At 65.5% G+C, this 56,005-nt stretch carries 56 protein-coding genes; 22 read left to right on the top strand and 34 right to left on the bottom strand.

What is annotated here, in order from left to right:
- Positions 1-412 precede the first annotated feature (412 nt).
- Positions 413-1,465: a cytochrome-c peroxidase gene (locus SMD10_RS16075; RefSeq protein WP_331686744.1), complete on the top strand. Its 1,053-nt coding sequence runs from the start codon at positions 413-415 to the stop codon at positions 1,463-1,465.
- 291 nt (positions 1,466-1,756) lie between these two features.
- Here SMD10_RS16075 and SMD10_RS16070 read toward each other — a convergent pair whose 3' ends face one another.
- The 6 genes from SMD10_RS16070 to SMD10_RS16045 all read right to left on the bottom strand — a co-directional run bounded on the left by SMD10_RS16070 (position 1,757) and on the right by SMD10_RS16045 (position 8,836).
- Positions 1,757-2,695, bottom strand: a complete 939-nt coding sequence (locus SMD10_RS16070; protein ID WP_331686743.1) for a cyclase family protein — start codon at positions 2,693-2,695, stop codon at positions 1,757-1,759.
- Positions 2,696-2,898: 203 nt separating this feature from the next.
- Entirely contained in the window at positions 2,899-3,879 is a 981-nt protein-coding gene (locus tag SMD10_RS16065; RefSeq protein ID WP_331686742.1) for an ABC transporter ATP-binding protein, read from the bottom strand.
- Complete coding sequence (locus SMD10_RS16060; protein ID WP_331686741.1) at positions 3,880-5,817, bottom strand: dipeptide/oligopeptide/nickel ABC transporter permease/ATP-binding protein; 1,938 nt, start codon at positions 5,815-5,817, stop codon at positions 3,880-3,882. It abuts the gene before it with no gap.
- On the bottom strand, positions 5,814-6,758 hold the full coding sequence (locus SMD10_RS16055; RefSeq protein WP_331686764.1) for an ABC transporter permease: 945 nt from the start codon (positions 6,756-6,758) through the stop codon (positions 5,814-5,816). Before SMD10_RS16055 ends, SMD10_RS16060 begins: the two co-directional genes overlap by 4 nt.
- 61 nt (positions 6,759-6,819) lie before the next feature.
- Positions 6,820-8,340: an ABC transporter substrate-binding protein gene (locus SMD10_RS16050; RefSeq protein ID WP_432757257.1), complete on the bottom strand. Its 1,521-nt coding sequence runs from the start codon at positions 8,338-8,340 to the stop codon at positions 6,820-6,822.
- Between the two features lie 187 nt (positions 8,341-8,527).
- The gene (locus SMD10_RS16045) at positions 8,528-8,836 is read right to left on the bottom strand and encodes a hypothetical protein (protein ID WP_331686739.1); all 309 of its coding nucleotides are present in this window, start codon (positions 8,834-8,836) and stop codon (positions 8,528-8,530) included.
- Between the two features lie 254 nt (positions 8,837-9,090).
- Here SMD10_RS16045 and SMD10_RS16040 point away from each other — a divergent pair, with 254 nt between their 5' ends.
- From SMD10_RS16040 to SMD10_RS16020, 5 genes are all read left to right on the top strand, one after another.
- Positions 9,091-10,005 carry a class I fructose-bisphosphate aldolase gene (locus SMD10_RS16040; RefSeq protein ID WP_331686738.1) on the top strand — a complete coding sequence of 305 codons (915 nt, stop codon included), beginning with the start codon at positions 9,091-9,093 and terminating at the stop codon, positions 10,003-10,005.
- 176 nt (positions 10,006-10,181) lie between these two features.
- Positions 10,182-10,409, top strand: a complete 228-nt coding sequence (gene rpsU / locus SMD10_RS16035) for a 30S ribosomal protein S21 (RefSeq protein ID WP_331686737.1) — start codon at positions 10,182-10,184, stop codon at positions 10,407-10,409.
- A gap of 231 nt (positions 10,410-10,640) precedes the next feature.
- Positions 10,641-11,516, top strand: coding sequence for a tetratricopeptide repeat protein (locus SMD10_RS16030; RefSeq protein WP_331686736.1), 876 nt, complete (start codon positions 10,641-10,643; stop codon positions 11,514-11,516).
- 122 nt (positions 11,517-11,638) lie between these two features.
- A complete protein-coding gene (locus SMD10_RS16025; protein WP_331686735.1) occupies positions 11,639-12,052 on the top strand; it encodes a VOC family protein in 414 nt (137 codons plus the stop codon).
- A gap of 198 nt (positions 12,053-12,250) precedes the next feature.
- Entirely contained in the window at positions 12,251-12,736 is a 486-nt protein-coding gene (locus tag SMD10_RS16020) for a DUF992 domain-containing protein (RefSeq protein WP_331686734.1), read from the top strand.
- A gap of 95 nt (positions 12,737-12,831) precedes the next feature.
- Here the strand turns inward: SMD10_RS16020 and SMD10_RS16015 are convergent, their stop codons facing one another.
- From SMD10_RS16015 to SMD10_RS15985, 7 genes are all read right to left on the bottom strand, one after another.
- Positions 12,832-14,232 carry an NAD(P)(+) transhydrogenase (Re/Si-specific) subunit beta gene (locus SMD10_RS16015; protein ID WP_331686733.1) on the bottom strand — a complete coding sequence of 467 codons (1,401 nt, stop codon included), beginning with the start codon at positions 14,230-14,232 and terminating at the stop codon, positions 12,832-12,834.
- 14 nt (positions 14,233-14,246) lie between these two features.
- Complete coding sequence (locus SMD10_RS16010; RefSeq protein ID WP_331686732.1) at positions 14,247-14,675, bottom strand: proton-translocating transhydrogenase family protein; 429 nt, start codon at positions 14,673-14,675, stop codon at positions 14,247-14,249.
- Positions 14,675-15,892: a Re/Si-specific NAD(P)(+) transhydrogenase subunit alpha gene (locus tag SMD10_RS16005; protein WP_331686731.1), complete on the bottom strand. Its 1,218-nt coding sequence runs from the start codon at positions 15,890-15,892 to the stop codon at positions 14,675-14,677. The genes SMD10_RS16010 and SMD10_RS16005 overlap by 1 nt, the downstream gene beginning before the upstream one ends.
- Before the next feature lie 104 nt (positions 15,893-15,996).
- A complete protein-coding gene (locus tag SMD10_RS16000; RefSeq protein ID WP_331686730.1) occupies positions 15,997-16,221 on the bottom strand; it encodes an aa3-type cytochrome c oxidase subunit IV in 225 nt (74 codons plus the stop codon).
- A gap of 128 nt (positions 16,222-16,349) precedes the next feature.
- Positions 16,350-16,913 carry a type 1 glutamine amidotransferase domain-containing protein gene (locus tag SMD10_RS15995; RefSeq protein WP_331686729.1) on the bottom strand — a complete coding sequence of 188 codons (564 nt, stop codon included), beginning with the start codon at positions 16,911-16,913 and terminating at the stop codon, positions 16,350-16,352.
- 174 nt (positions 16,914-17,087) lie between these two features.
- Positions 17,088-17,642, bottom strand: a complete 555-nt coding sequence (locus SMD10_RS15990; protein WP_331686727.1) for a regulatory protein RecX — start codon at positions 17,640-17,642, stop codon at positions 17,088-17,090.
- A 57-nt stretch (positions 17,643-17,699) separates the two neighbouring features.
- The gene (locus SMD10_RS15985; RefSeq protein ID WP_331686726.1) at positions 17,700-18,392 is read right to left on the bottom strand and encodes a chromosome partitioning protein ParA; all 693 of its coding nucleotides are present in this window, start codon (positions 18,390-18,392) and stop codon (positions 17,700-17,702) included.
- A 353-nt stretch (positions 18,393-18,745) separates the two neighbouring features.
- On the opposite strand from SMD10_RS15985, the gene SMD10_RS15980 reads away from it, so the two are divergent.
- Positions 18,746-19,558 carry a gamma-glutamyl-gamma-aminobutyrate hydrolase family protein gene (locus tag SMD10_RS15980; RefSeq protein WP_331686725.1) on the top strand — a complete coding sequence of 271 codons (813 nt, stop codon included), beginning with the start codon at positions 18,746-18,748 and terminating at the stop codon, positions 19,556-19,558.
- Positions 19,559-19,576: 18 nt separating this feature from the next.
- Here SMD10_RS15980 and SMD10_RS15975 read toward each other — a convergent pair whose 3' ends face one another.
- Positions 19,577-20,884, bottom strand: coding sequence for an Nramp family divalent metal transporter (locus SMD10_RS15975; RefSeq protein WP_331686723.1), 1,308 nt, complete (start codon positions 20,882-20,884; stop codon positions 19,577-19,579).
- A gap of 178 nt (positions 20,885-21,062) precedes the next feature.
- Between SMD10_RS15975 and mntR the strand changes: the two genes are divergently transcribed.
- Positions 21,063-21,518: a manganese-binding transcriptional regulator MntR gene (mntR, locus tag SMD10_RS15970; RefSeq protein WP_331686721.1), complete on the top strand. Its 456-nt coding sequence runs from the start codon at positions 21,063-21,065 to the stop codon at positions 21,516-21,518.
- A 34-nt stretch (positions 21,519-21,552) separates the two neighbouring features.
- Here mntR and SMD10_RS15965 read toward each other — a convergent pair whose 3' ends face one another.
- The 3 genes from SMD10_RS15965 to SMD10_RS15955 all read right to left on the bottom strand — a co-directional run bounded on the left by SMD10_RS15965 (position 21,553) and on the right by SMD10_RS15955 (position 24,269).
- Positions 21,553-22,596 carry a nickel/cobalt transporter gene (locus SMD10_RS15965; RefSeq protein WP_331686720.1) on the bottom strand — a complete coding sequence of 348 codons (1,044 nt, stop codon included), beginning with the start codon at positions 22,594-22,596 and terminating at the stop codon, positions 21,553-21,555.
- Positions 22,587-23,249 (bottom strand): DUF1007 family protein, encoded by a 663-nt coding sequence (locus SMD10_RS15960; RefSeq protein WP_331686718.1) that lies wholly within the window; start codon positions 23,247-23,249, stop codon positions 22,587-22,589. The genes SMD10_RS15965 and SMD10_RS15960 overlap by 10 nt, the downstream gene beginning before the upstream one ends.
- A gap of 90 nt (positions 23,250-23,339) precedes the next feature.
- Positions 23,340-24,269: a LysR family transcriptional regulator gene (locus SMD10_RS15955; RefSeq protein WP_331686717.1), complete on the bottom strand. Its 930-nt coding sequence runs from the start codon at positions 24,267-24,269 to the stop codon at positions 23,340-23,342.
- A gap of 533 nt (positions 24,270-24,802) precedes the next feature.
- Between SMD10_RS15955 and SMD10_RS15950 the strand changes: the two genes are divergently transcribed.
- Entirely contained in the window at positions 24,803-25,936 is a 1,134-nt protein-coding gene (locus SMD10_RS15950; RefSeq protein WP_331686716.1) for a type III PLP-dependent enzyme, read from the top strand.
- Between the two features lie 97 nt (positions 25,937-26,033).
- Positions 26,034-26,615, top strand: coding sequence for a GNAT family N-acetyltransferase (locus tag SMD10_RS15945; protein ID WP_331686715.1), 582 nt, complete (start codon positions 26,034-26,036; stop codon positions 26,613-26,615).
- 177 nt (positions 26,616-26,792) lie between these two features.
- Here the strand turns inward: SMD10_RS15945 and SMD10_RS15940 are convergent, their stop codons facing one another.
- Positions 26,793-27,284 carry a MarR family winged helix-turn-helix transcriptional regulator gene (locus tag SMD10_RS15940; RefSeq protein ID WP_331686714.1) on the bottom strand — a complete coding sequence of 164 codons (492 nt, stop codon included), beginning with the start codon at positions 27,282-27,284 and terminating at the stop codon, positions 26,793-26,795.
- A 196-nt stretch (positions 27,285-27,480) separates the two neighbouring features.
- Between SMD10_RS15940 and SMD10_RS15935 the strand changes: the two genes are divergently transcribed.
- Together SMD10_RS15935 and SMD10_RS15930 are read left to right on the top strand one after the other, a co-directional pair.
- Entirely contained in the window at positions 27,481-28,230 is a 750-nt protein-coding gene (locus SMD10_RS15935) for a 3-oxoacyl-ACP reductase family protein (protein ID WP_331686713.1), read from the top strand.
- A 265-nt stretch (positions 28,231-28,495) separates the two neighbouring features.
- Positions 28,496-28,930 (top strand): HIT family protein, encoded by a 435-nt coding sequence (locus tag SMD10_RS15930; RefSeq protein WP_331686712.1) that lies wholly within the window; start codon positions 28,496-28,498, stop codon positions 28,928-28,930.
- Between the two features lie 190 nt (positions 28,931-29,120).
- Here SMD10_RS15930 and SMD10_RS15925 read toward each other — a convergent pair whose 3' ends face one another.
- Positions 29,121-30,023, bottom strand: a complete 903-nt coding sequence (locus SMD10_RS15925; protein WP_331686711.1) for an NADP-dependent oxidoreductase — start codon at positions 30,021-30,023, stop codon at positions 29,121-29,123.
- A gap of 355 nt (positions 30,024-30,378) precedes the next feature.
- Here SMD10_RS15925 and SMD10_RS15920 point away from each other — a divergent pair, with 355 nt between their 5' ends.
- Together SMD10_RS15920 and SMD10_RS15915 are read left to right on the top strand one after the other, a co-directional pair.
- Positions 30,379-30,648, top strand: coding sequence for a hypothetical protein (locus SMD10_RS15920; protein WP_331686710.1), 270 nt, complete (start codon positions 30,379-30,381; stop codon positions 30,646-30,648).
- On the top strand, positions 30,629-31,099 hold the full coding sequence (locus SMD10_RS15915) for a hypothetical protein (protein ID WP_331686709.1): 471 nt from the start codon (positions 30,629-30,631) through the stop codon (positions 31,097-31,099). The genes SMD10_RS15920 and SMD10_RS15915 overlap by 20 nt, the downstream gene beginning before the upstream one ends.
- Positions 31,100-31,130: 31 nt before the next feature.
- Here SMD10_RS15915 and SMD10_RS15910 read toward each other — a convergent pair whose 3' ends face one another.
- From SMD10_RS15910 to SMD10_RS15900, 3 genes are all read right to left on the bottom strand, one after another.
- Positions 31,131-32,108, bottom strand: a complete 978-nt coding sequence (locus SMD10_RS15910; protein ID WP_331686708.1) for a WD40 repeat domain-containing protein — start codon at positions 32,106-32,108, stop codon at positions 31,131-31,133.
- Entirely contained in the window at positions 32,108-33,220 is a 1,113-nt protein-coding gene (locus SMD10_RS15905; protein ID WP_331686707.1) for a CobW family GTP-binding protein, read from the bottom strand. Before SMD10_RS15905 ends, SMD10_RS15910 begins: the two co-directional genes overlap by 1 nt.
- Positions 33,221-33,290: 70 nt before the next feature.
- Positions 33,291-34,079 (bottom strand): creatininase family protein, encoded by a 789-nt coding sequence (locus SMD10_RS15900; RefSeq protein WP_331686706.1) that lies wholly within the window; start codon positions 34,077-34,079, stop codon positions 33,291-33,293.
- A 118-nt stretch (positions 34,080-34,197) separates the two neighbouring features.
- On the opposite strand from SMD10_RS15900, the gene SMD10_RS15895 reads away from it, so the two are divergent.
- The 4 genes from SMD10_RS15895 to SMD10_RS15880 all read left to right on the top strand — a co-directional run bounded on the left by SMD10_RS15895 (position 34,198) and on the right by SMD10_RS15880 (position 37,359).
- The gene (locus tag SMD10_RS15895; RefSeq protein WP_331686705.1) at positions 34,198-34,665 is read left to right on the top strand and encodes a MarR family winged helix-turn-helix transcriptional regulator; all 468 of its coding nucleotides are present in this window, start codon (positions 34,198-34,200) and stop codon (positions 34,663-34,665) included.
- A 111-nt stretch (positions 34,666-34,776) separates the two neighbouring features.
- Entirely contained in the window at positions 34,777-35,835 is a 1,059-nt protein-coding gene (locus SMD10_RS15890) for a LacI family DNA-binding transcriptional regulator (protein WP_331686704.1), read from the top strand.
- Positions 35,823-36,800 carry a 2-hydroxyacid dehydrogenase gene (locus tag SMD10_RS15885; RefSeq protein ID WP_331686703.1) on the top strand — a complete coding sequence of 326 codons (978 nt, stop codon included), beginning with the start codon at positions 35,823-35,825 and terminating at the stop codon, positions 36,798-36,800. Before SMD10_RS15890 ends, SMD10_RS15885 begins: the two co-directional genes overlap by 13 nt.
- 154 nt (positions 36,801-36,954) lie before the next feature.
- Entirely contained in the window at positions 36,955-37,359 is a 405-nt protein-coding gene (locus SMD10_RS15880; RefSeq protein ID WP_331686702.1) for a hypothetical protein, read from the top strand.
- A 97-nt stretch (positions 37,360-37,456) separates the two neighbouring features.
- Here the strand turns inward: SMD10_RS15880 and SMD10_RS15875 are convergent, their stop codons facing one another.
- From SMD10_RS15875 to SMD10_RS15840, 8 genes are all read right to left on the bottom strand, one after another.
- Complete coding sequence (locus tag SMD10_RS15875) at positions 37,457-38,125, bottom strand: GNAT family N-acetyltransferase (RefSeq protein ID WP_331686701.1); 669 nt, start codon at positions 38,123-38,125, stop codon at positions 37,457-37,459.
- Positions 38,122-38,967 (bottom strand): alpha/beta hydrolase, encoded by an 846-nt coding sequence (locus SMD10_RS15870; RefSeq protein ID WP_331686700.1) that lies wholly within the window; start codon positions 38,965-38,967, stop codon positions 38,122-38,124. The genes SMD10_RS15875 and SMD10_RS15870 overlap by 4 nt, the downstream gene beginning before the upstream one ends.
- Positions 38,968-39,026: 59 nt before the next feature.
- Positions 39,027-39,671: a 2-dehydro-3-deoxy-phosphogluconate aldolase gene (locus SMD10_RS15865; RefSeq protein WP_331686699.1), complete on the bottom strand. Its 645-nt coding sequence runs from the start codon at positions 39,669-39,671 to the stop codon at positions 39,027-39,029.
- Between the two features lie 246 nt (positions 39,672-39,917).
- Positions 39,918-41,315 (bottom strand): alpha,alpha-trehalose-phosphate synthase (UDP-forming), encoded by a 1,398-nt coding sequence (locus SMD10_RS15860; RefSeq protein ID WP_331686698.1) that lies wholly within the window; start codon positions 41,313-41,315, stop codon positions 39,918-39,920.
- A gap of 109 nt (positions 41,316-41,424) precedes the next feature.
- On the bottom strand, positions 41,425-42,147 hold the full coding sequence (otsB, locus tag SMD10_RS15855) for a trehalose-phosphatase (protein WP_331686697.1): 723 nt from the start codon (positions 42,145-42,147) through the stop codon (positions 41,425-41,427).
- A gap of 64 nt (positions 42,148-42,211) precedes the next feature.
- A complete protein-coding gene (locus SMD10_RS15850) occupies positions 42,212-43,033 on the bottom strand; it encodes an N-acetylmuramidase domain-containing protein (RefSeq protein ID WP_331686696.1) in 822 nt (273 codons plus the stop codon).
- Between the two features lie 86 nt (positions 43,034-43,119).
- Positions 43,120-44,934, bottom strand: a complete 1,815-nt coding sequence (locus tag SMD10_RS15845; RefSeq protein ID WP_331686695.1) for an IlvD/Edd family dehydratase — start codon at positions 44,932-44,934, stop codon at positions 43,120-43,122.
- Between the two features lie 25 nt (positions 44,935-44,959).
- The gene (locus SMD10_RS15840) at positions 44,960-46,039 is read right to left on the bottom strand and encodes an aldose epimerase family protein (RefSeq protein WP_331686694.1); all 1,080 of its coding nucleotides are present in this window, start codon (positions 46,037-46,039) and stop codon (positions 44,960-44,962) included.
- Between the two features lie 384 nt (positions 46,040-46,423).
- Here SMD10_RS15840 and SMD10_RS15835 point away from each other — a divergent pair, with 384 nt between their 5' ends.
- The 4 genes from SMD10_RS15835 to SMD10_RS15820 all read left to right on the top strand — a co-directional run bounded on the left by SMD10_RS15835 (position 46,424) and on the right by SMD10_RS15820 (position 50,859).
- The gene (locus tag SMD10_RS15835) at positions 46,424-47,167 is read left to right on the top strand and encodes a FadR/GntR family transcriptional regulator (RefSeq protein ID WP_331686693.1); all 744 of its coding nucleotides are present in this window, start codon (positions 46,424-46,426) and stop codon (positions 47,165-47,167) included.
- 149 nt (positions 47,168-47,316) lie between these two features.
- Positions 47,317-48,660 carry a DUF1800 domain-containing protein gene (locus tag SMD10_RS15830; RefSeq protein ID WP_331686692.1) on the top strand — a complete coding sequence of 448 codons (1,344 nt, stop codon included), beginning with the start codon at positions 47,317-47,319 and terminating at the stop codon, positions 48,658-48,660.
- 4 nt (positions 48,661-48,664) lie between these two features.
- Complete coding sequence (locus SMD10_RS15825) at positions 48,665-49,891, top strand: DUF1501 domain-containing protein (protein WP_331686691.1); 1,227 nt, start codon at positions 48,665-48,667, stop codon at positions 49,889-49,891.
- A 143-nt stretch (positions 49,892-50,034) separates the two neighbouring features.
- Positions 50,035-50,859: an inositol monophosphatase family protein gene (locus SMD10_RS15820; protein ID WP_331686690.1), complete on the top strand. Its 825-nt coding sequence runs from the start codon at positions 50,035-50,037 to the stop codon at positions 50,857-50,859.
- Here SMD10_RS15820 and SMD10_RS15815 read toward each other — a convergent pair.
- The 4 genes from SMD10_RS15815 to SMD10_RS15800 all read right to left on the bottom strand — a co-directional run bounded on the left by SMD10_RS15815 (position 50,856) and on the right by SMD10_RS15800 (position 55,892).
- Entirely contained in the window at positions 50,856-51,704 is an 849-nt protein-coding gene (locus SMD10_RS15815) for a glycerophosphodiester phosphodiesterase (protein WP_331686689.1), read from the bottom strand. The two genes, SMD10_RS15820 and SMD10_RS15815, sit on opposite strands and share 4 nt — an antisense overlap.
- A 216-nt stretch (positions 51,705-51,920) precedes the next feature.
- Complete coding sequence (locus SMD10_RS15810; RefSeq protein WP_331686688.1) at positions 51,921-53,603, bottom strand: acyltransferase; 1,683 nt, start codon at positions 53,601-53,603, stop codon at positions 51,921-51,923.
- A 153-nt stretch (positions 53,604-53,756) separates the two neighbouring features.
- Entirely contained in the window at positions 53,757-55,001 is a 1,245-nt protein-coding gene (locus SMD10_RS15805) for a YyaL domain-containing protein (RefSeq protein WP_331686687.1), read from the bottom strand.
- A 222-nt stretch (positions 55,002-55,223) separates the two neighbouring features.
- Positions 55,224-55,892 (bottom strand): ABC transporter substrate-binding protein, encoded by a 669-nt coding sequence (locus tag SMD10_RS15800; RefSeq protein ID WP_331686686.1) that lies wholly within the window; start codon positions 55,890-55,892, stop codon positions 55,224-55,226.
- Between the last annotated feature and the right edge of the window lie 113 nt (positions 55,893-56,005).

Genomic DNA, 56,005 nt, shown 5'->3' with positions numbered 1-56,005 from the left:
CGATCGCGGCGCCGTGGGTGCGCGGCGGTCTGCGAAATCGCTGCGGCGGCCCGAGCCCGGCATTTGAATTGTGTCAAGCGCCCGGCCCTGGCTTGTCAGCGAACGGTCTCATCTCGGACCAAGGATGCGAAATCCGCTTCGAATGAAAGGCTGCTTCGGCGCCCTTTTTCTTGCCGGTAGCACTGTCCGATTTCTGCCCACGGCACCGCCCAAGGGCGCCCTCCCCCAAAAACTCCAGTCAGTCGGCCGACCTCGGGACCTGACAAGACATGCGACCATTTGGCCCAGGCCGGGAACGGCGAAACCCCGCAATTTCTGAACGACTCGCCAACCCCGCTTTGATCCAGATCAAAGTTGGGCGAAGTGACCGATGATCGTATCCGGACGGGAGAACTTAGAAGGAGTCTAAACTATGATCCGCTCAGGGGCGCTGGCGTTGGGAGTGGGGCTGGCGACGATGGCAACAGCGGCGAATGCCGACGATCTGCGGGATATGGCCAAGGACCTGTTCGGTCCGATTCCGGCCCAGGTGTCGGACGTCCGCGGCCAACCGGTGACCGACGCACAGGTCGAGCTTGGCCGCATGCTGTTCTTCGATCCCCGGCTCTCGTCGAGCCATATCATCAGCTGCAACACCTGCCACAACGTTGGAACCGGAGGTGCCGACAACGTGCCGACCTCGATCGGCCACGCCTGGCAGAAAGGGCCGAGAAATTCGCCGACTGTGTTCAACTCGGTCTTCAATGTCGCGCAGTTCTGGGACGGCCGCGCCGCCGATCTGCGCGAACAGGCCAAGGGACCGGTCCAGGCCGGTGTCGAAATGGCCAGCACGCCGGAACTCGTCGTAACGACCCTGAAAAGCATGCCGGGCTATGTCGAAGCCTTCGGCAAAGCGTTCCCGGACGCCGACGACGCGGTCACTTTCGACAACATGGCACTGGCCATCGAGGCCTACGAGACGACGCTGGTCACGCCGAATTCGCGGTTCGACCAGTATATCGATGGCCAGGACGATGTCTTGAACGACGAGGAGCGTCACGGCCTGGAGGTCTTCATCAACACCGGCTGCGCCGGCTGCCATTACAGCTCCAATTTCGGCGGACAGGACTATTTCCCGTTCGGCGTCATCGAAAAACCGGGAGCCGATATCCTGCCCGAGGGCGACAAGGGCCGTTTCACCGTCACGCAGACGGCCTCGGACGAATATGTGTTCCGCGCGGCGCCGTTGCGCAACGTCGAGCTCACTGCGCCATATTTCCACAGCGGACAGGCTTGGGATTTGGAACAAGCTGTGGGTATTATGGCGTCGGCACAATTGGGCACGGAGATGTCGCAAGAGGATATCGAGGCGGTCTCGGCTTTCCTGAAGACGCTGACCGGCGAACGGCCTGAGATCGTCTATCCGGTCTTGCCGGTGAGCACGGAAGAGACCCCGAAGCCTGAATTCATGGTCCCGCCGCAGTAGGGACCGGACGTTTTCGAAGACCGCTCAGCGACCCGAGCACGTCTTCGCTTTGGCCCCTCGACCGCCTTGTCGAGGGGTTTTTTTATTCGGACGAGGGGCGCCGCCGCCCTCCCTAAAGGGCGGCGCTCCAGGAACTCGGCCCAAAAGTGTTCGAAACGTCCGCCCGCCGGAGAGCTGCGCCGGGCCGCAACGCGGGCTCCCCTTCGGCACACGCCGTCGCGTCGCAATTCGCAGGCCCACAGCGAAGGCGGCTAACCGTGTTCGGATCCCCGCCTTCGGACTGCCAACTCCTCAGCGCACACGCATGCCCTGGGCCTCGTCGTAATGCAGCGGCGTGTCGGATTTCGGCAGCGGTGCATCCTCGGGGCCGACGGCGACGCCGTAGTCCCAGTCCGGCGGACAGATGGCGACATAGCGGGCATAGCCGCCGAGGCCGCCCTGGAACTTCGGATAGCCGATCGCCACCAGCGCGCCGGTCTCCGGCACCTGGTCGAGATTGGCCACGCCCTCGGCCTGCGCATAGCCGTTGTGCATCAGCCAGTATTCGCCCTCGAGATCGGGGGTGGAATCGGTGTCGAGCGGCTCATGGCCATGGAACAGGATGTGTCGCTGCTCGTGCAGGAATTTCAGCGCATCCAGGCCGACGCCGGGAAACTCCTTGAGCGTGGCGAGTTTCGGGTCCGGCCAGGCTTTGGACCAATCGGAGCGCACGAACACCACAGAACCTTCCGGGATTTCTCCGTGCTCCTTTTCCCAGGCCTCGATGTCGGAGACCTGAAGCGCATAATTCGGATCGGACTCGAGCTGCTCGACGATGGAGATCACCACCAGCGGCCTCAGCGTATAGGTTGCCGGCAATTCGTCGATCGAAGGATATTCCGGCGCCCAGTGGGCCGGCGGATCGAGCTGGGTGCCGAGCTGATCGGTCGCCAGTTCGTAGGCCGTCGCCTCGAAGCCGTGCTTGTCGTAGCTGTAGGTGTCGCCCTTGGCCGCATAGCCTTCGAGATCGGCTCCGGCCTTCGCGGGCTTGAACGTCGAATTGCCGAAGCCGGCCCAAACCGGGATCGCCGGCGTGATCGTATGGGTCAGGTCCACATATTTCGCGCCCTTCAAGGCCGAATTGTAGACCGACCACAGGCCCGGAGCCTCGTCGGCGCGCGCGGCGAGGGGCGCCAGACTCAGCGCAAGCAACAGGGCAAACCGGGAAGCACGGGCAAAGACTGGCGTCATGGGCAGGACCTTTCGTTGGGAAGCCGAAACCGTCAGCCTAGAGCATGATCCCGAAAAGTGGGAACCGGTTTTCGGAAAAGATCATGCAAAAACCGGAGAATAGAGCGGGATGATGAGCGCAGCTCATCTCATCACGCTAGCAAAGCACCGCGCTTGCACAAGATGGCCGGCACCGATGGTGCAGCGACGCCGGCGCGCCGTGGTCAGCCCCGGCTTTGCGCGGCCGGCAGCGGGTGAAAGCAGGCCGCGTGGTGGTCCGCACCGCGCTCGGCCATGTCGAGGGCCGGCGACCTGTCCGTGCAGTCAGCCTGGGCGCGCGGACAGCGCGGCGCGAAGGCACAGCCGGGCGGCGGAGCGTAAGGGTTCGGCAGCTCGCCGGAGTCTTGGCCTGCCGCAATATGCCGGCGTCCCGGCACCGGCGCGGAATCGAGCAGAAGCCGCGTGTAGGGATGCAAGGGCTCGCGAAACAATGGCCGTGTCGGGCCTTCCTCCACGAGCGCGCCGAAATACATGACGGCGACGCGCGTCGCGACGCTCTCCACCACGGCCAGGTCATGGCTGATGAAGACATAGGTGAGGTCCCGCTCGGCTTTCAGGCGGTCGAGCAGATTGAGCACCTGCGCCTGCACCGAGACGTCGAGCGCCGAGACGGGCTCGTCGAGAACCAGGATTTCCGGCTCGGCGGCGAGGGCACGCGCCACCGCGATCCGCTGGGCCTGGCCGCCGGAGAATTCGTGCGGATAGCGCTCCAGGAATTCCGGGCGCAGGTTCACCGCCTCCAGCAACTCGTCGAGCTTGGCTGTGCGCGTCGCCGCATCATAACCGAGCAGATGGCGCATCGGCGCTTCGAGGATCGCCTTGATGCGCATTCGCGGATTGAGCGACGAGACCGGATCCTGAAAGACATATTGCAGCCGTCGCGCCAGCGCGCGGGCGCCGCCTTGCGTCAGGTCTTCGCCGTCGAGGCGGATCGAGCCCGCCGTCGGTCGGTCGAGCCCCACCAGCATGCGCGCGAGCGTCGACTTGCCGCAGCCGGACTCGCCGACGATGCCGAGCGTCTCGCCTCGCTTGAGGTCGAGCGAGAGCGTGCGCACGGCGGTGAGCTTCGGCTTCTCCCGGCCGAGCCAGGTACGTCCGCCGCCGAAGGTGCGTTCGAGTGCGCGGACTTCCATCAGCGCGGCCATCTAGAGCGCCTCCCCTTCAGCCAGCGGATGGAGACAGCGGGCCCTCTGCGCTTCGCGCTGCCGCGCCATCGCAATGTCCCCACCCTGGCAATCGGGCTCGGCGCGCGGACATCGATCGGCGAAGGCACAACCCTCCGGCCAACGGGCGGCGGCCGGCGGCCGGCCGGGGATCGCCTCCATGCGCCGCTCCGGCTGGCCGATCACCGGCACGCAGTCGATCAGCATCCGCGTATAGGGGTGCGCCGGGGCGCTGAGCACTTGGTCCGTCGGCCCCTCCTCCACGATGCGGCCCGCATACATCACCGCCACCCGGTCGCAGATCTCCGAGACCACGCCGAAATCGTGAGTGATGAAGAGGACCGCCGTTTCTTTCTCCCGCCGCAGATCGTCGATCAGCCGCAGCACCTGGGCCTGCACCGTGACGTCCAGCGCCGTCGTCGGTTCGTCGGCGATGATGAGGCGCGGATCGTTGGCAAGCGCCATGGCGATCGAAACGCGCTGGCGCATGCCGCCCGACAGTTCGTGCGGAAAGGCATGGCGGCGCTCGGCGGCATTGGGGATCCGCACGAGGTCCAGCAATTCCAGGCAGCGCTCCTCCGCCTGCCGTTTGGACAGCCGCTGATGCGCCTGGATCGCCTCGATGATCTGATCGCCGACCGTGAACAGCGGATGCAAGGTCGCCAGCGGATCCTGGAACACATGAGAGATCTCGCCGCCGCGCAAGGCCCACAGCTTGGACAGCGGCGCATCGAGCAGATCGTCTCCGGCAAAGCGGACCGCTCCGCCGGATATGACGCCGGGCGGCGAAGGCACGAGTCCGGTCAGCGACATGGCCGTCACCGATTTGCCCGAGCCCGACTCGCCGATCAGCCCCAGGCATTCGCCGGGCATGATCGTCAGATCGACCCCGCCGACCGCGACATGGACGTTCGATCCGATACGAAAGTCCACCCGCAGCCCGCGCGCGTCGAGCACCGCCTGTCGGCTGTCCGATTCCCGCTCCGGCGGCTTGCGGTCGCGCGCGACCGCTGTCCGGGCCGACGGCCGGGCGAGCGCGCCGGACCGCAGGCGCGGGTCGAGCACGTCGCGGATGCCGTCGCCGAGCAGATTGGTGCTCATGACGATCACGAAGATCATCAGGCCCGGGACGAGAGAGATCATCGGCGCGGTGAAGAGCAGCTTGCGACCTTCTCCCAGCATCGAGCCGAGATCGGCCTGCGGCGGCTGGGCGCCGAGCCCCAGGAAGGAGAGACCGGCCGTCTCCAGGATCATCCAACCGACCGTCGTCGACATGGTGATGACGATTGCCGGCAGCACGTTGGGCAGGATCTCTGTGGCGACGATGCGGCCATGCCCCTTGCCGGAGAGGCGCGCCGCATCCACGAACTCCCGATGCGCGAGGCCGATGGCGAGGCCGCGTACGTTGCGCGCGAAGAACGGGATGTTGACCACGGCGATGGCGTAGAGCGCGTTGAGCAGACCCGGGCCGAGGGCGGCGACGATGGCGAGCGCCAGCAGAATATACGGAAACGCCATCAGCATATCGATGCCGCGCATCAGGATATTATCGGTGCGCCCGCCCGCATAGCCCGCAATAAGGCCGATCGCCGATCCCAGGACGGCCGCGATCAGCGAGGCGGAGACGCCGACGGCCAGCGACACCCGCGTGCCCCAGATGAGCCTCGAGAGCACGTCTCGCCCGAGATGATCGGTTCCCAGCGGATGGCCGGCCGCACCCAGAGGCTGCAGCCGGTCGGCCGGCGCGGTGACGTTCGGATCGGCGAGCGGCAGCAGCGGCGCCAGCAGCGCCAGGAGACAGACGACGACCAGCACGAGCAGCCCGACGGCCGCCAGCCGGTTGTTGAGAAGCAGCGAGAACGACGACGGTCGCGCTGATGGCCTGGATTCGTCGTTCGCCGGAATGGTCGCGACGCTCATTTCAGCCTCGGATCGAGCGTCGCCTGCGCCACGTCGGCGGCGAGGTTGAAGAGAACGTAGGACGCCGCGACCACCAGAACGCCGCCCTGGACAAGCAGGATGTCACGCTGGGAGATGGCGTTGACCAGCATCGCGCCGATTCCCGGCCACTGGAACACGGTCTCCACATAGACCGCACCGCCGAGCACGAAGCCGGCCTGGATGCCGATCACCGGGATGACGGAGACGAGCGCCGCCATGAAGGCATGGCGATAGATCACCCGGCGCTCGCTCAGTCCCTTGGCCCGCGCGGTGCGGATATAATCCTGGCGCAGCACCTCCAGCATTGCCGTGCGCGTCAGCCGCGCGATGACGCCCGCGGCCACGATCGCCAGCGTGAAAGCCGGCAGCGCCAGATGGTGCAGGATGTCGGAGACCCCTCCCCCGCCATAGATCGCCGTCATGCCGCTGGCCGGAAACAGCTTGATCTTGACCGCGAAGAACAGGATCAGCAGCAGACCGAGCCAGAATGACGGCACCGAAATCCCGATCAGAACCAGCGTGGTGATCGTCCGGTCGGCCCAGCCGAACTGGCGCACGGCCGAGACGATGCCGGCGGCGAGGCCGAGGATCGAGGCGAGCACCAACGACGCTCCCGCGAGGATCAGCGTCGCCTGGAAGCGCTCCAGCACCTCGTCGATGACCGGGCGGTTGAGCGCGTAGGAGCGTCCGAAATCGCCTTGCAGCACCCCGGATATCCAGGCGAGATACTGCTCCGGCAGCGATCGGTCGAGGCCGAGATCGGCGTTGAGCTTGGCGACATTCTCCGGCGTCGCATAGGCGCCGAGAATGGCGGTCGCCGGATCGCCGGGAATGATCGCGATGATCAGGAAGACGATGATCGACAGTCCGAACAGGACGGGGATCGCAGCGATCAACCGTTTGAGAATGTAGCTGAGCAGGATCTTTCCTTCGCGGTGTCGCGGCCTGCCGCTCCGTTATTCGTGCGGCAGGCCGTCTCGGTCAGCCTTTGGTGACGCCGTCGAGCAGGAGCAGGAAGGACGGCTCCAGTTCGAAGCCCTGGACAGCCGAGGTCGCCACGGCATTCTGCTTCCAGTTCGCGATGAAGGCCCAGGGCGCGTCGTCGTGAACGATCTTCTGCACCTGGTTGTAGAGCTTGGCGCGTTCGCCCTGATCGGTCGAGCGGCGCGCCTTGTCGAGCAGGTCGTCCACGTCGGGGTTTGAATAATAGCCTGAATTGAAGCCGCCCTGATCGGGCGTCGCCTCGCTGCGCAGCGTCAGGAAAGGCAGCGTGTCGGGATCGTTGGTCATCCACGCCATTTCGGCCATGTCGGCCTTGCCTTCGAGACCCGGATTGACGTTGGAGAGAAAGGTGTTCCACTCGTAGGTTTGGATGTTGGCGTTGAGGCCGACGGCCTTGAGGTCGGCCTGGATGGCGGTGGCCATCGCCACCGGATCGAGCATCCCCGAGCCGCCCTCGGCCACGTAGAACGTCAGGTTGGCGCCCTCGGCCCCGGCCTCGCGGATCAACTCCTTGGCCTTATCCGGATCATAAGGATAGGGCTCGACGCTGCCGTCATTGGCCCACGAGAAGGCAGGCGGAATCGGCCCGGCGGCGACGTCGGCCGTGCCCTGCAGCACATCGTCGACCAGCGCCTGCTTGTTGATCGCGTAATTGACCGCCTGGCGCACCCGCTTATCGGAGAACGGGCCTTCCTTGGTGTTGAGGATCAGGAACCAGAGATGCGGGCCTGCGGCTTCGTAGACCTGGAAGCTCGGATCGTCGCGGAACGTCTTCACCATGTCCGGCGGCACCTCGACCATGAGGTCGATCCCGCCCGACAACATTTCGGCCACCCGCGTATTGGCATCCGCGATCGGGCGGAAAACCACCGCTTCCAGCGACGGCGCGGCATCCCAATAATCGTCGTTGCGCGTGACCACGACGCGCGAATTGGACTGCCATTCCTCGAACTTGAACGGGCCTGTGCCGACCGGCGCGCGGCCGAAGTCCTTGCCGGCTTCCTTCACCGCATCGGGCGAGACGATCAGGCCGGTGGGATAGGCCAAATTCGACAGGAAGGGCGCGAACGGCTCGTTGAGCTTGAACTCGACGGTGTGCTCGTCCACCGCCGTCACGCTATCCACGGCGGAGAAGAAGAACGCCAGCGGAAACGGTCCGGTGTCGTGGAAGGGGTGATCCTCCTTCAGCATCCGATCGAAGGTGAATTTGACCGCGTCCGCATTGAACGGCGTGCCGTCGTGAAACTTGACGCCCTCACGCAGGTGGAAGGTGTAGGTGAGCCCGTCGTCGGAGATCGTCCAGTCCTTCGCAAGCGCTGGCTCGACTTCCAGCGTCCCCGGTTTGAACCGCACCAGGCCATCGTACATGTTGACCAGAATGCGGAAATCGTTGCTCGCGGTCGCAGCTTGCGGATCCAGCGATTTCGGCTCCGCGATCTGGCCGACAACGAGGACGTTGGGCGGCGTCTGAGCCTGGGCGGCGGGAGGCAATGCGGCCATGAGCGCAATCGCCAAGCCAGCCAATGTCGAGCGCAAAATTTTGAGCAAGACGGTCTCCTTGGTGCGGGAACTGAGGTCGAGCGTCTGGTAGCCCAGTTAGGGCATGAGGAACTCTTGTTGAGTCCCAAGCGCGATTTCCGCCCAGCCCCGCCGATGCGATCACCATCCGGCAGGCTGCGAGAGGCGCCTAGAAGATCTGTCCGAAGACGCCCATCGTCATCATCAGAAAACCCGCGGCGACCGCCAGCGGCAGAAGGACACTCGGCATTTCGGGCTCGCTCGCCGCATCCGCACCCGTCGCCCTGTCCGGGTCGAGATGAAATCCGCGCCTGCCGAGATGCACCTGCGCCGAGGGAAGCTCGGCCATGCTCGACGGCGAAACACTGAACTCGGCAAGGCGTGTCATCGAGTGGCTTTGGCCCGCTGCGTCACGCATCACGCCGACGCTCGTCGGATCGCAGCCGAAGCCATCCGGAAACCGATAGATGTCGTCCATCTCGACCTCCCTCGAGTGGGTATCCTGGTTAACGCTTGGGAAAGGTTTTGGTTCGCCGCGAAGGGTCCGACGACCTGCCCGTTTCGCCCCTCGGATGGCGATCGGCGGTCGCGGAACGGGACCGTGGCGGATTGAACCGATTTTAATATCCTTCGCGGCGGTGCAGCATCTGGACGAGAGGGATAGCGACCCCATTAAGTGGAACGTACGACCGAACAGCCGTTCGAAAAGCGAAGCACCAAACGCGAGGGACCATGTACAGAACCGAAACCGTTCGCGAGATCCTGTCCTGGTACGAGGGCGAAACGCCGGGCCTGAAGAGCAACCTTTCCCGTCTTCTGATGCACGGCCGCCTGGGCGGCAGCGGGCGCCTGGTCATTTTGCCGGTCGACCAGGGTTTCGAGCATGGCCCGGTCCGCAGTTTTGCCCCCAACCCGCCGGCCTACGATCCGCATTATCATTACCAGCTGGCGATCGATGCCGGCGTTTCGGGATACGCCGCTCCACTCGGCCTGCTGGAACAAGGCGCCGATACTTTCGCCGGCGAGGTGCCGCTGATCCTCAAGGTCAACAGCGGCAATCTTCTGGCCTCGGGCGCCAACGATCAGGCCGTCACCGCCAGCGTGGCCGATGCCATGCGGCTCGGCTGCGTCGGCGTCGGCTTCACGATCTATCCCGGATCGGATCACTCCTACGACATGATCGAGGAGTTGCGGCAGATCAGCCTGGAAGCCAAGTCGCGCGGCCTGATGACGGTCGTCTGGTCCTATCCGCGCGGCGGCAAGGTGACCAAGGAAGGCGAGACCGCCGTCGACGTCGTGGCCTACGCGGCTCACATGGCGGCCTTGATGGGTGCGACCATCATCAAGGTGAAGCTGCCGACGGAGCACGTCGATCACGAGGACACCAAGTCGTCCTACAACAAGCACGAGGTGCTGATTTCAGAGGCCGCCGATCGCGTCCGCCACATCATGCAGGCCGCCTTCAACGGAAAGCGCATCGTCGTCTTCTCCGGCGGCGCGGCAAAGAATCGCGACGAACTGCTCGACGAGGCGCGCGGTATCCGCGAGGGCGGTGGAAACGGCTCGATCATCGGCCGGAACTCGTTCCAACGCCCGAAGGAAGACGCGCTCAAGCTGCTCCAGGAGATCATCGACGTCTATAGCTAACGGGCCATCGGGCTCCGTGGGGGACGTGCCGGACACGCCGGCACGTCCCCCACAGCACCGGCTCGACAAAGCAGGTTCGATCTGTTAATGGGGCGCCACTTGCGAGCGGCGTTGCCTTCGCGAGTGCTATTGTATTGATCCCCTCATCCGATCCAACACGAGAAACGGACTTTTCGGTGCAGGTACTCGTTCGCGATAACAACGTCGATCAGGCGCTTCGCGCGCTCAAGAAGAAGATGCAGCGCGAAGGCATCTTCCGTGAAATGAAGATGCGCAACTTCTATGAAAAGCCGTCGGAGAAGCGTGCGCGTGAGAAGGCGGAGGCGGTGCGCCGGGCGCGCAAGCTGGCCCGCAAGCGCGCCCAGCGCGAAGGCCTGACGTCCGGCGGACGCACCGCGCGCTGACGATCGACTCGATTCTCTCGACAAAGCGACGAGCAGGACGGCAGCCGTAGGGATGCCGTCTTTTTGCATGGGAGCCTAGCGGCTGGACGATGCAGCTGCGCTGATGTCGAGGGACGCGCGAGCGAGCCCGTCAGGCCCGTGCCGCCGGCCCGGAAAGGCCGCACGCCCTGGCAGCACGGTATGTCTGCGCCAGATAATTGGCGAGGGACATCCGAGGGGAATTGAGGAGCGATGGCTTTGACCATGACAGTGCAGCGCGGCCCGCGCGAGCGTTTTGCGGGACTGGAGCGGAAGGCGGCCCTGCGTCGTGGTGTCGCCATCGTCGGATTGGGCCTGCTGGCGACCGCCTGTCAGTCCACTGGCCCGGCCATCCAGGCGATTCGGCTGGATCAGTCCCAGGGTTCGGCAGAGAACATTTCGTCGCTGACGGCGACCGTCGCCGCCAATCCTCGCGATCCGGAAGCCTATAATGTCCGTGGCACGGCCTATGGACAGGCCGGCGAGTACAACAAGGCGATCGAAGATTTCACCACTGCGATCTCGCTCGATCCGAATTTCTATCAGGCCTACGCCAACCGCGCGCTCGTCTACCGTCAGACCAACGAGCCTCTGAACGCGGTGAAGGATTACGATGCCGCGCTACGCATCAATCCGAATTACGACGCCGCCTATATCGGCCGCGGCAACGTCTACCGGGTCGCGGGACGCACGCGGGAGGCTCTGACCGACTACAATCGCGCGATCGCCCTCAACACCACCGATCCGCGCGCCTATCACAACCGCGGTCTGCTCTACCAACGGGACGGACAGCACAAGCAGGCGATCGAGGACTTCTCGACCGCCATCTCGCTGCAGGCGACGGCGCCGGAGCCCTATTCCGGCCGCGGCGTCTCCTATCTCGCGCTGGGCGACGAAGAGAACGCCTTCTCCGACTTCAACATGGCGCTGAAGCTCGACGACGACAACGCCGAATACTGGACCAACCAGGCGCTGGTCTACGAGCGGCGGGGCGACAAGACCCGCGCCTTCCGATCCTACGCTCGCGCCGCGCAGATCGACCCGAACTATCAGCCGGCCAAGGAAGGCATGGCGCGCACCCGGGGCTAAGGCCCTAAGGCCCCACGGCCATCGGCATGCTTGCTCTTCATCGGACGATGGCGCATGACGCGGCTTGCGTGCACGACGCGCCGGGCGCTTGCCGGCGCGCGAGATGAGGGGAGGACATCGCCATGCTGCGCGGTTTCGAACATGTCGGAATGACGATCTCGAATGTCGATGCGACCATCGCGTTCTACGTCGATCTGCTGGGGTTTGAACTGGTCTCTCGGCGCACCGGCCGGCAGGGGCACGAGTTGCTCTTTCTCCAGATCGGCGACGTCATGCTGGAGATGGTCTGCCCGGCCACGGAGACCGCCCCGGCGGACGATGTTCCCGATGGCCGCGCCGGCCTGCGCCACCTCACCTTCTGGGTCGACGACGTCGAGGCGATGGCCGCCAGGCTGGAGGCCGCGGGCGTCGAGATGGTGGTCCAGCCACGCCTGGCGGAAAACACCGACATCGTTCGCAAGGTCGCCTTCTGTCGTGACCCCGACAGCATCATGATCGAGCTGGTCGAGCGGTCCGCCGGGCGTCTCGGACGCTGAGGATCCAACCCGATAGGACCGACCGCTGCCCCTTGGCAAAGGCCCTTTGCACCGACGGCGCCGACGCCCTGTTGATCCGTATCGATGTGGCCGCCCGGGCCGCCACTTCACAAAATGAAACATTCATCCCCAAGTTTGAGTGAAACCTATCGCGGCCGCAGCCATTTTCTGGGCATGTCCAACGAAAGGAAATGTCTGATGCGTACCGCTCTTGCGTCCGCTACCGTGCTCGCCGGCCTGCTTGCCGCACCGCTCGCGGCCCATGCCGATGCCGAACTCGGCTCGCTCACCTGCCATAGCGAGGGCCACACGGGCTTTATCGTGGGTTCGTCGGAAAACCTTCTCTGCGAATTCGATCCCGCCAACAGCCAGGAGCCGCCGGAGACCTATACCGCCACGCTCGACACGTTTGGGCTCGACGTCGGCGTGACCGGCGATACGGTGATGGAATGGACGGTTCTGGCCGCCAGCCCCGACGCCTATAAGCCGTGGTCGCTGGAAGGCACCTATTCCGGTGCGAAGGCCGATGCTTCGTTTGCCGCGGGTGCCGGCGTGAAGGTCCTCGTCGGCGGCCCGGATAGCGGCTTCACCCTGCAGCCCCTCAGCGTGCAGGCCCAGGAAGGCGTGAACGCCGCCATCGGCGTTACCAAATTCACCCTGACGCGCATCGGCACGGCCGGCTGATCGATCCGAGCTCCTTCAAAGAGTTCGCACCAAACAAGAAGGCCCGCGTCGCACGACGCGGGCCTTTGCATATGAATAGAGAAATCAGAAGCGGCTTATTCCGCCATCGCCTTGACGATGTCTTCGACCATCTTCTTGGCATCGGCGAATAGCATCATGGTGTTGTCCTTGTAGAACAAGGTGTTGTCGATGCCCGCATAACCCGACGACAGCGACCGCTTGACGAACAGGCAGGTGCCGGCCTGGTCGACGTTGAGGATCGGCATGCCGTAGATCGGCGACGTCGGATCGTCGCGCGCCGCCGGGTTGGTCACGTCGTTGGCGCCGATGACGAAGGCGACGTCCGTCTGAGCGAACTCGGAGTTGATGTCTTCCAGTTCGAACACCTCGTCATAGGGCACGTTGGCCTCGGCCAAGAGTACGTTCATGTGCCCCGGCATGCGGCCCGCCACCGGATGGATGGCGTATTTGACATCGACCCCTTCGCGCTTCAGCGCATCGGCCATCTCGCGCAGCGCATGCTGAGCCTGGGCCACCGCCATGCCGTAGCCCGGCACGATGATCACCTTGGACGCGTTCTTCATCAGATAGGCCGCGTCGTCGGCCGAGCCCTGCTTGACCGTCCGATCGCCGAGATCACCGCCACCGGCCGGGCCGCTCTCGCCACCGAAGCCGCCCATGATCACCGAGAAGAACGAGCGGTTCATGCCCTTGCACATGATGTAGGACAGGATCGCGCCCGACGAGCCGACCAGCGCGCCGGTGATGATCAGCGCCAGGTTCTGCAACGTGAAGCCGATACCAGCCGCCGCCCAACCCGAATAGGAGTTGAGCATCGAGACGACCACCGGCATGTCGGCGCCGCCGATCGGGATGATCAGGAGCACGCCCAGGGCAAGCGCCACGAGGACGATCAGCCAGAAGGCCACATGGCTCTCGCTGGCCGCCAGCCAGATCACCATCAGGATCAGCAGCACGCCGAGGCCGCCGTTGATCAGGTGTCGCGACGGCAGGATGATCGGCTTGCCGCTCATCCGTCCATCGAGCTTCAGGAAGGCGATCACCGAGCCGGTGAAGGTGATGGCGCCGATGGCGACGCCGATCGACATTTCGATCAGCGCTTGGGTGTGAATGTCGCCGATCGTGCCGATACCGATCGATTCCGGCGCATAGAGCGCGGCCGCCGCCACCATGACGGCGGCAAGGCCGACGAGGCTGTGAAAGGCGGCAACCAGCTGCGGCATCGCGGTCATGGCGATGCGTCGGGCGATCACCGCACCGGCGCCACCGCCGATGGCGATGCCGATGACGATCAGCACCAGTCCGCCGAAGGACGGCTCTGCCAGAAACAGCGTGGTCAGGATGGCGATGCCCATGCCGACCATGCCATAGACATTGCCCTGACGGCTGGTGGTGGGATGGGACAGTCCCCGCAGTGCCAGGATAAACAGGACGCCTGACACGAGGTAGAGGAAGGCTGCGAAACTCTCGGACATGGTCGCTCAGCCCCTCACTTTTCTTTTTTCTTGTACATCGCCAGCATGCGCTGGGTGACAAGAAAACCGCCGAAGATGTTGACGCTCGCCAGGATCAGGGCGACGAAGCCGAAGCCGGTCGCCAGACCGGAGGCGCTGATGCCCACGGCCAGCAGCGCACCGACGATGATCACCGAGGAAATGGCGTTGGTGACCGACATCAGCGGCGTGTGCAGCGCCGGCGTCACCGACCACACGACGTAGTAGCCGACGAAGATCGCCAGAACGAAGATGGCGAAATGGAAGACGAACGGGTCGATGCCGGTCGCCGCGTGGGCGACCCCGGCAACGCCTTGAGCCGCGACGTCGTCCAGCAGGCCCTGCACGCTGTTGCGCGCGCTATCGATGGCAGCGCCCGCGTCATCCAGCTTGCGCAAGGCGTCCAAGGCTGTTTCTGTCTCCATCAATTATCCCCCTGTGCGTCGGCTTCGCTCGCCGGGCCGGCCTCGACGGCGACCTCCGGTTCGGACGTGGGAGCCGCCGGCTCCTCGGCCTTGGCGAACCTCGGATGAACGACCTTCCCCTCGTGGGTCAGCGCCGTGGCGCTGATCAGTTCGTCCCCGAAATCGAGCTTGAGCGCCTTCGTCTCCTTGTCGACCATGGTTTCGACGAAGGCGGCGACGTTCTTGGCGTAAAGCAGCGAGGCGGTCGCCGCGATACGGCCCGCCACGTTGAGATGACCCACCACCTTGGCGGGACCGACCTGGACCACCTGGCCCGGAACCGCGCCCTCGACATTGCCGCCGCGCTCGACAGCCAGATCGATCAGCACCGAGCCGGGCTTCATCGAATCGATCATCTCGCGGGTCACCAGGCGGGGCGCCGGGCGACCGGGGATGAGCGCCGTGGTGATCACCACGTCCTGCTTGGCGATATGGGAGGCGACGAGTTCGGCCTGCTTGGCCTGATACTCCTTCGACATCTCCTTGGCGTAGCCGCCCGCCGTTTCGGCCTGCTTGAACTCCTCGTCCTCGACGGCGATGAACTTGCCGCCGAGGGATTCGACCTGCTCCTTGGCCGCCGGCCGCACATCGGTCGCGGTGATTACCGCGCCGAGACGCTTGGCGGTGGCGATCGCCTGCAGACCGGCGACGCCCGCGCCCATCACGAAGACGCGGGCCGCCGGAACGGTGCCGGCCGCCGTCATCATCATCGGAAAAGCCCGGTCGAATTCGGAAGCGGCGTCGAGGACGGCCTGGTAGCCGGCCAAGTTGGCCTGGCTCGACAGCACGTCCATGACCTGGGCCCGGGTGATGCGCGGCATGAACTCCATGGCGAAAGCGGAAACTCCGGCCTCCGCCATCTTGCCGATCGCCTCGTCCTGGCCATAGGGATCCATGATCGCGATGACCACGGCGCCGCGCTTATAGCCGGCCAGTTCGTCAGCCTCGGGGCGACGCACCTTCAGGATGACGTCAGCGTCCTTGGCATCATCGGCCGAACCGATGTTCGCACCGACCGCGGAAAAGGCCTCGTCGGTCATCCGCGACTCGGCCCCGGCCCCGGCCTCGACGGTTATGTCGAACCCCAGGCCCTTCAGACGCTTGACGGTGTCGGGCGAAGCCGCGACGCGTGGTTCGCCCGCGTCACGCTCCTTCGGAACAAAAAGCTTCAAAGCCATCTCCCCTCTTCAAGGCCTTGCCGCGCGCCGTTCCCCGCTTCGCCAACGCAGCAATCGAGCCAAGACGGCACCTGCCCCCATTCGGGCAGGCCCGAGGACCACACTCAGCGCGCGACGAAATAGATGATCGCGGCAACCACAATGAAGGCCAACGCGCCGCCGATAAAGCCGCCACCCCCAAAAAATCCGAAAAGCATGCCGATCAGAAGCGATGCCACAAGGACACCGCCCCATTTGAACATTCCCAGGAACAGCGCGTAAGTGCGCTCGTGCTCGGGATAGTCCATCTCGGCTGCGGTTCCGACTTCGAAGCTGGCGCGTTCGGCCATCTCGTCCTCCATGGAAGTTGTTCAAGGCACATACACGATCGTGCGGCAAAATGGCAACGCGACATTAAGCGACAATAAAAAGGCCGGCAGCGCTCGGCTACCGGCCTCCTTGGTCGATGTGAGGTCGATCAGGCTGCTTCGCGATCGGTGTGCGGGCCTTCCTCGACCTCTTCGATGATCTTGGCGATGAAGGCCGGCAGATCCCCCGGATTGCGCGAGGTGATCAGGCCTTCGTCGACCACCACCTCCTTGTCGACCCAATTGCCGCCGGCGTTCTTCACGTCGGTCTTGATGGACGCGTACGACGTCACCTCGCGATCGTGGAGCACGTCGGCCTCGACCAACAGCCAGGGCGCATGGCAGATCGCGGCCAGCGGCTTCTTGGAATTGTAGAACTCGCGCACGAAGCTGACCACCTTCGGGTCGGCGCGGAGCTTGTCGGGGTTGATCTGACCACCCGGCAGGACGAGGGCGTCGTAATCCGTTGTGCGGACCTCCGAGAGCCGCTTGTCGACCTCGACCGTCTCGCCCCAGTGATCCGTGTCCCACCCGGTGATGGTGCCGTCCTTCGGCGACAGGACATGAACCTCGGCGCCGGCCTTCCTGAGCTGGGTCAGCGGTTCCAGCAGTTCGGACTGCTCGAAGCCATCGGTGGCGAGAATGGCGATCTTGGCGGTTTTGATGCTCGGCATGGCGACCTCCTTCATGGGAATAGGCGTCCGTCGTCCGACCGAGGTCGGCTCGGGGAGACGCATCTTTTTCAGGGTTGCCGGGACAACGAAGGCTTTGCGCGTGGGTTCCGAAAACCCTGAGCCACGCCTTAAATTTTAAATGAACTCATCCACTTATGGCGGAGCGGACGGTTTCTAGAATTCGCCCTCGGTGCCGTCGATCGCCGCGATCGCATGGCGCAGCGAAAAGCCCGCCCGGGTCATAGCGGCAATATCCTTGTCGCGCCTCTCGGCGCGCTCGGAGCCGCCATGGCATCCGAGCCGGCGGCGTCTGGCATAGGCGATGGCGGCCTTGCGCTCGGTCGGATCGCTGTCGTCGACCGACGCCCCGACGATGTCAGGATCGACCCCCTTCTCCCGCAGCTTGGCAGCGATCTGGCGGGCCGGAGCACCGCGCCGGCGCAAGGCGGTCACGCGCGCCTCGGCATAGGCGGCGTCGTCGAGCAGCTTCAGTTCGGCAAATTGCGCGATGACTTCGTCGACCAGCGTGTCGTGGGACCCGGCCTCCTCCCCTGCATCTGCATCGCGCGTACGCCGCGCGACTTTACGCCGCAGCACCCGTCGCAGGTTCTCCTGCGAACTGGCATAGCGGCCAAGATAGAGTCCTGCGGCCCGCACCAGCCACTCGCGCGTCACCGGCCTGGGCTTGGCATCCTTCGCGGCACTCTTGGAATCGTCGTCGAACGGCATATCGCCGTCATAAGACGGACGGCCGCAAAAGAGAACGGTTCGGCGGAAATCGCCGATTCAGGCCGCTTGCAGATCCTGCGTCCAACGCGCCGTCGAATGCTCTTCGACGAGACCCATGTCGAGGGCGAACGTCCACGCCTCATCGCGGGCGCGCTCCAGTCCGGGCGCGGTATCGTCGCTCAGCGTATAGATCGTGCCGCCGTTGAGGAACGGCGCCTCGTAGGCCGCCCGCTGGGTCAGTCCGATCGGAAACCGCGGCGTGTCGCTTTGACCGATGATCGCCTCGAGCGCGCGGGCGATGCGGCTGGGGATCGTCGTGACCGCGCTCGCCACGAAGCACCAGTGACGGCTGCGACGGTTGACCTCGGCATCGGTGCGCAACAGCCGATCGGTGGCGACGCCGGCATGGGCCGAAAACGGGGAGAACCGGACGGGGATCAGAACCCGGTCGGCCTGGCAGGCTCCGGCCCGGATCATCGACGGCCGGTCGCTGGCGTCGATGATCACCACATCGCCGCGCCGACGCCCGTCCCGCACCAGGCGTTCCAGGTCGCTCTCGTCCTGCGCCGGCTCCACCAGAATGCGCGACGGCCGCCCGGGCAGCCGGGCCCAGGCGACGAGATCGGCGTCGCGCGCCGCATCGATCAGCAGCACCGGCGCATCGACGGCAGCGATGACGCTCGCCAGGGTGAGAGCCAGGGACGAGGATCCGGACGTCTTGAGCGAGCCGATGGAAATGACGGGGTTCATGCACGGGCCTTTCGACACGACGAATGGGATGAACGCGGCGACACACCTGCCTGAAAGCTGATTTCAGACAGGGCGATCGAAACACCATCGCGGACCCAAAACGCGCGACCCCCAGGCCCGTACGACACATCAGGGGCGAACGGCATCGGCTAACCCGATCGTTTGCAAGATCGGTTTCTGCCATACCAACCCTGCGCGAGAATGGACGAAGTGCGGGCATCACGACCCCCGCTCCATCCGCCACCCCCGGCCTTCCGATTGTGGGCCGACAATCCGTCTTCGAGGCGCCGGCCCCTCGTCGTCGCGCTTCCTGTCGGGTATGTGTGGGCGGTGCCCTCCGTCTGGACTTTGCCATGCCCGCAGACCCGATCCTCGTCGCTGTTCCCGCCGATGTGCGCGAATTCGAGAACTACCGCTGGCATTCCGCTCCGGAGACCTATCTCGCCGCGCTTCTGCGCGTTGCGAAGGCCGTGCCGGTGATCGTGCCCGCCCTGACCCCGGAGATCGATCTGGACGGGCTGTTGCAGCGCGTCGACGGCGTTCTGATCACCGGGTCGGCGACCAACGTTCACCCGACACGCTACGGCCTGTCCCCTTCGCCGGCCCACGAGCCCTTTGATGAGGATCGCGACCGTCTAACGGACGCGCTCATTCGCCGGACCATCGACCATGGCATGCCTCTGCTCGCCATCTGCCGTGGGCTGCAGGAGCTCAACGTCACCTGCGGCGGCACGTTGGCGACCGAGATCCAGTCGCTGCCCGGCCGCATGGACCACCGCGCGCCGACGCATCCGGACCAGGACGAGCGCTTCGCTCCTCGCCACGCGGTGACGCTCGACGGTGCCGGACAACTCGCAAACCTCGTCGGTGCGACGGAGATCCAGGTCAACTCGCTGCATCGGCAGGCGATCGATCGGCTTGCCGGCGGCTTGACGGTCGAGGCACGCGCGCCGGACGGAACGGTGGAGGCGGTGTCGGTCGACCGCGCCCGGGCCTTCGCCTTCGGCGTCCAGTGGCACCCCGAATATTGGGCGGAAGACGACGACGCCTCGCGCCGCATCTTCGAAGCCTTCGGCGAGGCCTGCCGCGCCCATCGGGCCTCGATCGGCGGGGCGGCCGGCGACCATCGCCCGAACCAGGAATGCCCCGCCGGTGACCGTACCTGAGAGCGTCCTACTTCGTCATCAGCGAGCCAGACCCGGAATCGGCAGACTGAAGGTCTGCAGCAGCAGAACGGCGTTCAGGGCGAGCACCACCGTCGCGCCGACGAGCGCCACCAGGCTGGTCATCCGGCCGTTGGCGAATTCGCCCATGATATCGCGGCGCCGGGTGAAGATGAGCAGCGCCACCATGGGCACCGGCAGCGCGATGGACAGCACGACCTGGCTGAGCACCAGCGCATAGGTCGTATCGACGCCCATCGCGACCACGACGAAGGCCGGCGCCATGGTCACCAGCCGGCGCACCCACAGCGGGATGCGGAAGCCGACGAAGCCCTGCATGATCATCTGTCCGGCCATCGTCCCGACCACCGAGCTGGAAACGCCCGAGGCGATCAGCGAGACCAGAAAGACGCTGGCCGAGGCGGCGCCGAGGAGCGGCGTCAGGGTATGGTAGGCGCTCTCGATTTCGGCCACCTCGCTATGGCCGAGATGGAAGGCGCTCGACGCCATCATCACCATCGCCATGTTGACGAGCCCGGCCACCGACAGCGCCAGCACCACCTCGCGGTTGGAGAAGCGCACCAGGATCCGCTTTTCGGCCGAACTGCGCGGCAGCGTGCGCTTCTGCGTCAGGCCGGAATGCAGATAGACGGCATGCGGCATCACGGTGGCGCCGATGATGCCCACCGAGATCATCAGGGCCTCGGCGTCCGGCATCTGCGGCGTCACCGCATGGGCTGCGGCGGCACCCCAGTCGACAGGCGCGACGAACATCTCGACCAGATAGCAGAGGCCGATCACCCCGACCAAGGCGCCGATGATCAGCTCCATGGGCCGAAAACCGCGTCTCTCGAACAGGAGGATGCCGTAGGTGACGATCGCGGTGACGATCATGCCGTCGATCAGCGGCATGCCGAAGATCAACGCGAGGCCGATCGCACCGCCGAGAAACTCGGCCAGGTCCGTCGCCATGGCCGCGATCTCGCTCACCACCCACATCACCCAAACGATCGGCTTGGGAAACTCGTCGCGACACATCTCGGCCAGATTGCGGCCGGTGACGATGCCGAGCTTGGCCGACAGGGCCTGAAACAGCATGGCGATCAGATTGGCCGTCAGAACCACCCACAACAGCGTGTAGCCGTACTTGGCGCCCGCCTGGATATTCGTGGCGAAATTGCCGGGGTCCATATAGGCGATCGAGGCGATCACCGCCGGGCCGGCAAAGAGCAACATGGAGAACGGCCCACGACGGCGGCCGGCCAGGACATCCTGGATACCGGCAGTGGTCCGATCGGAGATCGAAGGCTTGGCGGATGCGGTGGTCATAAGGCAGGAACTTGATGACAATGCATGGAAGTGTAGCCTCGGCTACAACTTTGTCAATGGGCAGGATGCAGTCGCCAGCATGGACGATGTGCCGACCTGTTGGTTGCAATTTGTAGCCGTGGCTTGATATTAGGACGGCTCTTTCAAGGCGTCGGCCGCCGCAACAGGGAGGATCGGGTTGGCACGCAAGCGCGAGGAGGCTGCGGCGAGCGGCAACGGAGGCTCGGGGGCCGGCGATGCCCGACGGTTCGATCAGACGCGCTCCGCCCGCTCGGCAGAAATCCTCGAAGACTATACCGAATTGATCGCCGATCTTTTCCAGGAGCACGGCGAAGCGCGGATCACCGACATCGCGCGCTGCATGGGCGTCACCCATCCGACGGCGACCAAGGCCGTCGCCCGGCTCAAGCGCGAAGGACTGGTGACGTCGCGACCCTATCGCGGCGTCTTTCTGACCGAGGCCGGTGCCGAGATGGCGGAGCGGATGCGCGGCCGTCATCGCCTGGTCGTGGAGTTTCTGGCGGCGATCGGCGTGCCGGGCGATGTCGCCGAGACAGATGCCGAAGGTATCGAGCACTATGTCTCGGAGGCCACGCTCGCCGCTTTCGAGGCCTTTCTGGCGCGCCAACGCTGACCGAAAGCCTCATGCCTGGCCCGCCGTGTCCGCCCTATGGCAATGACAGCATGCCGATGACGAGCGTGGTGCCCAGCAGCATCAGCACCAGGGCCGCGCCCAATTCCATGACATCGCGCACCACACCGCCAAAGCCGCCACGGCCGCTGAGGCGCAGAGCCGTATCCTTGGCGAACACCGCCAAGACGGCGAGCGCCGATACGGTGATCGCGGTCCCGACGGCCATCGCCAGCACCGACAGCAGGCCTGCCAGGTAGAGCCCGTTCATCAATGCGAAGGTGAGGACCACGATCGCACCCGAACACGGCCGCAGCCCCACCGACAAAACGGCGGATGCCGCCGTGCCGAAGCGCAGACGGCGCCCGGATAAAGCCTTGGGGTCGGCCATGTGCGGACGGCCGCAGGCGCAATCCACCTCGTCGGCGGTGCAGACGTCGGAGGCTAGTCCGTTCGACGCACGCGGCATGATCGACCCACGTCCCATCGCGCCGTTCACCGCCACCAGGCGAGGCTCGAACGCCAGAGCCACGGCCGGCCGATGCCGGCGCCAGATCGCGATCGCCTTGCGCACGAACAGGACGAGGCCGAACAGCGCAATCAGCCCGAAGGATGCGACCTCGAGCGCGTCGCTCGCCGCTGTCATCGAGATCGACGTTCCACGCAAGAGATACCAACCGGCGCCCACCACGAGGAGCGCCGACAGAGCCTGAACCAGCGCCGATGCGAAGGAGAGGATGACCCCGCGCCGGAGCTGCACTTCGTTGGCCAGCATATAGGAGGAGATGACCGCCTTGCCGTGGCCAGGCCCCGCCGCGTGAAAGATGCCGTAGGCGAACGAGATGCCGACGAGCAGCGGCAAGCCCGCTGGCCCCTGCTTGAGCGCGACCAGCGCGTGGCGCAACGCGGAGAAGAATTCGCGCTGATAGGCGGTGATCCAGAGAAAATAGCCGGAAACGCCCTGGCTGGCGTCGAGCGAGGCATCCGCGCTGCCGATGCCGAGCGACGACTTGGCGAGCGCCGGCCCGGCGAGAAGCACCAGAAGAAGACCGCTCCAGGCCATAGAACGGATCAGCCGCATCGAACCTCCAGTCGCGTCGCGAGAATCTGCGAATAGTCGATTCCGTCCTCCGGCACCTCTTCGTCCGGCCCGAGCGAAGCGATGGAGTTCATCCATTCCTGAGCCGCCTCGTCCTCGTCGGGAATGACCACCGCCTTGGAGCAGGAGGCCGGCATGTCGACGAGTTGGAAGCTGTCGGCATCGGGATAGTCGAAGGCGACGAAGAAGGTCTCGTCGAAATTCGCCACGGTCAGCAGCCCGTCGGACAGCTTGACCGGCTGGCCAGCCTTCATCTCGAAAAACATCAGGAGCTGGCCGTCCTGATAGAGCGCCCGGATCTCGTCGGGTGGCTGCATGGTGACCGGTTGGCCGCCCGAACGAACGAAGGTGTAGAACGACCACTCGGCGATCGATTCCTTCACGGTGTCGCCGATGGCCTGAAGCTCCTCGGGATCCAGCTGTCCATTGGCGTTCTCGTCGAAGTCGAGAAGCACCGAGGAGGAAAACAGTTCGTCCATGCGCCATATGTTGCGCACCGACCGAAGCTCCCCGTCAGGCGAGCCGACGATCTCCATTCGCGCCTCGGCAAAGACATGCGGATGCGCCAAGGCCGGCCCTGCGGCGAGCGAGCCGCATCCGAGCCAGCCAGCGGCGATGACGGCGCGTGTCTTCATGCCCTCTCCAATGATGCCCGCCGGTAGCCGGCAAGCATGGCGGAAGTATGGATCGGCCTCGGCGGGGCACCTCCCGACGATCGTGCGGAATCACGATCCGGCAGGCTCGGGCTCGCTGCCATGACGGTCGCAGCGCCGAAACCACTCGGCGAGAAAGTCGACGAAGAGCCGCACGCGCGTCGGCATGTGCCGGCGATGCGGAAACACCGCGTAGATGCCGGCGTCGCGCGGCATATAGTCGTCGAGCACTGTCACCAGCCGGCCCGCCGCCACGTCGGCGCGAATCACGAACTCCGGGCTGAGCGCGAAGCCGAGGCCGGCGATCACCGCGGAGCGCACCGCGACCGGGCTGTTGGCGGTGAACTGGCCGGAAACGGCGACAGGGATCGCCTGTCCCGATGACGGATCGCGAAAGGCCCAGCTCGACATCAGCCGGGAATTGGAATCGACCACCGCCGGCAGATCGGCAAGATCGGAAGGATGCTCGGGTCGTCCCAGCCGAGCCACCAGGTCGGGGCTGGCGCAGATGACGAAGTCGAGCGCCGTCAGCCGACGGGCGATGAAGGCCGAATCGGCCAGCCGTGTCATGCGAATCGCGACGTCGAAGCCCTCTTCCACCAGGTCGACGAACTTGTCGTCGAGATGGATGTCGAGCGAGATCGTCGGATGCGCCACGGCAAAGTCGACGAGCGACTGGCCGAACACGCCGTCGCCGAAGGTGCGCGCCGCGGTGATGCGGATCTTGCCCCTGGCCTCGCCGACGGTCTCCCGCGCCTCGTCGTGCAAGGCCTCCAGGTCGGCGAGGATGCTCGAGGCACGTGCGAAATAGGTCTCGCCGGCCGCGGTCAGCGCCACTTGCCGCGTCGTGCGGTTGATCAGCAGCACGCCCAGCTCGTCTTCCAGCTCGCGGACATATTTGGACAGCAGCGCCTTGGAGCGGCCGGTCTTGCGGGCCGCCGCCGAAAACCCGCCATTCTCGACGACGGAAATGAAGGCGCGCATGCGCGTCAGCGTGTCCACCGGCCCACCCTTGTCTTTCTCCGGCACCTTGCCGCGAGCTTGCGTGTGTTGCTGTTTCTCGACACCAAGGGCTTCGTCGACCAGGCAACGGCAAAAATCAACCGGTCTCGAGATTTTCCGGTTGTCTGTGACAGGCGCTTTGCATATATGGGCGCTTGCCCAAAGTCGCACGTGCCTGTGGGCGTCCCCCGGTCCTCATATGCGAGGGTCACCGGGACGGTACCTGGGAGTAAACGCCCCAGTCGGTTCTACAGCCAGTGGAATCGAGGACGCCTTGAAGCAACGACGGTGCGGGCCTTTCTGGTCTCCCCTGGTCTCCAAAGCCGGGAATACTGAAGAGGCACACCTTCATTGCCTTAAGTGCGGCGGGTCCAAGCCCTCCAATCCAAGGCAGACATACCGGCAAAGGACGATTTGTGTCCGGTTGCCGGGCCAGTCGCGTTTCGGTCGAACGCGGGATCGACGCTTGTCGTCGTTTCCGTGTGCGAGTCCGGCAACGCTCCATGTCCACCTTGCGGTCCGGGAGGACTCCCATGGCAACGCAGCGCATCCTCGATTTCCTCGCCGACCGACGACCCGACGGTCCGTGCCTCATCGTCGACCTCGATGTCGTCGAGCAGAACTTCAACGCCTTTCGCAAGGCGCTGCCGGATTCGGCCATCTACTATGCCGTGAAGGCCAACCCCGCGCCGGAGATCCTGTCTCTGCTGGCGTCGCTGGGCTCCAACTTCGATTGCGCCTCGGTGGCCGAAATCGAAATGGCGCTCGCCGCCGGCGCGAACGCCAAGCGGATCTCCTACGGCAACACCATCAAGAAGGAGCGGGATGTCGCCCGGGCGCACGAGCTTGGCGTCTCGCTGTTCGCCGTCGACTGTGTCGAAGAGGTAGAGAAGGTCGCCCGCGCAGCGCCGGGCGCTCGCGTCTTCTGCCGCGTGCTCACCGATGGCGCGGGGGCCGAGTGGCCGTTGTCGCGCAAGTTCGGCTGCGTTCCCGAGATGGCGATCGACGTACTGGAAGCCGCGCATCGCCTCGGCCTGACCGCCACCGGCATCTCTTTCCATGTCGGCTCGCAGCAGACCAACACCGAAGCCTGGGACGGCGCGCTGGCCGATGCCGGCCACGTCTTCCGGACCTTGTCGGAGCGCGGCATCAACCTGACGCTGGTCAATCTCGGCGGCGGGTTCCCGACCCGCTACCTGAAGGACATCCCGACGGCCGAGGCCTATGGCCGCGCCATCTTCGAGGCACTGCGCAAGCATTTCGGCAACCGCATTCCGGAGACGATCATCGAGCCGGGCCGCGGCATGGTGGGCGATGCCGGCGTGATCAAGGCCGAGGTCGTGCTGGTGTCCAGGAAGTCGGCGGCCGACGAGAACCGCTGGGTCTATCTCGACATCGGCAAGTTCGGCGGTCTCGCCGAGACGATGGACGAGGCGATTCGCTATCCGATCGTCACCGGCCGCGATCACGACGACAAGGAGCCCTGCGTACTCGCCGGGCCGACCTGCGATTCGGCGGACGTGATGTACGAGAAGACGCCCTACCCGCTGCCGATCTCGCTCACCGTCGGTGACGAGATCCTGATCGAGGGCACCGGCGCCTATACGACGACCTACGCTTCGGTCGCCTTCAACGGCTTCGAACCGCTTCGATCGTACGTGATCTAGCTCGGCGCTCCGGCGCCGGGCCTATCGCCCGCGCGCCGCATTGCCAGCAACTCGGCGCGCACGTCATCCGCCTTCTTTATTCTGGGGAGTGGTGCAAATGTCCGCACTCGCTCTTGTCCGCGAAGACGCCGCTTTCCGGCCGGTCTTCGCCATAACCGCAGAAACGCCTTCCGACGTCGCGGCGCGCGAGATGCTGCTCGATCGCGCGATGGGCGCGAAGCGCAAGCGCAAGTCGTCGGAGGCGATCCGCCGGGGACGCCTGCCGGCCGAAGGCCTCGCCTTTGCCGCGCATGATGACGCCGGAGCCCTCGTCGGGACCGTGCGCCTGTGGTCGATCGCCGCCGGCACGCGGGGCGGCGTCGCGGTCCCGGCCCTGCTCCTCGGTCCGCTGGCCGTCGATCCAGCTCTCAAGGGCGCCGGCATCGGCTCGGCGCTGATGCGTCATGCCATCGCGGAGGCCGCGCGGCTGGGCCACGGTTCGATCCTTCTCGTCGGCGATCCGAACTACTACGTGCGCTTCGGGTTTTCGGCGGCCAAGACCGGCGATCTCGCCATGCCCGGCCCGTTCGAGCGGCACCGGCTGCTCGCCCTGGAGCTGATCCCCGGCACCCTCGACCATGCCGCCGGCCGCATTCTGCCGGCCGGACGCAAGCTGGAGCGGCGCCGGACCGCCGCGTAAGCCTCGAACCACGCCGGACGGGACCTCCTCCGTCGCGAATCGTTCGCCCATGGGTGCCGCGCCGGAGCCATAAGCCGAAGCGCGGCTTCCGCCCGTCGCGCTCAGCGGCGCGCGCCGTCAGGCCCATTTTGCAGGGCGACGATGGCGGCGGTGCGCGGCCCGTCATCCGGAGCCTAGTCAATCCTCATCGCTGCGGTCCCCGTCGACTTGCAGCCGGGACCGCAGCGTTCCGACAATGCGCCGGGTCGTTTCGATCGCGTCCGGATCCAGGCCCTCGGCAAGGTCTTCCACCCAGCCGACCTGCAGTTCCCGGGCCGCCTCGGCGGCCGATCTCCCCGCATCCGTCAGCACCACCAGTTGCGCCCGGCGGTGGTGCGGGTTGGTCTCGAAACGCACGAGCCCCTTCTTCATCAAATCGTTGACGATGCGCTGCACGTTCTGGCGGTGCCCTCCCATGTCGCGCGCGAGATGGGAGACCGGCTGCGGCCGTTCTGCAGCGGCGAGGGCGCCGAGAACCTGCCATCGAGCGCTGGTCAGGCCGAGTTCGGCGACCAGCCCGTCGCCTGCCGAAAGCAGCCGGGCGTTCAAACGAAAGATGTCGAGGACGAGGGCGGTGACCGCCTCCCCCCGTTCGGAGTGCTTTGCCACAGGGACCTTCGGCTCGGACATTTTGACACATTGATGCGTAATTGACATTATGATGTCAATTCTAGCGGACATACGATCTGAGATGTCATCTACCCCAAGTCACGCCGCTGACGAACCCGGAAAGGCCTTCGTCGGACCCGCCGCCTGATCTCATCGTACCGGCCCCCACGGCATCGAATCGCTGGCGTCCGGATGCCCGGCCCGAGGAAGAAAAGACATGCCCCTGAAGGATCGCGTCGCGCTCGTGACCGGAGCAAGCCGAGGCATCGGCGCGGCCATCGCCAGCAAGCTCGCCGGGCAAGGCGCGGCGGTCGGCGTCAACTATTTCACGAGCCGGGAGAAAGCCGAAAGGCTCGTTCAGACGATCGAAGAAGGCGGCGGCAAGGCCATCGCGGTTCAGGGAGACACGCGGGTTCGGGATCAGGCCGAAGCAATGGTTCGCGATGTCGAGCGGACCCTTGGGCCCGTCGATATCCTCGTCGTCAACGCGGCCATGAGCTTCCCGACGACGCCCTTTACCGAGATGGGTTGGACGGACTTCGAGGCCAAGCTGGTAGGAGAACTCGCGTCGGCCTTCCATGTCTGCCAGACGGTCGTTCCGGGCATGATGCAACGCCGGCGCGGCGCCATCGTCGCCGTCGGCAGTACGCTGTCGCGCACGCCGGCCCCCGGCTATTTCGCCCATTCCGCCGCCAAGTCCGGGCTCGATGGCTTCGTCAAGTCTTTGGCGCTCGAACTGGGACCGCATGGCATCCGGGTCAACACCGTCGCGCCCGGTCTCACGGAAACGGAGGCGACGGCCCACATTCCGGCAGAGGTCAAGGCAGCCATGACGCGTCATCTTCCTCTCGGCCGGACCGGCAAATCGGAGGATGTCGCCAACGTCGTTGCGTTCATGGTTTCCGACGAGGCGGCCCATCTGACGGGCTGCTACACGCCGGTCGGCGGAGGCAATCTGTTTCTCTGAAACCAGCGGGACCGATGCAAAGGGAGATGCGCGGACGCGCGGTTCGACCGCGACGTCCGGCGCCGGCGTTCCGCGCTTGCGCGGGTGGTGACTTGGGCTAAGATCGCGATATGGCGCCGACGACCCCTATCATGAGCATGATTGCAACCGATTGCGTTCGGGGGCGGCGCATGACCGTGCGCTAGCGGCGCCCGACGCTTGAGCCCACCGGCTGTGTGGGCGTTATCCAAGAAAGCTCCCCGCAGCCCTTTCTAAGGGAGCATCCATGTCCAGCTGTGTTTTCTGCGGGATTCTCGAAGGTACGACGCGCGGCCACTTCGTCTGCCGCGAGCCCCTCGTGTCCGCGATCCTGACGACCGGCCCGGTCACGCCGGGGCACCTGATGGTGATCCCCAACCGTCATGCGGAAGGGCTTGCCGACCTGACCGACGAGGAAAATGCGGCGGTCTTTTCACTCGCCCGCCGTCTGGCGGGCGTTCTCCGGCAAAGCGGTCTGCGCTGCGAAGGCGTCAACTATTTCGTCGCCGATGGTGAAGCCGCATTTCAGGAGGTATTTCACTTTCACCTCCATGTCTTTCCCCGCTTCAAGGGCGATACCTTCAAGCTTGTCGCCGACTGGGATCAAAAGCCGTCTCGCGACGAGTTGGACAGCATTGCCGAACAGTTGCGCGGCGCCATGACGAGTGCCGAACACGTCTGAGCACAGCCGCTCGTCCAGGCCGCGGCTATTCACCAAGGACAATTGCGGCCCGCCTCACCCATGCTTCCGGGTCGGCCGATTTCGCGCTTCCGCCTCCTGCGCAGACCAGGAGGCGGGCCTCCCGGTTAGGCAATCATTCGACCTTCGAACCATCGAAGGCCGCGAAGCCGCACAACACGACGCCGGCAACCTATTCGATCACGATCACGAGCCGGCCTCGAACGTGTCCTTCCGCGCTCTCTTTCTGAGCCGCGGCTGCCTGATAGAGCGAAAATGTTCGTTCGACGGGCAGGCGGAAGGCGCCCTCCTCGTAGAGCCGGGCCGCCAGGGCGAAGGCTGCCGGGGCATCCTTGGCGGTGCTGGAAACCTGGGCGCCATATTTCGGCGCGCTGAAATCGGCGATCGACAGCACCTTGGATGGTTCGCCCGTCAACGAGATCAGCGCTTCGATGACGCCCGCTCCGGCGATATCGAGAGCCGCGTCCACTCCTTCGGGCGCGATTTCTCGCACGCGCTCCACCCAGCCCTCGCCATAAGTCGTCGCGATGGCGCCGATCGAACGCAGATAATCCTGGTTCCGTTCGCTGGCCGTCCCGATGATCGTCAGCCCACGGTCGCGGGCAAACTGCACAGCAGCCGAACCGACGCCGCCCGCGGCGCCGCTGATCAGCAGCGTTTCGCCCGAGCGAACGTCGAGCTGATCGAGGATGCGCTTCGCCGTTTCGGCAGGAACGGGATAGCCGGCCGCTTCCTCGAACGACAATCCTTCGGGCTTCAGCGCCCAGCTCTTCAATACGGCCTTTTCCGCAAAGGTCGCCGAACCGGACCCGAACACGGCATTGCCGACGGCGATACCGCCAACCCCTTCGCCGACTTCGTCGACCACGCCGGCGGCATCCCGTCCGGTCCCCGCCGGCAGGTCCAGCGCGATGAAATCGCGCATCTGTCCTTTCCGGATCTTCCAGTCCAGCGCGTTCACGCCGGCGGCCCGAACCGAAATCCTGATCTCGCCCGGCCCGGCATGCGGCTCGTCGGTCTCGACCACCCGCAGCACGTCGGGGCCGCCATACTCGGCAAATTGCACAGCTCTCACGGGACCATCTCCTTCGAAAGGTTGCTTCGACCTCGAGCGCGGCTGGGTTTGGCCCTCGTGCAAATCCCGAACGTTCCATCGGCGCCCCGGGGGCAGCAAAAGGGTCGGCGATCGCCAGGCCGTCGATAGGCAGGTAACCACGACCGCGCCCAAGTCCAGATCTTGAAAACTCTTCGAAAATGTGGGCAACGGACCCAGCAATTCGCCCATTCGTGCGATTGGCACGCCCTGCTCCCTCGGCTCATCGGTCCGTTGGGCGCCGGCGTCATCCGCCGACGACGCTCACCTTCGAAGCCCAGCCCTACAGCCCCATAGCCCGCTTCCCTCATCTTATGTACCATGGTACATCAATATCATGGTTGTCGAACGGATACAGACGGGCGTGCGCCTGGAGAAACGTCTCGTGAAGGTGCTCAAGGCGCTGGCAGAGCTGCACGACATGAGCATGGGCGATTTGCTCGAGGGCATCTGTCTGCATGCCCTGGAGGGCAAGGCGCCCTTTTCACCCGAGACTCTGCAAGCCATCCGCGAGCTGAAGCATGTCTACGGCCTCGACCTCGCCGCGGCCGACAGCCATCGGCTTTCGGAAGATAAAGGAGAATCCCATGGCGGGACGCCGCGTTGATCGTCATCATACGATCCACCTGAATGGTCCGATCGCGCGCGCCTTTCCCATGTTCACGCCGCTCGGCGAGGAAGCGTGGGTTCCAGGCTGGAGCCCGGACTACATCCATCCCGAGGACGGCCGCACAAGCGCTGGGATGGTGTTTCAGACCGGCACCGGCGCCGATGCCACAATCTGGGCCTGCGCCGAGTGGGATCCCGCAGGCCACCGCGCCCGCTATGTCCGCGTCACGCCGGCCAGCCGCATCGCCGAAGTCGTCGTGCGCTGCCGTCCCTTGCCCCTCGAACGAACCCAGGCGGACGTCACCTACGCCGTGACGGCATTGAACGCCGACGGCGAGGCCTATCTGGCGGACTTCACGGAAACGGCTTATGCAGCGATGATCGAGGAGTGGCGCGTCGATATCGACCGCTGGCTAGCGGATCACCCCGGCGCCGTTGTCCGGCACTGAGTCCACAGCACCAGTCGATCGTCCGGCCCGCCTACCCCGCGATGTCGATCACCCCGGCCTCGCCCATTTCGGAGCCGAAGGCGAGGCGGCGGCCTTCGCGATCCCAGGCCATGGTCTGGATCGCGCCGGTGCCGCCGCGGCGCAGAAGTGCTTCCTTCTGGTCGGCGAAGCGGACCGCCAGGATCATGCCGTCGGCATAGCCGACCGCCAGCATGTCCTCGGCCGGATGGCAGGCGACGCAGGTCACCATGGTATCCCCGCGCAAGCCGAGTTCCAAAGGCGCCTTGCCCATCGGGCCGGTCTTGCCGGCAAACGGCCAGAGCACGGCGACTGGCGCACCGGCGGTCGCCAGATATCGCCCCTTGGCCGACCACGACCAGCTCTTCACCTTCGCCGGATAGCCGGCCATGCGCATATGCTGGCCGTCGTCCAGACGCCAACCGTGCAGGGCATTTTCCTGCATTGAGGTGACGAGAAACCGGCCGTCCGGCGAGAACATGACGGCGATATGGGCACCTTTCCATTCGAGCTGGACGGGCGCGGAGTCGGTGCCGGCGAAATAGAGCGAGGCGCCGTTGTAGCGCGCCGTCGCCAGGCGGATGCCCTTGGGCGCGAAAGCGATATCCTCGACCGTGCGTTCCTGCGGGAATTCTTTGACGGTGCCATCCGATAACCGGACATAGGCGGTGCGGCCCGAAGCAAAGCCCACCACGCCGTTCGGTCCGGCCGCGACGCGGTCGACCCATTTGCGGCCGATGGTGGCCAGTTCGGAAGCCTTCCCGTCAGGCGTCACCGCGACGACGCGGCCATCCTCGCCGCCGGTCAGGAGGCGCCCGTTCCACGGATCGGGACGGGCCGCGAGCAGACCGCCTGAATGGGCTTCGACGGTGCGCTCGCCGCCGGCGGGCATGCGCACTGTTCCATCCGCCAGGGCGAAGACGGGCTCGTCTTTCAGAAACACCGCCGTCTCGACGAATTCGACGAACTCATACGCTGCGATCGACGGCATCAGGCGGCAGCCCCAGCCCCCAGCTTGGCGGCGCAGGCCGCGAATTCCGTCTCCAGCGCTTCCGCGTCGAGTTCGCGGCCGATCAGGACGAGCCTGCTCTCGCGCTTCTCGTCAGCGCGCCAGGGCCGCTGGTGGTCGCCCTCGATGATCATGTGGACACCCTGAACCACGTAGCGGTCGGGGTCGTCGGCGAAGGCGATGATGCCCTTGAGGCGCAGGATGTTCGGCCCCTGCTCCTGCGTCAGCGCCTGCACCCAGGGGAAGAACTTGCGTTGATCGAGCTCGCCGCCCCGGAGCGAGACCGAGGTCACCGTCACGTCGTGGATGTCCGACACGGCGCCATCGTGATGATGGTGATGATGGCCGTGGTGATCATGGTCATGGTGGTCATGATCATGGTGGTGGTGATCGTGATCGCAGTCGGGACCGCAGACGTGGTCGTCCTCGGCCTCCAGGAAGTCCGGATCGTTGTCGAGCACCCGGGCGAGATCGAAGGCCCCCTGGCCCAGCACCCGGTCGAGATCGACATTGGCGCGCTCGGTACGATGGATCACCGCATGCGGGTTGATCGCGCGGATCGTCGCCTCGACCCTGGCCAGGTCCTCGGGCGAAACCAGATCCGTCTTATTGAGGAGCACCACGTCGGCAAAGGCGATCTGATCTTCCGCCTCCTTCGAGTCGCGCAGCCGCAGCGGCAGATGCTTGGCGTCCACCAGCGCCACGACGGCGTCGAGCTTGGTCTTGGCCCGCACGTCGTCGTCCATGAAGAAGGTCTGGGCGACGGGGACCGGGTCGGCGAGCCCGGTGGTCTCGACCACGATGGCGTCGAAGCGGCCGCGACGGCGCGTCAGTCCTTCGACGACGCGCACCAAATCGCCGCGCACGGTGCAGCAGACGCAGCCGTTGTTCATCTCGTAGATTTCTTCGTCCGATTCGACGATGAGATCGTTGTCGATGCCGATCTCGCCGAACTCGTTGACGATGACCGCATAGCGGCGACCATGATCTTCCGACAGGATTCGGTTGAGCAGTGTCGTCTTGCCGGACCCCAGATAGCCGGTCAGCACGGTGACGGGGATCTGGTTCGCGGCCTCGGATGATGTCTCGGACATGGCAAGCTCCTGATCGATCGGTCCACCATATAAGTGCCGATTGCGTCGATTGCACGGGGTCGAAGCGCCGTTATCGCAGGTGTGCCAGATCGAAGGCGGCCACATCCTGCACGAATTCGATGAAGCCGGCGACTTGATGTTCAGCGATGGCGCGTCCCATCTCGGCGTTGGCAAGCCCGGCATTGCCCACGGTGCCCGCCTCGTTGAGGTCGCCCGCAAGCCAGCCGAAGCCGAGCCGGCCATGTGCCCGCAGGCGCTTGGTCCGGATTTCCATCTCGCTCTGCAGCGAGGCGAAGTCGGAGACCCCGTCGCCGCGCACGAGATCAGGCCGGAAAAAAAGCATCAAGGCCGTCTCGATGGCCCCGCCATGGATGCCGACGGCGATCTCGTCGTCCGGCAGCAGGGCGGGCGGATAGCCGAATCGCTGCCATGAGACGGGAGCGACCAGCATGTCGTGACCGGCGCGCAGCTCCAGCGCCGCCGTATCCATCGCCGGCGTGTTGCCGCCATGCGAGCTGACGATGACCAGTCGCCGAAAACCGGTCGCCGCCAGCCCGTCGCCGACCTCGATGAGCGAACGGATCATCGTGTCCCAGCGATGACCAAGCGTGCCTGCGAAGCGAGCGTGCTCGGTCGAGACGCCGAGGCGCATCGTCGGCAATATCGTCACGGGCACCGCCTCGGGCAGACGTTCCACCGTGAGGCCGACCATGTGGTCGGCGATGATCGCATCGGTCCCCAGCGGCAGGTGCGGACCATGCTGCTCGATCGCAGCGATCGGCAACACGGCAACGGCATGTCGAAGCGGCGAGCCCGAGAGATCGGCGGAGGTCAGTTCTTCGTAGCGGCGGCTCATCATGACGATTTCTCTCCGATCGTAGCAAGCATGACCCTGCTTATGCTGTCGCAGCGGCAATCTAAAGCTGGACAGCGAGGCCGCACCTAGCCATTTTGCAGCAGTTGGAGTTGGGGAGGCGATGACCGGCAAAAAGAAAAAGCGTTCGACGACCATGCGGCAGCTCGTGCTGGCCGCGCGCGCCGGCCGCACCGCCCTCTCCGCGAGGCTCGCCAGCCTGGACATCTATCCGGGGCAGGACGCTTTACTGTTGGCCTTGAGCGAGGCGGACGGCCTGTCGCTGCGTGAATTGGCGACGCGCCTTTCGGTGCGCCCGCCCACCATCACCAAGACCATCGCCCGGCTGGCGGCGCAGGGCCTCGTCGACAAGCGCGCCTCGGATCAGGACGCGCGCCAGAGCCACGCCTTTCTGACGGAACGGGGCGAGCAGATCGTCGACGAGGTGCGCCTGGCGCAGCGGGATGTGGAACGGCTCGGCCTGAAAGGGCTGTCGACCAAGGAGATCAAGCTTCTGCGCAAGCTGCTGCAGCGGGTGGAACGCAATCTCGAGCCCGCGGCATCGGGAACGGCCGAGGAGGACGAAGACTGAAGGATGGTAAGCAAGTCGAAACGATGCAATTGTTTATGCTGCCCTTTCGGTTCTGCGCCGTCTTTGTCATAGATGGCCGACCGACGAACTGACCGCATCGGGTAGAGACAGGTGGCCCAGAAAGTTAAGTTGTCGACGATCGCCGAGGCGCTCGGGCTTTCCACTGCGACCGTCTCGCTGGCGTTGCGCGACAGCCCCCTGGTGGCCGAGGCCACGCGCGAGCGCATCAAGGAGGAGGCGCGCACCTCCGGCTATATCTACAATCGCCGGGCGGCCAGCCTGCGCACGTCCAAGTCCGGCATTATCGGCGTGTGCGTGCACGATGTGATGAACCCGTTCTACGGCGAGATCCTGCAGGCGATCGAGCACGAGCTGGACCGGCAGAATCACACCTTCATCCTGTGCAACCACTACGACCAGCTCCCCAAGCAGCGGGCGTTTATCGATACGATGCTGCAGCTCGGCGCCGACGGGATGATCATGTCGCCGGCGATCGGCACGCCCGCCGCAGACATCGAACTGGCGGAGAACAACAACCTGCCCGTCATGCTCGTGGCGCGCACGGTCGAGGGCGCCCAAGTGCCGGGCTTCCATGGCGACGACCGCTACGGCATGCGCCTGGCGGTCGAGCATTTGATCAAGAGCGGCCATCGAAGCATCGCCATGGTCGGCGGCGACGAGACCACGTCGACCGGACGCGAGCGCGAGGCGGGCTATCTCCAGGCATTGGCGGAAGCCGGCATTTCCCTGCAGCAGGAATGGCGGATCAAGGGTGCCCGCGACCGTCACAGCGGCTTCCAGGCCGCCCCAAGGCTTCTGGATCTGCCCGAACTGCCGACCGCCGTCGTCTGCTATTCCGATCTCGTGGCGCTCGGCCTGATGTACGGCCTGGGCCGGGCCGGGCTCGTGCCGGGCGAGGACATCGCCGTCATCGGCTATGACGACATCGAGGAAGCGGCTATCGCCACCCCCGCGCTAACCACCGTCAGCAACGGCCAGACCGAGGTCGGCAAGCTGGCCGCTCGGGCGCTGCTGGCCCGCCTGCAGGGCGAACAGGTGCCGGCGGAGACGCAATTGATCACGCCGACGCTCAAGATCCGCCGATCGAGCGAGTATTCGCCGGGTTCCGCGGCCGGCAACAGACCGAAGGAACAGACATGTCAGAGCTGAAGTCGATCCCGATCCTCGTCTCGAAAAAGATGAACGTGGATACCCTGGCGACGCTGCGCGAGACGTTCGATGTCCGCCCCTTCGACGGCAATCCCGCCAGCCTCGGCGACGAGGACCGTCACGCGGTTCGCGGCATAGCCCTGGCCGGCGGCGCCGGAGCCGCCCTGATGGACGCTCTGCCCAATCTGGAAATCATTGCCAGTTTCGGCGTCGGCTACGACGGTGTCGATGTGGCGGCAGCGGCAGCGCGGCGCGTTCTGGTGACCAATACGCCCGACGTTCTGACCGAGGAGGTCGCCGACACGACGCTGGGCCTTCTTCTCAATACAGTGCGCGAATTCTCCAAGGCCGAGCGCTATCTGCGCGACGGCCGCTGGGAGACGGACGGGCCCTATCCGCTGACGCCGATGACCCTGCGCGGACGCAGCGCCGGCATCTTCGGTCTCGGGCGCATCGGCCTGGCCATCGCCCGACGCCTCGAGGCCTTCGGCCTGACCGTCAGCTATCACAATCGACGCCAGCGCGACGATGTGCCCTATCCCTATCATGCCAGCCTGGCCGATCTCGCCGCGGCGGTCGACACGCTGATCGTCGCGGCTCCGGGCGGACCGGCGACGGAGAATGCCGTCGGGCCTGCGGTGCTCGAGGCGCTCGGCCCGAACGGCGTGCTGATCAATATCGGCCGCGGCACGACCGTCGATGAGGCGGCGCTGGTCAAAGCGCTCGCCTCCGGCACGATCGGCGCGGCCGGGCTTGACGTGTTCGTCAACGAACCGAAGGTATCCGCAGACCTGCGTGCCCTCGACAACGTCGTGCTTCTGCCGCATCTCGGCTCGGCATCCCGCGCCACCCGGTGGGCGATGGGCGATGTCGTCGTCAACAATTTGAAGATGTGGTTTCAAGAGCGTAGGGTCGTCACGCCTGTCCCGGAGATCGTGGCGGCGGGCCTTGTCGAAGCAGGGTGATCTATATCAACTCGCCGAAGGCAAGGTTCAGTTAACTTTTCAGTAATACCGTCGCTTGGATCAGGATGAACAAATCGTTCTCGGAGCCCACCCGATGAAATTTGCCGCGGTTGCTCTTTCCGTTGGTCTCGCTGGCGTTTTGCTGGCGTCATGGATGCAGGGCGCTGCCATCGTTCCCGGCGAAGGACTGCCGGCCACGGTTCTGGCCAATGCAGACGTCACCCCCGATCCGGTCGTCACTGGTTCCATCGGGACCGCGGCCGAGCGCGAGGAGATGGACGCCATGCGTCTCATCGATCTGCGCAGCGGCGCCACCTGCAAGGTCGCCAAGCCGGCGAATCAGGACGAGAGCTTCAAGCGCGTGCCGCTGAACCCCGATTGCGCCGCCTCGCCCGAGCTTTCGCGGATCACCTATTGGCGTTCGACGCCGAGCGGCACGCTGATCATGGCCGATTCGGGCGGCGCCACGGTTCTGGAATTCGCTCCCGGTGACGGCGTACTCTACGAGTCGATCTACCCGTCCAACGCCTTGATCACCATCGTCCCGGCCCGGAGCTGACGGCAGAGATCGGAGCCTCACCGCTTCCCCAGGATGCGCAGGACGGACGGCTTGGTGGATATCGCCAAGCCGTTTCGCTGCTCGCGCCGTTTCGATTCTACCGGAACGCGTCGAGGCTTTGGCGCTGCCGCCCCCTATCATCGAAATTCCCGGTGTCGAGCCACGCCTCGAAGGCCGACCTCCGGCGCGGCCATTCGTCGTCGGTCATGGCGAACCAGGCGGTGTCCCGGTTGCGGCCCTTGACCACCATGTGCTGGCGAAAGGTGCCCTCGTAGGTAAAACCGAGCCGTTCGGCAGCGCGGCGCGAGGGGCCGTTGGTGGCATCGCACTTCCACTCCAGCCGACGGTAGTCGAGTTCGTCGAAGACGCGGCCCATCAAGAGGAAGAACGCCTCCGTGGCCTCCCGCGTGCGCTGCAGGCGGGGGCCGAGCACGACGTTGCCGATTTCGATCACCCCGTTGGCGGCATCGATGCGCATCAGCGCCATCCAGCCTTCGGCGCGACCCGAGCTCTTTGGGACGACGGCGTGAAGCACCATCGCGCTATCGAAGGCAAGCCGGCGCAACACGGTTTCGAGCGCCTGGCCGTTTGCAAAGGGACCGTAGCCCATCCAGCGCCAAAGAGCGTCGTCCGCCCCTGCGACGACGTCATAAAGCTGGCCGAACCGCCGCTCGTCGCCAACCGGCTCGACCAGGACCGATCGGCCCTCCAGAGCCACACGCCCTGGCAGTGCACGGGGTTGCCAAGCGCTGAGGTCGTTCGTCATGAGCGCTCCCGGATGAAGCGAAGAATGCTGTCTCGAATCTGCTCGTTCTGAAACGGCAAGGCGGTCGCCAGAACACGCAGCACGCCAATATGCGACAAGCCGGGAAGGATTTCCACGCTCGCCGACGCCCCCACGGCTGCGGCCTTCGCGCCGAGCCGCCGCGTGTTGCCGGGATCGACCGTGGTGTCGCCGTCCCCCGCGATCAGCAGCATGGGCGGCGCCTTTTCGTCCACGAAGTTGATCGGCTGGCTGGCCACGCGCGTCGCCTCCGGAAAGATCCGCTTGTAGCGCTCCTCCGTCAGAGGCAGAAAGTCATAGGGCCCGGCCAGTCCGATGAAACCCGCCAGGCGATCCTGGGCAAGACCTTCGCGGGCCAGATAGCGCCGATCGAAGGCCAGCAGGGCAGCGATTTCCGCACCGGCCGAATGCCCCATCAAAAACAGAGGATGGTCGCCAGCAGGAAGACCCTCACCGGCCGACGCCGCCTCGGCGACCGCCGCCACTGCGGCCGCCCCGTCTTCCACGAAGGCTGGAAAGACCACCTCGGGATAAAGCCGGTAGTCGGGGATGGCGACCGCGATGCCGGCACTGGCGAGCGACTGGCCGAGGAAAGCGTAGATGTCCTTCGACCCGCTGTCCCAGCTTCCGCCGTAGAGGAAGACCACCATCGGCGTCGCGGCGTCCGCGCCGTCGGGAACATAGAGATCGTAGCGGCCGCGCTCGCCTTCCGCATAGGGCTGGTCGTGCAGGACCTCGTATCCCGCACGGCTGGTCACCACATTGAGCAGCGTGACGCCCGCAGAACAGGCCGACAGGCCGATGCCGAGTGGCAGAACGGCCATCAGCAGTCGACGCAAGCGACGAGCCGGCAAACGATGGCCGCGTGGCGGCAAGCGGCGCGTCAGTTCTTCTTGGCCAATCCGGCCGCTTCGGACGCCAGACGGGTAATCTCGTCGAAGTTTCCGGCAGCCACCAGATCCTTCGGGCAGACCCACGAGCCGCCGACGCAGATGATGTTCGGCAAGGCCAGATAGTCGCCGACGTTCTTCATAGAGATACCGCCGGTCGGGCAGAACTTGACCTGCGGAAAGACCGCCGAGAGCGACTTCAGATAGGAGGCGCCGCCCGACTGCTCGGCCGGGAAGAACTTCAAGAGCTCGTAGCCCTCCTCGATCATCGCCATGACCTCGCTGGGCGTTCCGGCGCCGGGCAGCAGCGGCACGGCCGAAGCACGCGCGGCGTCGAGCAGTTCCATCGTCGCGCCGGGCGACACGATGAACTTGGAGCCGGCGGCCACCGCCTGGTCAAATTGTCGCGGGTTGAGCACCGTGCCTGCACCGCAGACCGCTTCCGGAACCTCCTCGACGACGCAGCGAATCGCGTCGAGCGCGGCCGGCGTCCGCAAGGTGATCTCGATCGCCGTCAGGCCGCCCTTGGCCAGCGCCCGGGCCAGATCCACCGCTTCGCGGGCCGTATCCACCACAACCACGGGCACGACGGGCTGGGCCGTCAGGATGGGAGTCAGTGCCTTCGTCTTCTGGGCCATCGGATCGTCCTGATTTCTAGAGCATGCACGGGCAAAGCAGGCGAAAGGCCGTGCAGCCGGATGGTGCCGTCTCTGCCTGTTCGAGGTGTCGGCCGCCTGACTAGAGCCTCGCGGCGCAAAAGGGAAGTCACCGCAACGCATGACGGCTATCCCGCGGCATCTCGTCCAGCGGCGCAACGACGCGATTCGATCGAGGCGCTCCCGGCGGTGGGAGCGGTTCGAACGCCCAACCCGACCGATCGCGGCTCAGGCGGCGATCTCCACCGCTTCGAGCGCAGCCAGGAAACGATTGCACCATTGCTCGGCCGTCCCAGTGAAAACCTGCTTGCGCATCGCCTGCCAACGCCGCTGACGCTCTTCCAGCGGCATCTTGAGGGCGGTCTGCAAGGCGGCGGCCACGTTGTCGGTCGAATAGGGATTGACGATGAGCGCACCGCACGCCAGTTCGGCCCGCGCACCGGCAAACCGCGACAAGATCAGGACACCCGGATCGTCCGGGTTCTGCGCCGCCACATATTCCTTGGCCACCAGGTTCATGCCGTCGCGCAGCGGCGTCACCATGCACACCCGCGCCGCGCGATAGATGCCGGCCAGCGCGCGGCGCGTGAAGCCGCGCGTCATGATCTGGATGGGCGTCCAGTCGAGCGTCGCGAACCGGCCGTTCGTGCGCCCGGCGAGCTTTTCCAGCTCGTCGCGCAGCTCGGCATAAGCGTTCAGCTCCGATCGCGACAGCGGCGCCACCTGCAGAAACTGGACGTTGCCCCGGTTCTCCGGATAGCTGTCGAGCAGCCTGTCGAAACCCTTGAAGCGTTCGAGCAGGCCCTTGGAGTAGTCCATGCGATCGACGCCGACGATTTGCTGGCGTTCATGCGAGATGTCGCGCACCATGTCCTCGTGCTCGACGGCCTCGGCCGAAAGCGCGAAGCGGGCAAACCCTTCGGCGTCGATACCGATGGGAATGGCGCACGCGGTCACCGTGCGGTCGCCAACGCGCACCTGGTCGTTCTCCAACTCCTCGCCGCCGAGTTCGTAGACGCAAAACGCCACGAAGTTGCGCCGATCGGTCTCGGTTTGAAATCCGATCACGTCATAGGCCAGCATCGCCCGGATGATGTCGTGGCTCGACGGCAGCGCGGTGAAGATTTCCGGCGGGCAGAACGGGATATGGAGGAAGAAGCCGAGCCGCCCCTTGAAGCCGCATTTGCGCATCTCTGCGCCGAGATAAAAGAAGTGGTAGTCGTGCACCCAGACCAGGTCGGTATCATCGACCAGGCCGGCCAGCCGAACCGCGAAACGCTCGTTGACATGGCGATAGATCCGGTCCGACCAGTCGTCGAATTCAGCCAGATCGAGCCGGTAGTGCAGCAACGGCCACAAAGAGCGGTTGGCATAACCGAGGTAGAAGCCCTTGAGGTCCTCTTCGGTCATGTCGATCGTCGTCATGGCCGTATGGTCGTAGATCTCGGTCTTTTCCGGGCTGAACGTTCCCTCGTCCGAGGTCTCGCCGCTCCAGCCGAACCAGAGGCCGCCGCGTCGCCGCAGCGCGTCGGCCAGCCCGACGGCCAGGCCGCCGGCCTTGCCCTCGTCCTTCAGCGGTCCGACGCGATTCGATACGACGACCAGACGATGCTGTTCTTCGGTCATGGCTCCCACCTCCGAAATGCCATCCTGCTTGATCAGGATTTCATCGTCGAACCCATTCCTGCCTGACCTTCGGCCAACTTCGTCCAGCATCCCCATTCCGCCACCGTTGTTATCGTGCCCCCAGCCAGTCGTGCAGAGCCGAGACATCCGCCAAGCGATACTCCGCACACGTCGCAGCACCGCCGATCTTAATGGAAATTCCGCCCGCCTCGCTGACATGACGCAAGGCGTATTCGTCGGTCACGTCGTCGCCGGCATAGATCGGCGTTCGTCCGATGAAAGGACCCTGTCCCATCAGGTCGGCGACGGCCACGCCCTTGTCCATGCCGGCAGGATGAACCTCGACGATCTGGTCGCCCTTCATCACCACCAGATCCTCGCGACCATCCGTCGCGCCGGCCATGATCTGCGCGGCGAGGCCGGCAAGATCGGGCGCCGTGCGATAGTGCAGCACCAGCGCCATGCCCTTGTCCTCGAGCTTCAACCGAGGCTCGGCCGCGAGTTCGGCCTGCAAGGTCCGGCGGATCGTATCGAGCGCCTCCGGCTCCATCAGCCGGCTGATGGGATCGCCGGGGTCGGCCCGTCGCTCCAGCCCATGCACGCCGGCAGCGGCAAAGCGCAGCGGCGAGAGGAATCGGTCGAGATCGGCGATCCGCCGGCCGCTGACCACCGCCAAAGCGCCGGAAAGCTCCGATTGCAGGACGCTCAGGCGATCGAGCACATGGGGAGCGATGCGGACCGCGTCCGGATCGTCCACCAGGTCGACGAGCGTCCCGTCGAAGTCCAGAAAAAGCGCATGGCGCTGCGGATCAAGCGGGGGCGGAATAGTCATGTCGCCTGCCAAGATAGCGCCGAACGCGCCGATGGCCAACCGCCCAACCGCCTTCTCCGGCAACTCAGCCGGCGGTCGCCGTCACCCCAAGCGCGTCGAAGACGCCCCGATCGGCGGCCCCCGTCGCGACCATCCCCTGCCGGGCCTGAAACAGAGCGACCATCGCTCGCGTCTTTGGCCCGAAGATGCCATCGACCACCACATCGAGCCCCACCTGGCAGAGGCCGCGCTGCAGCGCCGTGACCGCAGCGCCGCGCGCGCCGAGCTGGGTCATGTTGCTTTCCAACGGGTCGGCCAAGGCTCGTCGGGCCTTGGTGAGCGCCACGGCGATCTTGTCGTCGTAGCGGTTCCGACGGAAGCCGGGGCCGTTGTAGCGCCGCGCAAAGCCCTCGAAGTCGGCGCGATCCAGACGGCGATCGAGTCCGCCCAGACGGAGGAATCGCGCGACGATATCGAATTGGCCCGCAGTTGACTGGCGCGCCGTGGCCGCGAGATCCGTTGCGCTGGCAAAGCCCAGTTTCTTCCAATGCGCGCCCATGACCTGGCCCAGACCCCACGAGGTGGCCGCATGGGCCGCCTCCGCGTCGATCGCCACGGCGCGGTCCAAAAGCCGCCAACGCGCGGCCTGCGAGCGCGGATTGGCGATACGGCCCGCGCGCGGATCGGCCAGTCCGGCGGCGCGAGCCGTCGCACGGGCATCTCCGCGCAGGCCGCGATCGAAATAATGTCCCTCGAACCGGATCAGCGGCTCCTGCCGATTCCCGACGAGCGCGAAGGCTTTGGCATTGGTTTCCACCAACGCCACCGCGATCAGCACCGCGGCCGCCACGCCGGTCTGGCTTTCCACCTGCCTTGCCGCGTCCACGACATCTCTCGAAACACCCATCATCCACTCCCCGCCTTCGACACAGGGCATCAGTGTGCCAGGGTGTCGACCGGCGGGGATAAGCGGGACGGCGCATCACGGCCGGTTCAATGGCTGTCGCGCGGCAGTCCCTTGGTCTGGGCGATCCGCTGGAACGCAACGGCAGGTTCCAGCACCGCGCCATCGCCCATCTGGGCGACCATCGAACGCTGGATTTCCTGCCAGGGCGTCTGGCTCGCCGGATAGGGATAGCCGCCCTCGGCCTCCAGCGCAGAGCGACGTTCCTCCAGGTCCTCGTCGGAAATCAGGATGTTTGCGCTGCCCCGGCCCAGATCGATGCGCACCCGGTCGCCGGTTCGAAGCAGCGCCAAGCCGCCGCCGGCGGCGGCCTCCGGCGAGGCGTTGAGGATCGAGGGCGAACCCGACGTCCCGGACTGGCGACCGTCGCCGATGCAGGCGAGCGACGTGACGCCCTTCTTGATCAGGTAATCGGGCGCCCGCATGTTCACCACTTCCGCCGCGCCCGGATAGCCGATCGGCCCCGCACCACGCATGAACAGCACGGTGTGCTCGTCGATGGCGAGCGCCGGATCGTCGATGCGAGCGTGATAGTCCTCCGGCCCGTCGAACACGATCGCCCGGCCCTCGAAGGCCATGGGATCGGCGGGATTGGAGAGATAGCGGTCGCGGAATTCCTGCGAGACGACGCTCATCTTCATGATCGCCGAGGAGAACAGATTGCCCCGCAGAACGCGGAAGCCGGCATGCTGCTTGAGCGGCCGGTCGATCGGCCGGATCACGTTCTCGTCCTGGATCAGGACACCGCGGCAATTGTCGCCGATGGGCTGACCGTTGACGGTCATCGCGTCTTCGTGGATCAGCCCCTCTCTCATGAGCTGCGCCACCACGGCCGGCACGCCGCCGGCGTGATAGTAGTCCTCGCCCAGATAGTCGCCGGCCGGCTGCAGATTGACCAGGAGCGGGATCTCCTCGCCATAGGTCTGCCAGTCGTCGACCGTCAGCTCGACGCCCAGATGACGGGCGATGCCCTCCAGATGGATCGGCGCATTGGTCGAGCCGCCGATCGCCGAATTCACCCGGATGGCGTTGACGAAGGCCTCGCGCGTCATGATGTCGGAGGGCTTCAGATCCTCCTGCACCATGTCGACGATGCGTAGGCCTGTGCGGTAAGCCATCTCCTGGCGATCGCGGTAGGGCGCGGGGATCGCAGCCGAGCCCGGCAGCTGCATGCCCAGCGCCTCGGCCAGCGAGTTCATCGTGGTGGCCGTGCCCATGGTGTTGCAATAGCCGGTCGACGGCGCCGAGGAGGCGACCAGCGCCACGAAGCCGGCATAGTCGATCTCGCCGGCGGCCAGCATCTCGCGCGCCTTCCAGACAATGGTGCCCGACCCCGTTCGCTCGCCGCGGAACCAGCCGTTCAGCATCGGCCCGACCGACAGTGCGATCGCGGGAATGTTGACGGTCGCGGCGGCCATCAGGCAGGCCGGCGTGGTCTTGTCGCAGCCGATCGTCAGTACCACGCCGTCGAGCGGATAGCCGTAGAGCACCTCCACCAGGCCCAGATAGGCGAGATTCCGGTCGAGGGCTGCGGTCGGCCGCTTACCGGTCTCCTGCAGGGGATGCACCGGAAATTCGAGCGGAATTCCACCGGCCTCGCGGATGCCGTCGCGAATCCGCGAGGCCAAGTCGAGATGATGCCGGTTGCACGGCACCAGATCCGAGCCGGTCTGGGCGATGCCGATGATCGGACGGCCGGATTGAAGCTCTTCCTGGCTGATGCCGAAGTTGAGATAGCGCTCCAGATAGAGCGCCGTCATATCCGGATTGTGCGGATTGTCGAACCAGGCGCGCGAGCGCAATTGCCGGCCGGACTGGGAGATGGGGGTGCTGGGCTTGGTCATCGTCTTCGATCGCAAAAGCAGGGCGTCAGCGTTGGGAGGTGGAAAAGCGGTAGATCGACACGTGCCGGTAGACCTCTCCCGGATCGAGGCGAACCGAGGGGAACTCCGGACGGTTCGGCGAATCCGGAAAATGCTGCGGCTCCAGGCAGAAGGCGTCGGATTGCCGGTAGATCTCGCCGTATTTGCCTACGACCGTGGAATCGAGGAAATTGCCGGCATAGACCTGGACGCCCGGCTCGGTCGTCAAAAGCTCCATCACACGTCCGGATGCGGGGTCTTCCAGGCGCGCCGCCGGCTTGGGCTCGGCCGTCGCGCCGCCGCGCAGCACGAAATTGTGGTCGTAGCCGTGCCCGAACACGATCTGTTCTTCGTCGCCGTCGCGGATGCAAGCGCCCACCGGCCTGACGGTGCGGAAATCGAAAGCCGTATCGGCCACCGCGCGTACCTCGCCGGTCGGAATGGACGTCGCGTCGACCGGCAGGAAGGCGTCGGCCTCGACACTCAGCCGGTGATCGAGGATGCTGCGAACCTGTTCGACGCCGCCCAGGTTGAAAAAGCTGTGATTGGTCATATTGATGATCGTCACGCGATCGGTGGTCGCCTCGTAGGCGACGGTCAGTTCGTTCGGCGCCGAGAGCGTGTAGGTGACATCGACCTCGACGCGGCCCGGGAACCCCTCCTCGCCATCCTCGCTCACCCGATGGAAGGTGACCGACGGCGCCGGGGTCTCGATGGCGGCCGCAATTGTCCAGAGCCGGCGGTCGAAGCCGCCGGCACCGCCATGCAGCGCATTCGGCCCGTTGTTGGGTGCGATCCTGTAGTCGACGCCGTCCAGCGAAAAGCGGCCGGCGGCAATGCGGTTGGCGTAGCGCCCCACCGTTGCGCCGAAATACCGCGACTTTTCTTCGTAGCCGGCAATGGTCGAGCGACCGAGCACCACATCGGCCAGCTGTCCCTCGCGATCCGGCACGAAAAGCGATTGGATCGCGGCGCCGTAGGCGATCAGCCGCACGGTCAGGCCATCGCTGTCGAAAAGCTCTATCGCCTCGACGACCTCGCCGTTTCGCAGCGTTCCGAACTCCGTTCGGGTCAACCCCGCCGCCATCTTCCATTTCCTTTCGCGATTGTTCTATGACAAAGATTTAGGGGGACCTGACGATCGACAAGAAGGCGCTCGACAATCGCAATACATCGCAGACGATCGATCAATACAGCGCAGCAACTCATGGCTCGGCCCCTCCCTGCCGCTCCCCGATTGGGTTCTCGGACCTCGCCGGCATCGAGCCTTGCAGCAGGACGACAGCCACGGTCCGGTGGAAAGCGACGCGACGCGCAAACGAACGGCCGTCATGTCTTCGCTCCGCTTGCGGCACCGGGCACCAAACAACAGGTTGTATCATCGGCCGGTATCTTGCTCGGCACTCACTGCCAAGTCAACTAATACTCAGACAAATTACGTGATGGCTGATTTATAGGGAGAGGAAACGCAATGCCAGGCGCCAGCGGCCCCATCAAACGCGGCGAACTGCCGCAATCGCGTTCGCCGAACAAGTCGGCGCGACGGCTGCATGGCGACATTGCGCGTGATCTCGGGGTGGCCATCGTGTCGGGCCGCTACAAGTCCGGCGACCTGTTGCCGGGCGAGATCGAGTTCAGCGCCGCCCTCGGGGTTTCGCGCACCGCCTATCGCGAAGGCGTCAGGATGCTCGACGCAAAGGGCCTGGTCGAGAGCCGGCCGAAGACCGGCACACGAGTGACCCCTCGGCATCGCTGGCGTTTTCTCGACCCCGACGTCCTCGGCTGGTTCTTCGAAGCCGGCGAGCCGGATCCCGCCTTCCTGCGCGGATTGTTCGAACTGCGCACCATCGTCGAGCCGCCGGCAGCCGCTTTGGCGGCTTCGCGGCGAAGCGACGCGCAGGTGGCGGCCATGGCGACCGCCCTCGACGACATGGATCGCCTCACCCTCGCCACGGAAGAAGGACGGGATGCGGACCGGCTGTTTCACGATACGATTCTGAGCGCATCCGGCAACGAGGTGCTGGCATCGCTGTCGACTGGGATCGGCGCGGCGATACGGTGGACGACGCTCTACAAGCATCGCACCCAGCCGGTGCCTCGCAACGCCATGGACGATCACCGCGCCGTCTTCGCCGCGATCCGATCCGCCCAGCCCGACGCGGCGCAGGAGGCTATGACCCGGCTCGTTGAGCGCGCCATGCAGGATCTGGAATAGCGACCGAGCGTCCAGAACCGCCAAAAAACCATAATTTGCCGTAGTTTAGCCGCAACTCGTCCGTCTTTTGGGCAATTTATCAGGCTACCTTATGGTAGCCGAAGGATCAGTCCAGACGGCGAAGCTTGGTTTCGGCGGGTGTCTCGAACATGTCGACCATTTCAGCGTCACAGGCCATGGCACGGTTCGGACTGGGCTTCCGGGTCGATGGCGATCGGGCAGCCCGGCAGGATGCGCGCGGAGCTCTGCTCGCCGCTCTCGACCATCCGAAGGACGCGCTGCTCCGCGACGACGACCTGCCGGATTCGCGCGAGGCCTTCGCGTTGACGCAAGCTGCGCAGCAGGCCCGCCGCAAGGGCATGGATGCGCCGGACGGCCCGACGCCGCAGAACCCCGCGGCCCTATACCGAAGCGAAGCGGCCGCCCGCCTGAAACGCATGTCGCAGACGCAGACGGGCGTTCTGGAGCGCCTGGTCGCATTCTGGACCAATCATTTCTGCGTCCAGGCCGGTGCCTCGCAGGCGGTGCGCGCCATGGCGGGAGCCTTCGAGCGCGAAGCCATTCGCCCGCACGTGCTCGGCAAGTTCGAGGACATGCTGGTGGCGGTCACCCGCCATCCGGCCATGCTGCTCTATCTCAACAATGCCGGGTCGGTCGGCCCTGACAGCGTCGTCGGCCAGCGGCGCGGGCGTGGCCTGAACGAGAACCATGCCCGCGAGTTGATGGAACTTCATACGCTCGGCGTATCGGGCGGATACGATCAGGCCGACGTGGTCGCGCTGGCCCAGACGTTGACCGGCTGGAGCTTCGGCCGCAACGCCGATCGAGTGGAAAGCTACGGCCAGTTCCAGTTCAACAAGGGCGCTCACGAGCCGGGCGAGCATACCATCATGGGTGTGAGCTACACCCAGAAGGGCGAGAGCCAGGGGATGGCCGTCCTGACAGATCTCGCGCGCAGCCCCGCCACCGCCCACCACCTTGCCACCAAGCTGGCTCGCCATTTCGTCGCCGACGAGCCGCCCTCCTCTTTGGTCGAGACGCTTGCGAGCAGTTATCTGGCCAGCGATGGCGACCTGAAGGCTCTGTCGAAAACGCTGCTCACCGCCGAGGAAGCCTGGACGGCTCCGCCGACGAAGATCCGATCGCCGCAGGAGTTCGTCTGGGCGGTGGTGCGCGCGGTCGAGCCGAATGTCGAGGCACCTTTCGTGCTGAGGGCCTTCGAGGCGGCTGGCCAGCCGCTTTGGAACCCGCCCTCGCCGGCCGGCTTCAACGACGGCACGTCTGTGTGGCTGGCGCCGAGTGGTCTGACCACACGCCTGGAGATCGCCGAACGCCTGGCGAGCCGGTCGCGCAAGGACGATCCGCGTCAGGTCGCCGAAGCGGTCCTCGGCGACGCCCTGTCTCCGGCGACCCGACAAGCGATCGAACGAGCGGAATCCTCGACCCAGGGTCTGGCGCTCCTGTTGATGAGCCCCGAGTTCCAGCGGAGGTAGCGACATGTCTTCGAACGAACGCCTGCTCGACGGTCTGATCTGCCCCGATCGACGCGCCTTTGTGGCCGGCGCCGGTGCCTTCATCGCCTGGGCGAACATGCCGCGCCATGCCTTTGCCGGCCGTCGGGATCCGCGCTTCGTCGCCGTCGTGCTGCGTGGCGCGATGGACGGGCTGGCGGCCGTGCCGCCCGTCGGCGACCCCGACTACGCGGCGTTGCGCGGCGAATGGGATCTTGGCGCCGGCAACGGCGTCATCGGGCTCGACGACTTCTTCGCCTTGAACGATGCGATGCCCCGGCTCGCGGACCGTTATCGGCAGCGCCAGGCGCTCATCGTCCATGCCTGCGCCACGCCCTATCGGGACCGGTCGCATTTCGACGGACAGGACGTCCTGGAGAGTGGCATGACCGGTCCGCATGGCAGCGAGACCGGATGGCTCAACCGGGCCGCGGCAGTGTTGCCGAAAGGCGATCGGGTGCGACCCGCCTCCGGTCTTGCCGTCGGCGCCACCGTGCCGCTGATCCTGCGCGGCCAGGCGCCGACCCTTGCCTGGTCGCCGCCGCGGTTCAAGCCGATCGGCGCCGACACGGCGGACCGCCTGGCATCGCTCTATGGCGAACGCGATCCTGTCCTGGCCCGCGTCTTCCAGGCTGGGTTGATGACCGACGCGTTGGCGGAAGGCGGCAGCCCGTCGCAGCAGAGCGGCGGCATCAAGCAGGCGTTCCGCCAGCTGGCCGAGGGCGCCGGGCGGCTGCTCGCCGCCGACGACGGCCCCCGCGTCGCCGCTATCAGCTATGACGGCTGGGATACTCATATCGACGAAGGCGCGGACGACGGCAAGCTCGCCAATCTCTTGGGCGCCCTGGACGAGGCGCTGGACGCCCTGGCCGGTTCTCTCGGCCCGGACGTCTGGAAGGACACTGTGGTCGCGGTCATGACGGAGTTCGGCCGGACCGCGCGGGTCAATGGCAACGAGGGCACCGACCACGGCACGGCCACCACCGCCTTCCTCGTCGGCGGCGCCGTCAAGGGCGGCCGCATCCTGGCCGACTGGCCGGGCCTCAAGGACGCCGATCTATACGAGAATCGCGATCTCCGGCCGACCACAGATTTGCGCGCCGTCCTCAAGGGCGTCCTGCGCGACCATCTGGGCATCGAGGAACGGGCCCTCACCGGCACCGTCTTTCCCGACAGCATCGGCATCCGGCCGCTCGACGGCCTGGTGGCGTGACGTTTTTCGGGCAGTAAAGACGGTCTTTGACCTTTCGCGGGTTGAGGTCCCGGCCGAACAGGCGATAATCCAGTGCCGCTCGTGGCAGACCGACTGCTGACCGAGCGGCCGCGCGATCGTGCCGTTCGGAGTTTTTTCCAGCCATGCTTCTCTCGCTTCGCGACCGCCTCGGTCCCGATCCTTCGGCCGTGCTCGTCGAATTCGCCACGCTGGCGCTGATGGCCGGCGGCCTGGCGCGTTCGTCGCTGCGCCGCCGCTTGCCCGCCTCGATGGTTCTCAAGAACCCGCGCGACTATCAGACCGAGGTCGACGTCGAGATCGAGCGGCTGATCGTCGACGGCATCACCAGAGCCTTTCCCGATTTCGCCATTAAGGGCGAAGAGGGCGTGGGCGACAGGAGCGCTGCGGCGGACGCACCGCTCGTACATATCGATCCGATCGACGGCACCACCAACTTCGCCTGGGGCATCCCTCATTTTGCCATCGTCATCGCCCTGGAGGTCAAGGGCGAGATCACCGCCGGCGTCGTCTACGACTGCATGATGGACGAACTGTTCACTGCCGAGATGGGGCGCGGCGCCTATGCCGACGGCATTCGCCTGGCCTGCTCGCAGGACGCGGACGTGGCGAACGCGCTCATCGGCGCCGGCCTGCCCGTGCCCGGCCAGGTCAAGAGCGTGGCGACCGAGACCTATCACCGTTCGGTGCGACGTCTGATGGACCAGGCGGCCGGGGTGCGCCGGCTCGGCTCGGCTGCGCTGTCGATCGCCTACGTCGCCTGCCAGCGCCTCGACGGCTTCTTCGAGGACGGACTGTCGGAGCATGACTACGCCGCCTCCGTCCTGATTCTGCGCGAAGCCGGCGGGATCGTCACCGGTTTCGACGGAGGCCCGGTTTCCGGACAAAGCGCGATCCTGGCCGCCGGACCGGGACTTCACCCCTGGCTGATCCAGGGCTTCAGGGACTAGGCGAGCTCCATGGCGGCGATCGCCGCGCCGAGCGCCTCGGGATCGTCGGTGGTGATCTGGTCGACCTTGAGCGCCAGCAGGCGCCTGACGGTGGCGAGGCTTTCGGGGCTGGTCGACGCGATGGTATAGGCATCGACCCGCTTGCGGGCCGCCTGGAACGCCGCGATCAGATCGTGGCCCGCATCCATCGCGTCGAGCACGAGCCGATAATGCAGATAGATCATCGCGGCGTCGGGCGCTTCCGCGAGCGCGGCGGCGACGAAGTCGTCGTAGCGGCGCGTCCGGGCCATGTCGACCAGCCGCTCTTCATGGCAGGGATCGTGGCCGATCCTCAGGCCCGGCACCGCGGCCGCGAGACAGGCGACCGCCTCGGCATCACCGCCCGACAGGATCGCGTTGCGCTTGAGCGGCGTCACTGCCGCGGCAAAGGCCGCCACGTCGGCCGGCTCGATGGCCGCCCTATCCTCCTTCAGGTCGAGCTGCAGCAGGGAGGATTCGGGAATGTCCTCGTTTTCGAACACCGTCGGCAGATCGGCGAGAACCAGCACCGGTGAACGCGTCGGACGTCCGTCGTTGTCGCGGCGGAACAGTGCGCGCAGAGCGTTCGCGTCGAGATCGCACACCCGTCCCTCACCCGTCGCCTCGCGGCCGAGCACCGCATCGTGCAGGACGGCAAATCCACCGCCGGCATGTTTGCGGAGGTCGACCTCGATACTCGCGCCCGCATTCATTCCTTCCAGCAGACGCTCGGACGTGAAGGCGGTATCGCAGGCGCAGCGACGGCCGCGATGCCATTTGAGCCAAGTCCGATGGCCGGCGATTTCGCAGAAGATGGCACTGGTCATCGAACGTCCTCCTCGCAATCCCGCGAAACAGCCGATTCTAAAACGGCGGAAGCTCAGCCGCGATATACGGCTGCATCCGTCCCGACAAGGTCCAGAGGTTCCGGGACGCGAAGCGATCGCACGGGGGATGCTGTGCAGAGCTCGCTCCCAGCGGCTTCGACCTTGTGTCCAGCGCCGAGCCGCTGGCCCCGGGACGGCAATTCGGTCTCCTCGGGGTCAGGTCGAGGACATCGACGGTCCCAGGCTGGCTGCTCCGACGGCCTCCGTACGATGGACGCCACGCGGAACGAAGGCGAGCGCCGCGGCCAGACCGAGCGTCAGCGCCATCAGATGGAGGACGGAAAGCCACATCTCCGTTCCCTGCAGACTGGGCTCCTGTCCGGTCGAGAACGGGAATCCGCGCCTCGGCTGCCAGGAATCGAGGATCCGGACGACCTCGCGGGCAGCCAGGGCCCGGATGTCGCCCCGGCGGTGATCGCTCTGCCTGGACGCGAGCCACAACGGATGGATCGTGTCGAGAAGGTTGCAGGCGGTATAGTCCTGGCCCTGAAAGCCACGATAATCGCGATAATGGGCGAACACGGTGTCGATGGCGGCCTCCGGATAAGGCAGCGGCAGTCCGAATTGCGCATAGGTGCCGCGCGTCAGGCGGTAGAACCCGTTCACCGGCTGGAGCATGCGCTCGGCCGGCGTCGGTCGGCCCCAAACGCCGGTGATACGATCGGCATTCAGCGTCAGCCAGCCCATCACCATATCAAGCGCTCGTCCGCTGGAATGATAGCGACGATCGAAATAGAGCGCCGTGCCGATGGCATCGATGGTGGCACCCGCGCCCCAGGCGCCTTCACACCACGGCAGATCGTCCAGCCATTGGCCCAATTCGTCGGCCGTCACGGTTTCGACGCAGGCCACCGGTCGAGCGGGATGACTGCCGAGGCATTCCAGGGCATAGCCGACCGCGAGCACGTTATAGAGCGCCAAGCCGTCGGCACGCAGCGGACGATCAGACACCGGCGGCTGGAAGGGATCGGGAAACAGCCCCGTCTCGACGTCCTGAAGCGCCTGCAGCTCGGCGATCGTCGCCGTCCGAGCCAGCCCCTCGGGCAAGGCGCCGAAAGCGGCCGCGATCTCGATGGCGTCGCAAAGGTGGCGGGCGGACCGCGTCCGTCGTCCGCTGGCGTCGTACGAGGAATATCCGTCTGCGGTGCGGTGATCGGCCAGAATGGCCGGCCATTGCGCTTCGACCTCGGCCGAGAAGGCGGCCAGGCGCCGGTCCAGGCCATGAGCAGGACCGGCCAAAGACGGGGCTTCCGGCGCGGCGGAGCCGGCACCGCGCAACCTCAAGACTTTTGCCGGCACGCCACCGGCCACCGCGAAGGCCGGAACGTCCCGCGTCACCACCGCGCCGGCGGCGACGATGGCATGCTCGCCGATGCTCACGCCGTCGAGGACACAAGCATTGGCTCCGATCCACACGCCATCGCCAATCACGATACCACGCGTCTCGATCCCTTGCCGATGAATCGGTTCGGCCGTGGACTCCGACCGATGGTTGAAGCCGACGATCGAGGCGTGCGAGGCGATCCGCACGCCATCGCCGATGCGGATGCGGCCCGATAGGCAGGCAAACGGATTGATGGTGCAGTCGCGGCCACATTCGACGTCGCCGCGCACCAGCGCCATCGCGGCGATCCAGCTGCGCTCTCCAAGGACGAGGTGCTCGGTAAAGACGCGTGCGCCCGGTGCGACATACGCCTCCGGATCGATCTGCGCTCCGGCGGTCTCGGCCAGGCGAAGCTTCAACTCTCTTTGAGCGGGATGCTCGATGTCCTGGGGCGAACACTCCCAGGGCATCCACTGGATGCGATCGTCGGCCGGAAAGCCGTGCTCGTCCGACATGGCAGACCTCTCCACAAACACGCCCCGATCTCTGGGCCCGAATGACAATCCCGGAGCGCCTACGCTTCTGCGCTGGATGCCGAAGGCAAGCCTCGAATGCTTGAACAAGACCTCGCGTCAACGGCCGAGCCGGCCGTCATCACGGCTCGCGGGTCAATACCAAAAGAACTCTCGATGCCCCAGCCCGCGCAGCACGGCTTCGAAATAATAATAGTCTCCATAGGGAAGCATCGCGTTCGCCATATTGGGCTCGCTGCGCTGGCCCGCGAGGCGCACATGGGAGGCCGCGTTGGACAGCAAGCCCTGCGCATGCTCGACCGCTCTGAGGTCGTGGTTTTCCCGCAGCGCGAACAGCATCTTCAATCCGAATTCGCGATACCGCGCCGCCTGCTCCGTTTGGCCGGCCCGAGCCAGCACCTCGGCCAACAGCAGCAGCCCGGCCGACGTCACCGCTCCGGCAGAGGTGTCCTTATAGGCCGGCTCGCCCTCGGGCAGGAGATAATCCCAGACCGGAACCCAGTCGTCCGTCAGCTTGTCGATCGCATAGTCGGCGAGCCTGGCGGCGATCTCGGCATAGCGCATCTCGCCTGTGATCTCCGCGACCTGCGCGAAACCATGAATGGCCCAAGCCTGTCCGCGGCTCCAGCAGGATTCGTCGCTGTACCCCTGCCACGTGCTCGCTCCGATCGGCTCGCTCGTCGTCGTATCGAAGTCGAACGTATGATGGGTGCTGAAATCAGCCCGTATCAGGTGCTTGATCGTCGTGTCGGCCTGCCCGATCGCGGCGTCCCGGTAGGCTGCGACGTTCGTTTCGTTGAAGGCCCACAGCAGCAAGGCGAGGTTTTGCATGCAGTCTATGATGATCTTGCCCTGGACCTTGCGGGCATGCTCGCGATTTTTCGCGCCGGCCGTCCATGCCACGAGATAGTTGCCGGCCCAGTTGAACCGCCCGCGCAAGGCTTCGGCGGCCCGAAGCGCCAGTTCGTGCGCATGCCCGTCGCCGGTCAGCTTATAGTCTGCGACCATTGACAGCGAAAACAGAAAGCCGAGATCGTGGCTCAGCCAGAGCGGCGTATCGAGGATCCGCTTGAAATGGGGGATGCGCATCCGCGCCATGTTCTTCAGCGCCGGGTCGCCGGTGATCATGTGAGCCAGCCAGAGCTGGCCCGTCCAAAACGAATCCGTCCAGAAATACCCGCTCTTGGGATAGAGCCAGGTGAAGTCGTTGGGCCCGGCGCCGATCATCGGATTGCGGACCCCGATGATCGGGGCGTTGCGCTGGATCCGCGCGATGATGTCCGACTTCATCTCTTCCAGTCTGGTGGTCACGCGGTCCGGCGCGATGGGATTGCGGGCCGCGTCCAGCCGCTCGTCGTGAGCTTCGATGATGTCGTCCATTTCGTTTCTCCTATCGACCGTCTATTCGGCGACCGGCCGCATGATTGTTCGCGGCGCGATGCCGCTGTTGAGTGGACGGCAGAAACCGACCGATGACGGGCGGAGAAGCCATCTTCGCGGCCCGCATGACTGGCGGCTGTTCGCCGCATATCCTGCTCCATGATCGTGCCGACGCCGTCCGAGTATCGTGTCCCTCTGTGCCCCATTCCGACGCGCAGCCGATCACGCGGGTTGGGCCAAGCTCACCGGCGCGACGCGCCTCGGATCAGGTCGAGCCGGCTCGCCCTGCCCGGTAAACACCGAATCGATGATCTCCTGACGGTCGATGCCGTAGGACAGGCCGATGCGGAAATTCTTGTCGTTGAACAGCTTGTTCAATACCGGATCGGGGTGGTTGAGGTTCAGCTGGATCACCATCGTGTTCATGGTCGCCAGAACCTCGTCGACCAGATGGTACCCGCCCTGCTCCTGATTGTCGTAGACCAGCGGCTTGTTGGTGATCGTGTTGAAATACCGGTCCATCATGTCGATCTCGCCGTTGAGCGCGGCGAGCGTCAGCTCCTCCGCGCTCTGGCTGACGCGCAGTCTCATCTCGTCGATATAGGGGAGCTGATTGCCCTCCGTGTCGACCTTGAAATAATAGGGATTGCGCTCGAGCACGACCTGCGTGGCGCTGCCGGTGACCGGCACCTTCGTCATCCACGCCGTTATGACGGGCAGATCCGGATTGGCCCAGCGCGGCAGCACTGCCGAACCGGCCGGGCAGCGATCGACCATCATCATGCCCCAGCTGTCGAAACCGGCGTCCTTGGCCTGCTGGTCGGCGTCGGCGTTGTAGCTCGGGTCGAACTGCGAGCAGTAGTGCTTCTGTAATGGGCCTTCGTTCGTCAAGTCCCTCTGAATGATTATCTCGTCGCCGGGGTCATGCTTCTGTCCGTGGTCAGCACGAAGACTGCCACACTATGCCATCAGATCAACAAGCCGACAGGTCAATCTAAGAAGCG

It is taken from the genome of Consotaella aegiceratis, assembly GCF_036541425.1.
In the GTDB taxonomy this organism is placed as follows: Bacteria; Pseudomonadota; Alphaproteobacteria; order Rhizobiales; family Rhizobiaceae; genus Consotaella; species Consotaella aegiceratis.
This window is presented reverse-complemented; position numbering and strand designations above follow the sequence as displayed.

Coding starts and splice junctions, on each gene's coding strand:
- SMD10_RS16075 (WP_331686744.1), top strand. CDS start 413: ATGATCCGCTCAGGGGCGCTGGCGTTGGGAGTGGGGCTGGCGACGATG.
- SMD10_RS16070 (WP_331686743.1), bottom strand. CDS start 2,695: ATGACGCCAGTCTTTGCCCGTGCTTCCCGGTTTGCCCTGTTGCTTGCG.
- SMD10_RS16065 (WP_331686742.1), bottom strand. CDS start 3,879: ATGGCCGCGCTGATGGAAGTCCGCGCACTCGAACGCACCTTCGGCGGC.
- SMD10_RS16060 (WP_331686741.1), bottom strand. CDS start 5,817: ATGAGCGTCGCGACCATTCCGGCGAACGACGAATCCAGGCCATCAGCG.
- SMD10_RS16050 (WP_432757257.1), bottom strand. CDS start 8,340: ATGGCCGCATTGCCTCCCGCCGCCCAGGCTCAGACGCCGCCCAACGTC.
- SMD10_RS16045 (WP_331686739.1), bottom strand. CDS start 8,836: ATGGACGACATCTATCGGTTTCCGGATGGCTTCGGCTGCGATCCGACG.
- SMD10_RS16040 (WP_331686738.1), top strand. CDS start 9,091: ATGTACAGAACCGAAACCGTTCGCGAGATCCTGTCCTGGTACGAGGGC.
- SMD10_RS16030 (WP_331686736.1), top strand. CDS start 10,641: ATGGCTTTGACCATGACAGTGCAGCGCGGCCCGCGCGAGCGTTTTGCG.
- SMD10_RS16025 (WP_331686735.1), top strand. CDS start 11,639: ATGCTGCGCGGTTTCGAACATGTCGGAATGACGATCTCGAATGTCGAT.
- SMD10_RS16020 (WP_331686734.1), top strand. CDS start 12,251: ATGCGTACCGCTCTTGCGTCCGCTACCGTGCTCGCCGGCCTGCTTGCC.
- SMD10_RS16015 (WP_331686733.1), bottom strand. CDS start 14,232: ATGTCCGAGAGTTTCGCAGCCTTCCTCTACCTCGTGTCAGGCGTCCTG.
- SMD10_RS16010 (WP_331686732.1), bottom strand. CDS start 14,675: ATGGAGACAGAAACAGCCTTGGACGCCTTGCGCAAGCTGGATGACGCG.
- SMD10_RS16005 (WP_331686731.1), bottom strand. CDS start 15,892: ATGGCTTTGAAGCTTTTTGTTCCGAAGGAGCGTGACGCGGGCGAACCA.
- SMD10_RS16000 (WP_331686730.1), bottom strand. CDS start 16,221: ATGGCCGAACGCGCCAGCTTCGAAGTCGGAACCGCAGCCGAGATGGAC.
- SMD10_RS15995 (WP_331686729.1), bottom strand. CDS start 16,913: ATGCCGAGCATCAAAACCGCCAAGATCGCCATTCTCGCCACCGATGGC.
- SMD10_RS15990 (WP_331686727.1), bottom strand. CDS start 17,642: ATGCCGTTCGACGACGATTCCAAGAGTGCCGCGAAGGATGCCAAGCCC.
- SMD10_RS15985 (WP_331686726.1), bottom strand. CDS start 18,392: ATGAACCCCGTCATTTCCATCGGCTCGCTCAAGACGTCCGGATCCTCG.
- SMD10_RS15980 (WP_331686725.1), top strand. CDS start 18,746: ATGCCCGCAGACCCGATCCTCGTCGCTGTTCCCGCCGATGTGCGCGAA.
- SMD10_RS15975 (WP_331686723.1), bottom strand. CDS start 20,884: ATGACCACCGCATCCGCCAAGCCTTCGATCTCCGATCGGACCACTGCC.
- SMD10_RS15965 (WP_331686720.1), bottom strand. CDS start 22,596: ATGCGGCTGATCCGTTCTATGGCCTGGAGCGGTCTTCTTCTGGTGCTT.
- SMD10_RS15960 (WP_331686718.1), bottom strand. CDS start 23,249: ATGAAGACACGCGCCGTCATCGCCGCTGGCTGGCTCGGATGCGGCTCG.
- SMD10_RS15950 (WP_331686716.1), top strand. CDS start 24,803: ATGGCAACGCAGCGCATCCTCGATTTCCTCGCCGACCGACGACCCGAC.
- SMD10_RS15945 (WP_331686715.1), top strand. CDS start 26,034: ATGTCCGCACTCGCTCTTGTCCGCGAAGACGCCGCTTTCCGGCCGGTC.
- SMD10_RS15940 (WP_331686714.1), bottom strand. CDS start 27,284: ATGTCCGAGCCGAAGGTCCCTGTGGCAAAGCACTCCGAACGGGGGGAG.
- SMD10_RS15935 (WP_331686713.1), top strand. CDS start 27,481: ATGCCCCTGAAGGATCGCGTCGCGCTCGTGACCGGAGCAAGCCGAGGC.
- SMD10_RS15930 (WP_331686712.1), top strand. CDS start 28,496: ATGTCCAGCTGTGTTTTCTGCGGGATTCTCGAAGGTACGACGCGCGGC.
- SMD10_RS15920 (WP_331686710.1), top strand. CDS start 30,379: ATGGTTGTCGAACGGATACAGACGGGCGTGCGCCTGGAGAAACGTCTC.
- SMD10_RS15915 (WP_331686709.1), top strand. CDS start 30,629: ATGGCGGGACGCCGCGTTGATCGTCATCATACGATCCACCTGAATGGT.
- SMD10_RS15910 (WP_331686708.1), bottom strand. CDS start 32,108: ATGCCGTCGATCGCAGCGTATGAGTTCGTCGAATTCGTCGAGACGGCG.
- SMD10_RS15905 (WP_331686707.1), bottom strand. CDS start 33,220: ATGTCCGAGACATCATCCGAGGCCGCGAACCAGATCCCCGTCACCGTG.
- SMD10_RS15900 (WP_331686706.1), bottom strand. CDS start 34,079: ATGATGAGCCGCCGCTACGAAGAACTGACCTCCGCCGATCTCTCGGGC.
- SMD10_RS15895 (WP_331686705.1), top strand. CDS start 34,198: ATGACCGGCAAAAAGAAAAAGCGTTCGACGACCATGCGGCAGCTCGTG.
- SMD10_RS15885 (WP_331686703.1), top strand. CDS start 35,823: ATGTCAGAGCTGAAGTCGATCCCGATCCTCGTCTCGAAAAAGATGAAC.
- SMD10_RS15880 (WP_331686702.1), top strand. CDS start 36,955: ATGCAGGGCGCTGCCATCGTTCCCGGCGAAGGACTGCCGGCCACGGTT.
- SMD10_RS15875 (WP_331686701.1), bottom strand. CDS start 38,125: ATGACGAACGACCTCAGCGCTTGGCAACCCCGTGCACTGCCAGGGCGT.
- SMD10_RS15870 (WP_331686700.1), bottom strand. CDS start 38,967: ATGGCCGTTCTGCCACTCGGCATCGGCCTGTCGGCCTGTTCTGCGGGC.
- SMD10_RS15865 (WP_331686699.1), bottom strand. CDS start 39,671: ATGGCCCAGAAGACGAAGGCACTGACTCCCATCCTGACGGCCCAGCCC.
- SMD10_RS15860 (WP_331686698.1), bottom strand. CDS start 41,315: ATGACCGAAGAACAGCATCGTCTGGTCGTCGTATCGAATCGCGTCGGA.
- otsB (WP_331686697.1), bottom strand. CDS start 42,147: ATGACTATTCCGCCCCCGCTTGATCCGCAGCGCCATGCGCTTTTTCTG.
- SMD10_RS15850 (WP_331686696.1), bottom strand. CDS start 43,033: ATGGGTGTTTCGAGAGATGTCGTGGACGCGGCAAGGCAGGTGGAAAGC.
- SMD10_RS15845 (WP_331686695.1), bottom strand. CDS start 44,934: ATGACCAAGCCCAGCACCCCCATCTCCCAGTCCGGCCGGCAATTGCGC.
- SMD10_RS15840 (WP_331686694.1), bottom strand. CDS start 46,039: ATGGCGGCGGGGTTGACCCGAACGGAGTTCGGAACGCTGCGAAACGGC.
- SMD10_RS15835 (WP_331686693.1), top strand. CDS start 46,424: ATGCCAGGCGCCAGCGGCCCCATCAAACGCGGCGAACTGCCGCAATCG.
- SMD10_RS15830 (WP_331686692.1), top strand. CDS start 47,317: ATGTCGACCATTTCAGCGTCACAGGCCATGGCACGGTTCGGACTGGGC.
- SMD10_RS15825 (WP_331686691.1), top strand. CDS start 48,665: ATGTCTTCGAACGAACGCCTGCTCGACGGTCTGATCTGCCCCGATCGA.
- SMD10_RS15820 (WP_331686690.1), top strand. CDS start 50,035: ATGCTTCTCTCGCTTCGCGACCGCCTCGGTCCCGATCCTTCGGCCGTG.
- SMD10_RS15815 (WP_331686689.1), bottom strand. CDS start 51,704: ATGACCAGTGCCATCTTCTGCGAAATCGCCGGCCATCGGACTTGGCTC.
- SMD10_RS15810 (WP_331686688.1), bottom strand. CDS start 53,603: ATGTCGGACGAGCACGGCTTTCCGGCCGACGATCGCATCCAGTGGATG.
- SMD10_RS15805 (WP_331686687.1), bottom strand. CDS start 55,001: ATGGACGACATCATCGAAGCTCACGACGAGCGGCTGGACGCGGCCCGC.